Here is a 57,671-nt window from a genome sequence, read left to right on the forward strand (position 1 = left end):
AGCTCGTGCAATTGATGCAGAGATGAAGAAGTCGGGAGACGACTTTGTATATCTTGACATTACGATGCGTAAAAAGGATGATATTTTGAACCACTTTCCTAATATTTATGCAAAATGCCTATCTATTGGGATAGACATGACGAAGGATTTTATCCCGGTAACTCCTGCGGCACATTATATGTGTGGAGGAATTTTAGTGGATGAGTTTGGTAAATCATCTATTCATAATTTGTATGCCTGTGGCGAGGTTTCTTCAACTGGTTTGCATGGAGCCAATCGGTTGGCTTCCAACTCATTATTAGAAGCTACTGTTTTTGCACATCGTATTTTTGTTTCAGCAATTGAAAATTTTGCAAACAGCGAAATTCCAACGAATATTCCAGAATGGAATGAACAAGGAGTAACCCAATCAGATGAAGATATTTTAGTTACCCATAATCTTCGTGAAACGCAAAAAATAATGAGTGACTATGTGGGTATAGTTCGGTCTGATTTCAGGTTAGATCGTGCAATGCGACGGTTGTTCTTATTGTATGAAGAAACAGAAGAATTTTATAAAAAGAATAAAGTTTCGGTTAAGCTTTGCGAATTAAGGAATGTTATTCAAGTATCCTATATGGTGATTAAATCAGCTGTGGCTAGGAAAGAAAGTAGGGGACTACATTATAATACAGATTATCCTAACCATGCGCAAGAGCTGGTTGATACGATTATTTAATAAATCGAAACAATTATACTATGCCAGTTATACTACCAGTTAAAAATGTGCATCCTAAATGGGGTGAAGAATGTTTTATTGCGCCTAATGCAACCATTGTTGGAGAAGTTGTAATGGGTCATAGTTGTTCAGTTTGGTTCAATGCGGTTGTTAGGGGGGATGTGAATGCCATTACTATTGGTAATGAAACTAATATTCAAGACGGTGCAGTTATTCATGCTACGTATTTAAAAGCCTCTACGCACATAGGAAATAGAGTTTCTGTTGGTCATAATGCAATTGTACATGGATGTATGGTAAAGGATAATGTTTTGATAGGCATGGGTGCTATTGTAATGGATCATGCAATAATAGAAGAGTTTTGTATTATTGCAGCTGGTTCAGTAGTTCTTGAAAATACCATATGTGAATCAGGATATTTATATGCAGGCACACCAGCAAAAAAAATAAAGCCCATCACAGAAGAGCAAAGGGCTTTATTAGCGAAACTACCTGACAACTACATTATGTATGCTGACTGGTTTAATACTTAATCTTTGGTAGGCTTCGGCTCAGGTTCTTTTTTCGTTGTAGATGGTGGTGGTGGCACGGCCCAAGTAAATATTTGTTCCCAATTAGCTCTCAAGGCTATTTCTTGGGGATTGTTAAATGTTTTTTCTGGTTGTGTGCCCAGTGCCAAGCTTCCAGTATCCCATTTACCATTTTTATTTTCATCGTATATGATACGCGTGGCATATGTGGCCACTCTGTAATTCGCAAATTTAATTGTTCTGTTTTTTGTAATCACTTCTGTGGCTACCACGTCTTTTTTCTCATTTAAAATTTCTAATACGTAACTTTTAGTGGTATCGGGAATTTCTATTTTTAGCACAAAAGTTCCATAATCGTCAGCACTTGCAAGCTTAAATGTTTTTTTGAACTCTTTATTTTTTACACCGAATATTCCGGTAATTGCACCTTCAGCGAACAGTAGACTATAGGCAGCTTTTTTTCGCCAAGGATAATTCAAGTTATATACCAAGAAATTCGTGCTATCTTGTGAAAATGTAAAATTAGTTCGTGGAATTGAATCTTCAGTTAGTTTGATTTTGGTTAGATCAACGTTTTCTATTGGAAAATTAAAGATTAGTCTGTAAGGGCGATAGGGATTAAGCATACCAATTTCCAGATTATCTGCTACGACCAAAGCTCTAGCATAAGTGTCTTTTTTGTCTCTGTTGAAGATAATAGTATCTAAAGACTTTCCTTCATTTTTAAGCTCAATGCGCACAGAATCAAAGGTTAGATCTTGCAACCATAACCTAAGGGAATCATTTTTTTGACTAAATCTTAAGAGTTTGGAATCATCTATTGATTTTTGATCTAGCACAGTTATGTCTGGTTTTGAAAGTTGTTGGTTAAATATCATGCTGATGCTTCCATCATTATTTAACTTCCGATCCACAATTCTAAAGGTCTGCGCCAGCTCCTTAAATACTCCTATGTCTACATTTGTGGTATCTTTTGTCAAAATAATTGGCTCTTTTACAAAACCTATTTCGTCTGTTCGCTGTTGGTATACTTTATCGCCAGCCGTTTCTTTCAAAGCATAAATTTTATACGTGTCTTTCTTTAGGTTCTTCAAGCTATAATAGCCGCTACTATCTGTCGATGTGGAAATAGAAGCTCTCTTTTTACCAAAAATAGAATCCCTTGAAAGTGGGAGTATAAAAACAGTGGCGTCAATTTCAGGTTTTCCTGTTAAAAGATTAGTTACTTTTCCACTGATGCTTAAAGAATCTAAAAATGCACCGGTTGAAAAAGCATAAGTTAGATTTTTCAAGACATTAGATTCATGTATATCTGCAATTGCTTTTCCAAAGTTCAAGGTATATGTGGTATTTTTTTCTAAACTATCTTGAAATATGATTTCTAATTTTTTACCATCTTTCTTAAGCAAAGGGGGGCGTTCCTGCTCAGGAGAAACTGAAAACTCTTTGGATTCATTTTGAATATTGAAATATTCATCAAATGTGATAACAATTTTTTGGCTATTGAAATTGGTGGTTAAATTTTTAGGCTCCATCTTTAAAACTTTAGGAGGAGTTTTGTCAACCGGACCACCTTCTGGATTTCGCATGCTGGCGCAGCCATAAATGCAAAGAATAAAGAGAACTAATGTTTTCCAATAGTTGTCGGCAGACGGCATTGTTTTTTTAGTCATTTATCTGATGCGTGTTTAATTTTTATACTTTTTGGAACAATAACATTAAAAGAGCAAGATAAGCGCTTAAATCGCTTTAAATTGCATTATTTTAACGTGCTGTTTTTCAATCGTTTAGGGTTTATTTTGTAATATGGACCATTAAGACTGAAATATCTGAGGGCGATACACCAGATATGCGAGATGCTTGCCCTAATGTTCTCGGTTTTATTTTTAATAGTTTTTCCCTGGCTTCTTTTGATAGTGAAAGTAATTTGGTATAATCAAAATCTGGATTAATTGATTTGTCTTCCATTTTTTGCATTTTGTTTACAATTTCATTTTCCTTTTCAAAGTAACTCTCATATTTTATTTTAATTTCTGCTTGCTCAATGGTTTCTTTATCGAATGTATTCAAGAGATCATTAAATGGTCTACTTACCTTCCGGATATCTTCAATGCCAACCTGCGGTCGGCTCAGTACATTAAATAACTTAACGTTCTGATTAAGGGTTGCAGTACCTAAGCTTGCTAATAAGTCATTCGCGCTACTCATATCAATACCTTGTTTTTTAGTAAAGTTAACAATGGCATCAGCGTTTTCTACTTTGCGATTCACAATAGCTAAGCGTTCATCATCGATGAGGCCTAGCTTGTGAGCAATAGGAGAGAGCCTGATATCAGCATTGTCTTGTCTCAACAGTAATCTATGTTCTGCTCTTGAAGTAAACATTCTATAGGGTTCTTCTGTTCCTTTGGTCACTAAATCATCTATTAAAACACCGATGTATGATTCAGATCGTTTCATGATCAGTTCGTGTTGTTCATTTATCTTTAAGTGAGCATTAATTCCCGCTATAAAACCCTGACTAGCAGCCTCTTCGTATCCCGTAGTGCCATTAATCTGCCCTGCAAAGAATAAGTTGCTGATAAGTTTGGTTTCTAATGTTAAAGAAAGTTGCGTAGGTGGAAAATAATCATATTCTATGGCGTAACCCGGCCTAAACATTTTTGCATTTTCGAAACCCGGTATTTTTCTAAGCGCCTTGTATTGGATGTCCTCAGGTAGGGAAGTAGAGAATCCATTTACATAGATTTCACAAGTATTCCAACCTTCTGGTTCTACAAATATTTGGTGCCTGTCCCTTTCTGCGAAGCGATTTATTTTGTCTTCGATGGAGGGACAATATCGTGGACCAAGGCCTTTGATTCGTCCTGTAAACATTGGAGATTTTTCAAATCCTTCTTTCAGTGTTTCGTGAACGTCGTTATTCGTATAGGTTATCCAACAGCAACGTTGTTCAACCGGCCTTTCTACGTTGGTATAAGAGAAGCGGCCCGGGTTTTCATCGCCCCACTGCTCTTCCATTTTTGTATAGTCTAGCGATCTACCATCAATTCGTGGAGGTGTTCCTGTTTTCATTCTTCCTGCATCGAAACCTAATGAAGTAAGTTGTTCGGTTAATCCAGTAGCGGCTTTTTCTCCAGTTCTACCGCCACCAAATCTTTTCTCGCCAATATGGATTAGACCATTTAAAAAAGTCCCATTAGTAAGCACAACGCTTTTAGCTTTTATCTCAACACCTAAAGCTGTTTTCACGCCAATTATCGTGTTGTTTTTAACGATTAAACTGCCTACCATTTCTTGCCAAAAGTCGACATTTGGAGTGGCCTCCAGCGCGAAACGCCATTCTTCAGCAAATCTTTTTCGATCGTTTTGAGCTCGGGGGCTCCACATCGCAGGGCCTTTCGAAAGGTTTAGCATTCTAAACTGCAAGGTGGTTTTATCGGCGATTATACCAGAGTAGCCGCCCATCGCATCAATTTCTCTCACGATCTGGCCCTTTGCTACGCCACCCATAGCCGGGTTGCAACTCATCTGTGCGATGGTTTCCATGTTCATGGTTATTAATAGAACGGAAGAACCCAGGTTTGCGGCTGCAGCTGCTGCTTCGCATCCTGCGTGACCCGCGCCCACCACTATAACATCGTATTCTTTAAACATATATTTTGACTTGTTTCACGTGAAACACTAAGGTTAATTTTGTTAATTTTTTCCTGTTTCACGTGAAACAGAAATCTTTTCGCTGATTAGAATGTCTTGATTTAGTTTCCCGCCCTGTCAGACAATTCTACCCAACGTTGCATTATATTTTCTAAATCAACATTTAGTGCTTCAATTTGAGAAGCCTTTTCTTGGATTTTTTTATAATCAACACTGTCTATATTTGCCATCGATTTTGTCAATTCTTCAATCTCATTCTCTTTCTCCGCAACTGTTTCTTCAATCTCATCTAATTCTTTTTGCTCTTTGAAAGTTAGTTTTTTGCTTTCCTTCGTCGAGGTGTTTGGCTCTTGGGTCTTTGCTTTTGGGAGGGGAATATCTTTAGCGTTATCCAAACTAATTCGATATTCAGAATAGTTTCCATTGTAAATACTCACGCCCCCGTTGCCCTCCATAATAAATAACTGTTCACTCATTTTGTCTAACAGGTATCTATCATGGGAAACTAAAATTAATACGCCAGGGAAATTCTCCAAAAATTCCTCTAAAACATTTAATGTGTCAATGTCAAGATCATTGGTAGGTTCATCTAGAATTAAGAAGTTCGGATTTTGCATCAGCACCTTCATGAGATGTAATCTTTTCTTTTCACCGCCACTTAGTTTTTCAACCATTCCATGCTGTTTTTTTGGCGGAAAAAGAAACAGTGTTAATAGGGCAGAGGCTGAAATAGTTTGCCCATCTGCCATTTTAATATATTCAGCATCCGATTTTACAATATCTATTACACGCTCCTTTTCGTTAAACGCTAATCCCCCTTGTTTGTAATAACCATATACAGTTGTGTCTCCAACATCTACATTTCCTTTTTCAGGCTTTAGAAATCCAGTAATAATATTCAATAATGTAGACTTCCCGGTTCCATTTTTTCCAGCTAAACCAATTCTATCGCCTCGTTTAAATACATAAGAGAAATCATCAATAATTTTTTTATCATCGAAAGTTTGTCCGATATGATTTAGTTCTAAAATCTTATTACCCTGACGCGACATCTTGACATTAAGCGTAACTTTTTGATTGTCAGATCTTTGTTTAGTTTTTTCCTCTAAATCGTAAAAGGAATTAATCCTAGACTGTGACTTAACCGTACGTGCAGCTGGCATCCGCCTCATCCACTCCAATTCTTTCTTTAATAGGTTTTTGTTCTTCTGGAAAGTGCTTTCATCTGCGGCCTCTCTTTCGCTTTTTTTCTCTAGAAAAAATGCGTAGTTTCCATTGTAATTATAGATTTTCCCTCGATCAAGTTCAACAATGGTATTGCATACATTATCTAAAAAGTATCGGTCGTGCGTAACCAATAATATCGTTTTGTTACCAGAAGTTAATAGCTTTTCTAACCACTCAATTGTGTCGATGTCTAAATGGTTAGTAGGTTCATCCAACACGTAAATCTCAGGATCTTCGATCAGCAGCTTTGCTAGCGCTAAACGCTTTTTTTGTCCACCAGAAAGCGTACTTATTTTTTGTTGAAGATGATTTATGCCCATTCTACTTAGAATGGTTTTAATTTCATGCTCATACTCCCAGGCATTGTGTTCACTTAATTCTTCATACAAACGATTAAGCGTATTTTCATCAGGGTTAGGATCTTCTATCAACTCTTCGTATTCCTTGATCAGTTGCTGCTGCTTATTCTCTAATGAAAATATAAAGTCGCTAATGGAATAACCTTCCGGAAATGACGGCTCTTGATCTAGGAAGCCAATTTTAACAGATTTATTTTTGACTATCTTTCCTTCAAGGGGAGAAAATCGTTCGGCAAGGAGTTTAAGGAGGGTGCTTTTTCCGGCTCCATTAATACCAACCAAAGCCACACGTTGACCAGGGTTAATACCTAAAGTTAAATTTTTGAATAACCATTCATCATGGTATCCATGGCCTAAGCCCTCAGCTGCAATTAATGTACTCAATGTAGTTTTATCGATTTATCTTATAAGAAATTACAGCAAAAGTAAGGAATAATTTATTGGCTATGAATGTAAACCCATAATAACGCTTTGTTCGGTTAAAAAATTGCATGTAGATTAAATTGCAACTTGGCCATGGCACAATAAATTCTTTACAAAAAAGAAATGCGGACATCCACCCGCATTTCTAAACTAAAACTAAACTAAATTTATGATGGATTGTGTGCATTCAAATTATTCTGTGATACCGAAATCAATTGATTTAACTACTGGAATATCATTTTGCGAGCGGATTGAAGCGCTTTCTGAAACAAATGCATTCATATTCACTTTTGAAACATTGTTAACTGAAGCACTGTGCTCTAAAGTCGAACCAGTTAATGTTAGATCAGCATTACCTTTTACATTAGTAGTTAAGCTAATTGTATTCGTATTTAAATCTGCCTTCGCATTATCAGAGAGATTTATTGCTAAATCTAATGTGCTGAATTTTCCGAAAGTTTTAACGATTGCATTGTCCGACGCCGTGATGGCACTTAAATTGTTTACATATACCACAACAGTCAGTTTCTCTGTGTTGTAAGAGCTAACCCTTAGCTCGCCATCCTTTTGTTGAACCAGTGCGTTATTGGTATAGTAGTCGCTATATACCTTAACGCTTTCCTCAGCGCTTTGAACCAGGATCAGCTCAACATTGCCTGTAACGTCGATCCTGTTTACTTTTTTAACATCGCTTAAAACGGTTACTTTATGGTCATTCGCTTTAGAAATCATTGCAGTACTGGTTAATACAACTAAGGTTAAAACTGCTGCGATTAAATTTTTGATAGAAGTGTTCATGTTATTGTTATTTTAAAATTCTTTTTTATTTGCTAAACCGCCCGTTATCAGGCTGGTTTCGAATATAAGACTGCGTAAAGGGCAAAAGGTTGCACGGAAAATGGCTGTATTATACCAGTAGGGGTTAGCGCTCGACCAACGCCCTTAATTTTTCGACCAACTGGGCCTTTGAGGAATTCCGCTAGGCCCAATAGGGGTCGAGACTAACAACTCTATACTTTTCACAGGGTTTACACAGGGTGTTGACAGGGGGTTGATAGGGGGTTTACAGGGACAAACTCCCTATCAACTCCCTTTGTAATCCGAATAAAATATTTGTTGATTCTCTGTTAATTGTATGGACAACCTAGGTTTGAGTGCTTTAGAAGGTAGTAAACACCCCATTATTTGGCCGATAGATCCTTTTAAACAGTCAAACTCAATAAAAAAAAGCATCTACTTTGATTATTAATTCAAATTAAGATTTACATTTGTAGCTATTTAGAATTAAACTTAATAACAAGATGAAAATATTAGCTTCCATCCTAACGGGTTTACTGTTAATTGGCGGACAACCTATCGCAAAAAAAAGCATACCAAGCGCACATTTATACGTGTCTAATTATGAAAATGTTTTAGGTACATCCTTAGAGTTCAAATTTATAAGCTTGTATGAAGCGGAAGCCGAAAAGGCAGAACAGGCAGCTTTATCGGAGATCGAGAGATTGTCGGCGGTTTTTAGCGCATATGATGCTAATAGCGAATTTAGCAAGTGGATGAATAGCGATTTGAACAAACCTGTTAAGGTTTCGAGAGAACTCTTTGATATGTTACAACTTTTTGAGCAATGGAAAGAACGCACTGACGGCGCGCTTGATGCATCGGCCGCTGTTGCCAACAATTTGTGGAAAGAAGCAGCAAAGAGTCAAAAATTGCCGACTGCTGAACAACTTAAAGAGGCGGTACAAACAATGAATCAACAACATTATAGCTTAAATAAACAGGACCAAACAGCAACGCGACTTACAAACGCTCCCTTAATAATGAATACTTTTGCAAAGAGTTACATCATTGATCTATCATGTAATGCGGCACTTTCAAGTTCTAAAATCAAGGCTGCTATTGTAAATATTGGTGGTGATTTAGTGATAAAGGGAGATGTAAACGAGATTGTGAAGGTAACCAATCCTTTAGCAAATGCTGAAAATGATGCTCCGCTCGATCAGCTTTTAATTCAGCACAAAGCCATCGCTACTAGTGGAAATTACCGCAGAGGTGAACAAATAGGAAGGCATTGGTATTCGCATATTGTTGATCCCCGTACTGCAAGACCAGTTGATGGCGTGATTAGTGCTACCGTAGTTGCAGCAAATGCTACCGATGCAGGGGCACTGGCAACGGCATTTAACGTGCTATCATTAGCCGAAAGTAAAGCTTTAGCCGAAACGATTGAGGGTGCTGAATATTTAATCATAACGACTTCAGGTAAAAGAGTAGAAAGCAAGGGCTGGTCAACCTTAGTTGATCCGGCGAGCAAGCAGGCCAAAACTGTTGCGAATACGGAATATAGTGGCGCAGAAAAACTCTGGGATCCTAAATACGAGTTAAGCATTACATTCGAATTAAATGTAATTGCAGGAAATACACACAGGCCTTTTGCAGCTATCTGGGTAGAAAACGAGGATAGAAAATCGGTGCGTAACCTTGCCCTGTGGTATAATAAAACAAAATGGGTTCCGGATCTTAGAAATTGGTACAGAATTAACGGCGAGGTTTTTAAGGCTGATAAAGCCAATTATGCGTCGGTAACAGGAGCAACCCGTTCACCAGGCAAATACACCATCAAATGGGATGGGAAAGATGACAAAGGAAATTTAGTGCCACAAGGCAAATACACTATCATGATAGAAAGCTCCAAAGAGCATGGAACAGATGAAATTATTCGTCAGCCATTAGAGTTAAGAAAAGCCGCAAAAAAAGTGACTATTGCCGGGAATGTTGAAATTTCAAACGTAACTTTTGACTTCCGTAAAAAATAACCCCAAGAAGGCCCTTTCTAAAGCAAAAAGCCCCAAAAAAGAGGTAGCTAAGCTTTCGCGTTGGCTACATATTTACCTTTCCATGGTAAGTTTCGCCATTGTGCTGTTCTTCTCTGTAACGGGTTTAACTTTAAACCACCCTTCTTGGTTTGGCGGTGATAAACAGGTTATTGTTAAGAATAAGGGGTTATTAAATGTCGGCTGGGTAAACAACCCCGATACCAATAAGATTGCGAAGCTTGAGATCGTCGAGTTTTTACGTAAGAACTATCAGGTAAAAGGCGCCGTGAGCGAAATAAGAATTGATGATTATGAGGTGAGTGTTTCCTTAAAAGGGCCAGCCTATTCGTGTGATGCATTTATAAACCGGGAAACCGGTAGCTACGAAGTTTCAGAGGTCAAAATGGGGGTAATGGCTGTGATGAATGACTTACACAAGGGTAGAGATTCTGGTAAGGGATGGGGGTGGATCATTGATATATCAGCCGTATTTTTAATCTTGGTTTCCTTAAGCGGACTAATCTTATTATGCTTTATTAAGAAAAAACGTGTGGCAGGTTTTATTACCGGAGTTATTGGCCTATTGCTCTGCTATTTAATCTATGTAATATTTGTGCCCTAAGATTGGATTAAGATAATTTATGGAAACCGAGACAAAATACCATCTACAAATAAAACTCGGCTTATGAAATTTACGCTACACTTATTTCCCTTCTTAATCTGTCTCACACTGTTTAACGCTACTGCATTTGGCCAGAAATATACTATAGACGATTTTTATAAAGTCGATTCACTCGCAAATCAGGCCCAGCCGAAAGACGCACTTGCGATCATCGATAAAATGACTGTACAAGCCAGAGCCGAGGGTAATTCGTCAATGCTGATTAAATCCGTTATTTACAAAATGTTGTTCCAGCAATACCTGGAAGAGAATGCGTTTGATAAAATCTTAATTGACTTAAGAAAGGATATCAGTTTGGCAAAACAACCAGAGAAAAGCATTTTACAGTCCCTGCTGGCAGAAACCTATTGGAGGTTTTACCAGGCAAACCAGTGGAGAATCTCTCAGCGAACAAACGTAAACGCAAATATTGGCGACGATATCAATACTTGGTCGCTCCCAAAACTGACAGAGGAGATTACCAAAACTTTTTTAAGCTCTTTACAAGAAATTACGCTTTTGCAAAATACAAAAGTTGATGTGCTAGATAAGGTTTTAACGGGCGATAAATATAATAGGTCTTTCAGGCCCACATTATATGACTTACTGGCACATAGGGCATTAGATGTTTTCAGTAATACACAAATTGACATCACTCAAGCAAATAAAAGCGATAGCACTTCATTTTATAGTGAAGCGTTACAAATTTTCAAGAGCCTCCTGATATTTCACCACAATCGTCAAAACCAGGCGGCGCTTGCCGATGTTGAATTGAAGAGATTAAAGTTTATTTGGCTTAGAGATAATAATTACGAATTGTACACTGACGCTTTAAAAAATTTAGCGGAAAAAAGTCTACATACAGAAGTTTATGCAGATGTTTTATATGAGCTGGCATCGCTTTACAAGAACCATCAGGCTGCAGTTGGCATTTCTACACAAAATCTTGTTAAAGCGGTTGAAATGGGCAATAAAGCCATTGCTGCTTTCCCAAACAGCATTGGCGCTATTAATTCGGTAAATTTAATCAAGCAGATCAAATCAGTTGAGTTGACTACCCAAACCAAGGCTCAGCTTGAACCCCATAAAACAGCGCAACTTCATTTATCGTATAAAAACTTAGATACCATTTACTTTAAGTTATACAAAAGGCCCTTACAAGATCGAATTTATAATACCCTAAATAGCAAGAAAGAATTCTTCGGGTTTTTAGCAAAAAATGAACCTTTGAAACAATGGTTTATTATCGTTCCCAAAACTGCAGACTACCATACTCACAGCTTGGTGGCGACGATAGATCCGCTTAATCAGGGCAATTATTTGCTCATCTCGCAAAATAGGCTGGAAAATTCTGACCAAACCTTTTTCAGCTACTCAACTTTCAATGTTAGCGCCATGATCGTTACAGACAGGTTGGTTCATAATACCACTCACGAATTTTTTGTAACCAACAGCACCAGCGGCGCCCCCATGAAAGGGGTTACTATTCGGCAGAGGAGGGCTTCTGTGAAGGCCGTGGAAAGTGCACCCATCCTTACCAATGAATTAGGATATGCCAGTACAAACGAGATCCAGCAGATTAATTCTGCTATCGTGTCTTTGGGTAATGATTCGTTATTGATTAATATCAATAACTATAACAGAAGCTATAAGGCCGACGATGAAAAAAAAGTAATCCTATTTACTGACAGACCCATTTACCGCCCTGGGCAGACTGTTTTTTATAAAGGGCTTTATATTGGTTATCAGCATGACAAGAACTTATTGCTAACGAATGAAATAGTTGAAATTGCATTGAAAGATGTAAATGGTAAAGAAATCGAAAAAAAAGAGCTTCGTACCAACGAGTTTGGCACTTTTCAGGGTTCATTTACCATTCCCTTAGGGAAACTAAACGGCTTAATGAAACTGGAGACGCCTTATGGAGGCCTCGCGATCCAAGTAGAAGAATATAAAAGACCCACATTTGAAGTAGTATTTGATAAGCTAACGCAACGCTACCAGTTAAATGATAGTGTAAAAGTATTTGGTAAGGCTGTGGCCTTCGCTGGTTACTCTGTGAGCGATACTAAAGCTTCCTATAAAGTTTTTCGAAGGGCAATTTATGATTACGGGTTAAAAGACTATGATTATGCAGCCCTGTACGGAAGTATGGCATTTAATAGACAACAGGTTTCTTTCGGCAATATGGCAACGGGAGCCGACGGCAAGTTTGAATTGAGCTTTTTTGCTGAAGCCCCAAATGAAAGGTTGAACTATAGTTTTGAAATTGAAGTTACTGTTACGGATGTAAATGGCGAAACAAGTACAAAATCTACCACCATTAATGCAGGTAAAAAAGACATCTCACTCATTGTTAACAACAGCGCTGTTTTATTTGCAAGTTCAAAGACAGACAGCATCCCTTTTTTGGTAACTAACTTAAATCACGAACCTATTAAAGCTAATCTAAAAGCCGAATGGTTTTTGCTTGAGCCTCCAACTAGGTTAACCAACAAAAGCCCTTTTTATGCAGAGAAATACACTTTAAGCAAAGAAGAATTTATCAAGACCTTCCCTACTGATGATTACGACAGGGAATTTGATTTTGCTAAATGGCCGGTTTCAAAGAGCCAGTATCAGCAAAGTAGCACGGCCGATAAAGGACGGGGCAGGTTTACCTTCAACCAAAAGCAATTAACACCTGGCCATTACAAAGTTATATTTAGCGCCATTAATGATTTAAGCGACACCATAGCGGTTGAGCGATTTGTGGTAGTATACGGGCCAGAGCCTTCGATTATTAAAAGCAGCTCGGAATGGATTGTACCAGAATCAAATATCATTAGCCCAGGTGAAAGCGCTGTTTTTAGACTAGCCGGTTTATCGAAAAACAGCAGGGCCTATTACGAGCTTTATTACAAAAATAGGATTGAGGAAAGGGTATGGTTAAATCTTTCACCAAAGCAAACCGTGCTGAAAATTAAACCGAAAGCTAGTTATAAGGATGGGTTTGCCCTACAGTTTACGATGGTAGAAAATGGCACAATCTATAACTCATTACAACAAGTCTACTTCGTAGATCCAGCGTCACAGCTCGACATCAAATTTCTTACCTTTAGAAATAAGCTTCAGCCCGGTGAAAAAGAAAGCTGGAAGTTACAGATTAGCAATCGCCATGGCGAAAAAGAAATGGCCGAAATGGTAGCCACTTTGTATGATGCTTCTTTAGATAACTTTAAAACAATGAGTTGGAATACTAGCCCGAGGAGCAACTACGATTATCACAACTACACCTGGAAATTGAATGCCAACAATGTAAGTTATGGAAACTACCTTTGGTTTTTAAACACTTATAATGGGTACAGTGTAAAACCGAGAGTTTATGAAAACCTTAACCTTTTTGGCTACAATTATTATGGCGGTTACAACCAGGCTTATCGAAACTATATCGATTATGTTCAGTTCCTCGCTAAAAGAACCCTCTCACAGGAGGCGGTCAATAAGCTAGCCACACTAGCCAAGGGAACGCTTATTTATGGAGTGGTATACGATAGTCAGGGTTATACCATTCCCGGAGCGAGGGTAAGGGTTGGAAAATTATCTTCTACCGCTACTAACTTGGGAGTGTATGCCATAGCCGCAAAGGTGGGCGATGAGTTGACCGTTTCTTTTTTGGGATATAAACCGTTTAAAGTAAAAGTTGGGAAAAACAGAAGAATAGACGTTAGGCTTAAAAATGATGGAAGCTCGTTGAATGAGGTGGTGGTAACTAGCGCCGGAAGTAGTATACAAAGGAAGATGGAAGGGGATCCTGCAGTTCCACTAGTTTTACGGGGCAGCCGTTTAGGCGCAAACGAGTTAAAGGCCAAAGGCATCGTTGAAGATAATACCATTTATAGCCACGCGGACATGATAAGTTATGCGCCTAACAAATCCAATATTGTTCCTCGCACTAATTTCAATGAAACTGCTTTTTTCTACCCACAGTTAAGAACCGATGAAAATGGAGAAATAAAGATTGAATTTACCATTCCCCAATCGTTAACACGGTATAAAATGATGGGTTTTGCTCATACTAAGGATTTAAAAACAGCAACCATCAGCAATGAATTGATTACCCAAAAGGAATTAGCTATTTCTGCCAATGCGCCGCGCTTTTTCAGAGAAGGTGATACCATTTTATTCAGTGCAAAGTTGAATAATTTATCAGGCAAGAACCTAAAAGGGGAAGCAGAATTAGCACTCAAAAATGCCTTAACAGGAAGATCTATTCAGCTATTGGCAAAAGGGGATAGGTTAAACCAAGATTTCACCTTAGCTAATGAAGGAAATACGGTACTGAAGTGGAACTTAATTATTCCGTCGGGAGTAAGTGCCATTACCTATACGGTTGTGGCAAACGCTGGCAAGTTTAGCGATGGCGAGGAAATGACCATTCCCGTTTTGCCAAATTCGATGTTGGTTACCGAAAGCATGCCCATCAACGTTCGTGGGAATGCCAGCAAAACGTTTAACATGGAGAAGCTGATTACTTCGGGATCTTCTAAAACAATTAGAAATCAGGCACTCACATTTGAATTTACCGCAAATCCAATTTGGTACGCTATCCAGGCACTTCCCTACCTTATGGAATATCCTTATGAATGTGCTGAACAAACATTTAGTCGTTTTTATGCCAATAGTTTCGCAGCTGGAATTATCAATAGTTCCCCAAGAATCAAGGAAATCTTCCATCAATGGCAGCAAACTCAAAGTGGCGAAGCCTTGCTCTCGAACTTGGAGAAAAACCCAGAATTAAAATCAATTTTATTGGAAGAGACACCTTGGGTTAGACAAGTGGCTAGTGAAACCGAACGCAAAAAAAGATTAGCAACCTTATTCGATTTAAACCGGATGACTTATGAGCTAAAAAGCAATCTGGAAAAATTAGAGAAAATGCAATATAGCGATGGCTCTTTCCCTTGGTTTACGGGTATGCAAGGCAACCGTTACATTACCCAGCACATTGTTTTGGGTATTGGGCAGCTTAAAAAGCTAAAGCTAATTGACGACAAAGTATATCCCGCATTAACTACCATCCTCAATAAGGCCATTATCTATTTGGATAAGGAGTTGGTAAAAGATTACAATGGGGAAATTGCAGGCAGACAATTCGGATATATGCCTTTACATTATTTATATGCCAGAAGTTACACCAATCAGCTCAACAACGATCCAGCATTTGTAAAGGCAAAAGATTTTTATTTAAAGAAGCTGGCAGCAAACTGGAAAACATTTGATAGCTACCAATTAGGGCAAACCGCCTTAGTTTTATACAGGAGCGGGAATAAAGTCGAGCCCTTAAAAATCATGACTCTGCTAAAGCAAACAGCTCAGCAAAGCGATGAAATGGGGATGTTTTGGGCAAAAAACACCAGCGGTTGGTGGTGGTACCAAAGTCCAATCGAAACACAGTCGTTGTTAATTGAAGCATTTGATGAGGTTGCGGGAGATGTAAATGCTGTTGAGGAAATGAAAATCTGGTTATTGAAGCATAAACAGACCAACGATTGGAAAACGACCAAGGCAACTGCGGCGGCTTGTTATGCCCTGTTAATGAAAGGTTATGATTCACTTAGCGATTCGATCGAGCCAGTAGTTTTAATCGGCGGCAAAACCATTGCCGACTTAGGATTTGCCAATGCGCCAAAAGAAGCGGGAACGGGTTATCAAAAAATTGCTATTGCCGGTGCGGATGTTAGTCCGGAAATGGGAAAAGTAGCGGTAAAGAACAATAACAAATCCATTGCATGGGGAGCATTATATTGGCAGTACTTTGAGCAATTGGATAAAATTACGCCGGCCAATGCGGGTGTTAAGATCAAGAAGCAGTTGTTTATTCAAAATTCCAGCATAAAGGGCAATATCCTTAACCCTTTAACTTCAAACAAGGTGCTTAGTCCGGGTGACCTGGTAAAGGTTCGCATTGAAATCTATAACGATAGAGATATGGAATATGTGCATTTGAAAGACATGCGGTCGGCGGGTTTTGAACCTGTGAATGCGATTTCCAGGTACAAATATCAAGATGGTTTGGGCTACTACGAAAGCACCAAGGATGCGAGTACGAATTTCTTTATGGGTTACATGCGTAAAGGAACGTATGTCTTTGAATATGAGCTAAGGGTAACCCATGCGGGTAATTTTAGCAATGGGATAACCACTTTACAATGCATGTATGCTCCGGAGTTTACCACGCATAGCGAAGGCACAAGGGTTTCGGTTAGGTAAGGCTTATGCTTGCCAGGTAATAATCCTCTTTAGCCGTCATCAGTGTTTTGGCGGCTTTTGTTTTGTCTTTATAGCCCAATAAATGTAAAGTGCCATGAATCATTACCCGGCAAAGCTCCTCTAGGGTATCGGCTCCAAATTGCTGGGCGTTTTCTTTAATCCTGTCAACGCTGATAAATATATCGCCTACAATCGTTTTAGGCGCCTCTGCGTTATCGAAAGTAATTACGTCAGTATAATCGTCGTGTTGAAGATAATCTTGGTTTATACGCAATAAATATTCGTCTGAGCATAAAATGAAGTTTAACTCCGTTAGTTGATAGCCTTCTTCGGCAATTGTTGAGGCAATCCACGACCTGATTCTGGTCTTGTGCTTTAAGGTATGCGTGATGTCTTCTGTGAAAAAATTGATTTTTGGCATGTTTTTTAGCTCATGCGTCATTGCGAGGCACGAAGCAATCTCCTTTTGGTAGTGTTGTGCTTTGAGATTGCTTCGTGCTTTGAGATTGCTTCGTGCCTCGCAATGACGATTAATTTTTGGGCGAATTTAGCAATTTAAAATATTCGGCGATTTTATTTTTATAGTAATAATTTAAGTTTGGTGATAACTTTTGGATTAACTCACTTTCACTTTGTTGTTGTTTTTTAAATTTATCGAGCATTTGCTGATAAGAAGGGGGAAATTCCTTTGCTGCGGCACTTTCTCGTTTCGAATCTTCATCTTGTTCTCTCTGTGCCTTATCGGCATCTAGTAATTTGATCAGGAGATTTTTCTGACGATTCATCGTTTCCTGTTCAATCTTTTTATTGACTAGTTCTGCCTCAGTTTGCTTCATCTCTTTGATTGCCTGATTTAAATCCCCCAGAGAACCCTTGCCGTCTTTATTCTCTTCAGAATTGATTTTTTGCAAAGCCTCTCTGATCATTTGCTGTTGTCGGGCCATTTGCGCAAACTCTTCGCTCATCTCACCTTTTCCAACGGTACCTTTATTTCCTTCTCGCTGCATCTTCTCTCTGGCGTTTTGCATTTTTTGGTTTAGCTGCTCTTGCAATTTTTGCAGTTGCTGCATGCTCTGTTTTCCTTTGCCTCCTTTGCCATTTTTCTGGTTTTTTTGCAATTGATCTAGCGCTTCATTTAACATGAGGGCCAAGTTGTTTATAGATGTCATGGCGGTTTGTTGGTATCTATTTGCCTCCCCGGTTCGCCTATCCCCCAGCTGATCAATTGATTTTTCGATGTTAAAGTTAATTTTGTCGACCTCACTATTTACAGTGCTTTCAATTTGCGGAACTCTTTTACTCAAGGAGAACAGACTGTCGGCTATGGTTTTCATATTGTCTTTGATCGTGTGCTGCTTTTGTACGTTAGCAACATATGAGGGGTCGTTAATGGTCATTTTTTTCAAAGCAAGCATTACTTTTTCCTGCTCAAAGGAAGTGCTTAATAAGTTTTCTAGCAAACGCCTTAGTTCCTTCGCGTTTACCTTCGATTCTTGTTCTTCGCCCTCTTGTTGCTCTTCTTGCATTTTTTTAGCCAAGGCCTGCATTTGTTCCGCTGCTTGTTCTTGTTTCTCAGCCGCTTTTTGCTTGTCGTTTTTGTTTAGCAGGTCTTTACTCTCTTGTTGTTTTTGCTCGATGTCGCTAGTTTCCTTTTCAGGATTTTTAAACGGATTGGGTTTTTCAAGGTCCTGATTTTTCTCGGCCAGTTTTGCTAGTTCCTGTTGCAGCGCCTTAAAATCTTTATTTAGTTCTTCCTGTTTGTTTTTGAGCTCGTTTATCGCAGTATTTTTATCCTTGCTTTGCTGCGCTAGTTCTTTTTGTTGTTTCGCCATCTCTTGCAAGCGATCCGTTTTATTTTGTAGGTTTTGCTCAAACTCAAGCTGCTTGTATAATTCCAAAATACGGTCAAGTTCATTTTTTAACCCTTTATTGTCCATTTGCATTTTGGCTAATTCTTCCCGGGTCCGGTCTTTACTATTGAGCTCCATTAACCGCTGTAACTTTTGCAAAAGCTCTTTGGTTTTTTCATCCAGCACGTTATTAAACAGCTCATCTATCTGTTTTTGCTTTTCTTTTAACTCTTCATTAATAGCCTTATTTTCCTCTTTATCGAAGCTGTTTTTTTCATTTTGCTTTTTGATCTCTTTAACGGCTTCTTCTAATTGTTTTTGTTTATCGAGTAATTGTTCAATTTGCTTTTTATCTTCAAAACTTAGTTGTTTTTTGTCCAACAGATTCTGACTTAGTTTTTTGCTCTCCTGCTCAATACTTGATGCAAGCTTAATGGTCGACTCCATTTTTTTCTTCAACGCATTGCTTCCTTCCGCAAGCTTAGCAGCTATTTCTTGCTGTGAAGGAGCTTCATAGGTTTTTATTGCCGAGCGACTAACTTTTGCTCCATTTACTCCATCATTGTCGGCAACTTCAAAATAATAGGTTAATAGCTGACCAGGTTTTACAGCGATGTTATTTAAATTCCATAAGTGGAAAAATGAATTTTCTAATTGGTTGGTCTTGATAGGAATGGATTGGCTGTAAGCACCAATTGTTTTCCTTTTTTCACTTAGGTTATAAACAAACTTCAGAGAAGAAAAACCATAATCATCTGCTATCATACCCGAAAAGTAAAGTGCTTTACTGCTGAGTGAATCCGGAGCTTCGCTTACCTCGATACTGGGAAACTGATCTTGAATAACGGCAATCTGGTGACTTAGCGAATCAGCGTTGCTTACAAAAGAATTTTTTGGGATAATGCGGTATGCACCATTATTTTTCACAATGCTGCTAAATGAAGCGGTATTATTTTTAACTACAAGGGGATAAACTTTATTTTGAAGTATAAAAGATAAACTTGCGCTATTTACTGTGGTTAACTGCCAGGTTACTTTTGTTCCTTCGGGGATGAGCAGATCGCCTACATTTGCTACTGGTTCGCTTTTCCGATTGAGGTAAGCAGGGTAGTCTAAAACCGCACTCATATTGAGTAACATAGGCCTTGGCCGTACAAAAACGGCAATACTGGTTGAATTAAAGCCACCACCAAAAAACCGAAGCGTCTTATCTTGTTGAATGTTTCTAAAAGTATAATGAAAGAGGTTAATCTGGTCCTTCTCCAGCTTATAAGTATTTGCCCCGTCTTCAATATATATTTCTTGTGGAAATTCATCTCCAGTTAACTTTAAGTTGATTGTTAAATCATCCCCCTGAGTAACATTCAAATTTTTATTCAATACAATGAAATTAAACGGAGCTTTCGGTAAAATCTCTTCATTATAACGAATAAAGCTACTGGTGCCTTCTCGCAATATAGTGGGCGCAATTATTCCAATAATCAAAATAATAGCTAAGGGAAGAAGCATAAACTTGATATGCTTCCTGTTGTCGCTCAAATTGATGGCGCTCGAAAACGGAATGGGCTTTAACGCGCTTATTTTCTGATCGATTCCTGCTAAAATAAGCGAACTATTTTGAGGAGCGCTGTCCGCCAGAGCTTTCAGTTGTAAAGTATTTAATAGTTTATCCTTAACGTTAAAAAAATGATCGCCAATAAGCTTAGCAGATTGCTCGATACTTAAATTTTTGCCGAGTTTAAAGTAAGCCAAGCCAGGTTTGATAACCCAAAAACCCAATGCAATAAGGGCTAGGATTAAAAAAGAGAAGAATAATGCCGTTTTTAGGACTATTCCAGGGTTAGCATAGTAAATAAAAAGAAACAATAGCAGATAGGAGCCTAAAATACTTGCGGCAGCATAAATGCTTCCACGCAAAAGTTTGTTCAGATAAAACTTTCGGGTAAATTCATTTATTTTGTCAATTAAAAGCTCGTAGCTACTGCCCATAGTATATAACGCCTTACGCTTTTTTTTATTAAAGATAGATAAGTTAATAAAAAATCGCTATAAAGTTAGTTACAAAATCATACTTTTATAAATTCACAAGGATACGCAATAAATCGAAAGCAAAAAACAACAAATACAAACATGAAAGCAATTTTAGTAGCCATGTTATCGGTGGTGATGGTTAGTACAACAACAAGCGCTCAAAAAGTAATTAACTCTTGGCATAAAAATCAGGTTATCGCACATAGGGGAGCCTGGAAAAAGAAAAGCCTTCCAGAAAATTCAATTGCATCACTAAAAGAGGCGATTAGACTAAAGTGCCATGGTTCCGAGTTTGATGTTCATCTAACGCTAGATAGCGTACTGGTAGTTAATCACGACCCTAATTTTTTAGGAATGTCAATTCCTAAGTCGACCTATGCGCAACTGTTAACTAAAAAATTGCCTAACGGGGAATCCATCCCAACCGCAGAAGAATATCTTAAAGCTGGATTAAACCAAAAGGGGACAAAATTAATTTTCGAGATCAAGCCACAGAAGATGGGCAAGGAAAGAGACCGCTATATTGCAGAGCGTAGTTTAGCGTTAGTCAGAAAATTGAAATGCGAACAATGGGTAGAGTACATCAGCTTCGGCTATGATATATGTCAATATTTAGTGGACAACGATCCCCAAGCAAAAGTTCAATATCTAAATGGGGATTTTGCGCCCGAAAAGGTTAAAGCAGACGGACTAACTGGATTAGATTATCATTATTCGGTCTTTCAAAAAAACAATTGGATTTGGCCAGCGAAAAAACTCGGACTTACCTTAAACGCCTGGACCGTTAATACCGTACCTGAAATGGAATGGCTCATTGCAAATGAGGTTGACTATATTACAACGAACGAGCCAGAATTGCTTTTTGAAGTATTGAAAAAATATCAGCCAACAGCAAAAGGATGGAAGTTGACATGGGCAGATGAGTTTAATGGAAAAGGACTTCCCGATTCAAACAATTGGACGTATGATGTGGGTGGAACTGGATGGGGAAACAACGAGAAACAATTCTATACGAATGCCGACACCTTAAACGCAAATGTTGAAAAAGGAATATTAAATATTACTGCGCGCAAGGCAGATAAATACACCTCCGCGCGCTTAGCCACGAGGAAAAAATTTGACTGGAAATACGGTCGTTTAGAGGTTCGCGCCATGCTGCCAAAGGGGAGAGGAATATGGCCAGCCATTTGGATGTTACCAACTGACTGGAAGTACGGCGCATGGCCAAAAAGCGGAGAAATAGATGTGATGGAGCACGTAGGCTATGAGCCTGATTCGGTTCATGGCACGGTACACACTTTATCCTTTAATCATAATAAAGGTACACAAGTAGGCAAAGCATTAAAAGTGCCAGATCTATATGCTGATTTCCATGTTTATACCATAGAATGGTATGAAAGCCATATCGATTTCTTTATTGATGACAAGCTTTATTTTACCTTTAAGAATAGTAAAAAAGGGGTAGATGAATGGCCGTTTGATCAGCAATTTCATTTATTGCTAAATGTTGCCGTTGGTGGCAACTGGGGTGGAAAGAACGGAATCGATGATTCGATATTTCCGGCAACGATGAAAGTGGATTATGTAAGGGTGTTCCAAAAATAAAAGCCCCGACTTAAGATCGGGGCTTGGTAAAATATGATAATAATTAGATTACTTTCACATTAACGGCATTCAAGCCTTTTTTACCGCTTTCAACATCGTATTCAACTTTGTCGTTTTCACGAATTTCATCGATAAGGCCTGTTGAATGTACAAAAATTTCGCTATCGCCGTTTGCAGGGATAATAAATCCGAAACCTTTAGTTACATTAAAAAATTTTACTGTTCCTTCTTGCATTGTATTATGTATTAATAATTAAGTTTGCAAGGTACGCAATAAATATTTAATAAATGCAAATCACTCATTTTTTGGTAACTATACAATTATACAGGCAATTTACGGGCTCATTTTGCCTGAAACTTGAAGGTTAACTTCACTAGAATGTTTCATCCCTAAAGTGATTCCGGGCTTAATCAAAAACAGATTTTGTAAATAAACCTCCGTAATCCCATCAAGCAGTTTTTTTCGGTATTTGAGATCTTCCTGCATCACACCATCCACCCTGTTAACATGTAACTTTCCCCAGGCATCAACAATCACAGAAAAGCTAAAATTGAAGTTTTTGTAAGACTTGTTAATATGTAATCGATACAACGGATATAGATAATCTACCGATGTATTGCGCTTGTTAAGCGCATCAATTGTGCTTATTTTCTCCGCAGTTACATTTTTGCTATTCGGCAGGAAAACAGCTGGCTGCCTTGCAGCAAATGCAATCTTTGGATTTCCAGGATCTTTTAAAGTTTTCTTGGCAAGATCGGCAATAAATAAACTATCCGCACGGGAGGGTTTTTGTAACTCGCTCGGCGTAGTGTGGAGTTTATTTTCGATATAATCCTTTGAATAATAGGTAGAGTACACTTCCGAGCGATAATCGTCGTCGCTAGCGATAGTTTTGCCATCTACATGCAATCGCTGTAAAATTAAGCTATCTTTGGTAATGATCTTTACACGAAAAAACTCCCGCATAAAGTTGTAAACCTTTCCATGGTCAAACTGTAGATAAACGGTTTCCATTCCCCGCTTTGTCGGACTATATACCATGATGCTATCGGGACCTTTAACCTCGATCTCCCAAGAGGGCTCTTGCTGAAATCCATCTTTGTTAAAGGATAAATTGTTTCTAAACCTGCGTTTGACTTCATAAAAACGAATGCCATCTACATCTTTAAAGGTTAAATCGGCAGGAGCTTTTTTTTGCTGTTTGGCACTATCTTTTTCCGAGTTTGAACTGCATGAAAACAGGCATAATAAAGGAAATAAACAAATAAGGATGTTAAACTTCATGATTAGATATGTAAAATCTCTTAACGTTATTTCTTCTTCAGGATTACTACATTGGCGACTTTTCTTTCGCCTTCATGATCCCACGTTTTATTGTCGGATGGATGATTCACGACACCCTCTCTTACCCACAAAGTTGTAGAGCCACCGCCGTCTAAGTTAATAGCGCTCACACAACCAAGCCAGCGCATGACGTTGGTCAGCTCGTAAAGGCTCACTCCGGCCGAATTTTCTTGCCTGCCATCAACAGTTAATAAAATTACTTTGCCATTTGCTTTAATTCCTATCGCAGTTCTGGGATGACGAGATTTCGTAAAAGAAGAACTATCCAGCTCTTCAACATTCTTGTTAAACACGAGCAAGGGACCACTTACCATAATGTCTTTTTCTGTTAAATTGTTTTCCCAATTAGGAGTTTTATCCCACTTTTTGAGAGCTAACCTTCCTTTGTTGTCAATTACAATTGCCGTTTGTTGATGCCTCGTTCTATTTCCGTTTTTATCCAGTACATTTGGCTTGATAACGGTGCCGTTCATTTTAATAAAATCAACAGACCCTCCGTTTGCTACATCGAAAAATGTGCCGTTTATTGCCGCAATGGCGCCTAATTCTTTTCCAAAAGTGGAAGTAGTTTTCTTAACCTTTACCTCGTTGCCAAATGCAAAAACAGGAGCATTTCCCTTTCTTTTAATTTCGATATACGAAATGTATTGGTTGGATGAAAAAAGATTTTTTTGATCGAAATGATAAGTGTTTAAGGTTGTTTTCGCTGCAATTCTTTTGGTATTCCACGAGGCGTTAACGATGACCAATGAGTCGTTATTTTGCGCAGAGACAAGATTGCTTAGGGCAATAAAAAATATAGCTAATAAAGATGCTTTCTTCATATTATGACATAAAAAAGCCCCGATATAACATCGGGGCATATTAAATTATTTTTTAGGGTTCAGAATGTCATTTATTCTGATCGCTAAATCTTCGTAATGCGCTTTAGTGATCGTATCTCCAGCAACACCGCGTGCCTTAACAGTTGCTAACAAGTTTTTTAATTCTACTCTTACCAATGGTCTAATATCTGTTAAAGAAATATTTACAGGAGTAAATGAAAAGCCTGGCGGCAATTGAGGAGCGGGAGCATCTACCATTAGGCTACCTAACCTATCTACAAAGCCTCTTTGTAAATTGCGTTTAAACGCATCTGGTCTTCCAGCAGCAAAGATAGTTCCTCTTAAGTCGCTAAACAGCTCTGGCAGGGTGTACGCAGCAGCAGTGCCATTCTTTACTTCATTGTCAAGCATTCTCAACAATCTAGATGAACTGATAATGTTATTAACCGTACCTGTTTGTACTGCTTTAATTTTATTCATCATCGTGCCGTTGTCGAACTTATTTAATTGCTCATTGTTAATTAACCATAATGGCGTGGTAAATAATTGTTTGTTAAAGAAAGCAACGGCCTCTTTTTGCTTAGCTTTCGATACGTAGTTGTAAACCGCACCTTCTTGGTCATAAGTTTTATAGTTTTCGCTTAAACCTCCAATGTTAAAGGCTACATGACCCATGTATCTGTTAAACTGACCAATAATCTCACTATATATCTCACTTAGGTTTCCGAAATCTTTACCTTTTTCAAAGGTCCATTTTTCAACATTCGGTAAAATGCGTTTTAAGTTGGCAATACCATAAGTACTTGCTTTCATCGCATTATCACCCAGGTCTTCACTCTGATCCCTTGGATCATAAGGGTTGCCTTGGCGACCATAGAAATACAGTGGATTTCCCGCTCTTTCAGTAGTCCAAACATCTAGTTTAGCCTTTTCTTGTTGCGGAGTTAATCCGCCAGGGAACCATGAATAGCCCCACTTAATAGCCCATTTATCATAAGCACCAATGCCAGGGAACATTCTAACAACACCGTCTCCAGGCTGTGCTACATAATTAAAGCGCGCATAATCCATAATAGACGGTGCGGTTGCGTTTTTATCGGTAAAAGTTTTTGAACGCAATGAATCAACCGGATAAGCATAGCTTGATCCAAAGTTGTGCGGTAAACCTAAGGTATGGCCAATTTCATGTGAGGAAACAAAGCGAATTAGTTCACCCATTTGATGATCGGAGAATTTTGCTTTACGCGCTTCAGGATTGATAGCTGCGGTTTGTACAAAAAACCAATTCCTCAATAAGTTCATCACATTATGGTACCAGCCAATATGTGTTTCCAAGATTTGTCCGGTACGAGGATCCGAAACATGCGGACCATAAGCATTGGCAATATCTGATGCAAAATAACGAATCACCGAATAGCGAGAATCATCTACACTAAATTCAGGGTCCTGTTGAGGTGTTGGAGCCTCTTTACCGATAATTGCATTCTTAAATCCAGCAGCCTCAAAACCAGCTTGCCAGTCGTTTATTCCTTTAATAAGATATGGAACCCATTTTTTTGGAGTGGCCGGATCAATATAAATCACAATTGGCTTAACAGGCTCTACTAATTCACCACGCAAATAAGCTGCGGTATCTTTAGGAACCAAATTCCAACGATGGATATAGGCTGTACGCTCTGCTTTTTGTGCATCGGTACCATAATCCGTTTGTCCCTGACCAAAATAACCAACTCTTGCGTCCATTAAACGCGCCTTAACAGGGTTTTTTGGAAGCAGTAACATCGAGGTGTTAAATTCAAATGTAATAGCGCCTATACTGTTATCGATTGGCGATTCAACAGATTTGTATGTTTTTGCAGTGACCACTTCAATATTAATCGGAAAGGTTTTAATGGTGTCTAGATACGATCTAGACGCATCATAAACAGTGGTTTTATAAGCTTTTCTCAACGCATCGGTTGCACCAATAGCCATAATATCTCCATTGTAAAAATCAGTCACATCAATCACTACACCAGTGGTATCTTTGTTATAGGCTTTTATGTCGAAAGAAGCTAAAATGCTAGATAAGTTAGAGTTTTTAACCGACTCGTACATATCTGAATTTTTATCAGCCCTTACGGCATAACTCGGTACGCGGATAAAGACCTGCTTACCTCGGCGTTCCCATTGCCATACTTGTTCGTTAAGTTGCTCGCCACCATATTGTTGATTTCCAACTTTTACCCCTGATGGCACTTTGGCTAATCTGGTAACTACCAGCATTTCTCTACTTAAAATAGAATCTGGAATTTCAAAAAACCATTTATCATCAACTTTATGGGTTTTAAATAATCCAGTTTTGCTTTTAGCTTTTGCCGTAATAACATCAGCATAAGCTTTAATTCCTTCCTTCTTTGGAGCAGGAGGAGTTGCCGCCGCAGGGGTTGCCGCGGGAGGAGTGCCTTTTTTCTTTTTTTGAGCAAAAGTAGCGTTGCCCAAAGCGCAAAATAAAATCACCCCAGCCGTAGCCAGTAATTTTTGATTTTTAGTCATGTTCTTTGTATTTGTGTTTGGTTATAGGGGTATAAAATTAAAAAGGAGCTAAGTGAAAAGACTCATGTATTCAAAATATTACATGCCGTATATTGGTCGCAGCTTTTAAAGTCTTCTTTTTAGCGCAAGAATCTTGATGTAAACCTTGTCGTTTCTGCTGAATTCAATAAGAATCGTTTTACCATGTTCAGATTTTAAAAGATTAACTACGTCGTCAATTGAATAGTCGGTGATTTTTTTAAAATTAATTGAAAGAATTTCATCGTCCGCTAAAATGCCGGCTTTCTCTGCTGGCGATGCCGCTTCAATCCTACTCACATAGACCCTGTTAAATTGGCGGTCATCAACATAGATTTCGACGCCCGACATATCATGCTCGAAGGGTTTCGCAAAGGAACTATTTTTTTTGAAATACATGGCGCCACCCTGATAATCAAAAATCACGGTAAATTTTTTAAGAATATCTGACCCTAGATTACCCGTTCGCTGCTTTTGCCGGGCCTTTGCAGCAACATCGCTATAATTGGGAAAACTGGTTAGGACATTCTTAAGCTCATATTCCCCCAGCTTAATGGAAGTAACCCTTCCTATATTTCCATTAATCTTCCCTCCTAAGCCCACTCCTAGGTTAGCCTGAAAACTGGGGACTGGTAAGGGGAACACCCCTTCTTTGTAAGATTCCAATGATAGAGCATGACTAGCACCACAATCAATAATTAACTTTGCATTAATCTCCCCTAAATCCGGCACTTTAACAGGAACATTGATATAAGGCTTATTTTCAAGGAACTCCAGATCGAGCTTGTTCCATTTAATTTTTTTTCTGGTTTGAGGCAAGCTAAAAGAAACTTTGGCCTGGGTGTAATTTATTTTTACAATGAAACTGTTAAAAAAGTGATAACCAATCAAACCATGGATTTTCAACCCTAAATAAATAGAAAGATTAAAAACATCTTCCTTTAATATCACTGTTGGGACGTGCTTCATAGAGGCGGCACCCACTCTGGCATTGATGTTATTGGAAATATAGGCGGTTAATTCATCACCTTCTCCTGTGCCATTAATTTTGACCTTTCTTAAATTGGTCAGTTGATTTTTATCGACAATCGTAGAATCAGTAATAATTAATGGGTCGACCCCAGTATCTAAAATAAAATTAAATGGCCCTTTATCGTTGATATATATTGGAATTATGATCAGATTTTTAACCAGTTTAAAACTAAGGGCATCTCTTTTGATTTTGTAATCAAACTGGAAGTTTTGCCCATAACAAAAGCCTACAAAACCAGTTTGAAATGCAAAAGTTATCACAAAAAGAACAATAAACGGTAATTTTATTGCGCTACAAGTAAGCTTCATAAAACTAAATTAATAAATTAGGAGTCATAATTTACCTTTAACTGGTTAATAAATGCAAAATCCAACTTCAGTTGTTTATAAACAACTTATTTGTCTGACCTTCATTTTAGCGATTTGTTTCACAGCCTGCTCCTCAAATAAAATTATTTCTAGAAAAGTAAGCAAAGAATTTAAAAATTCAACTATAATTAATAAGTATCATGCCGGATTTGCATTGTACGATATGTCGGCAAAGCAAATGATTTTTGAAAAAGATGCCAGTACCTATTATACACCTGCATCAAACACCAAGTTGTTTACCTTTTATGCTGGACTTAAAATGGCGCCTGATTCAATTCCGTCATTGCGCTATATAGAAAGGGGGGATTCGCTTATTTTTTGGGGAACGGGCGACCCATCTTTCCTGCAAACCAAATTAAAAGGCACAAAAGCATTTGATTTTTTAAAGAATAGTAATAAAAAGCTTTTCTTCTCTCCCGGCAGATATACCGGAGATTTTTATGGCAACGGATGGCAATGGGATGATTATAACGATTACTACCAGCCCGAAATTAATGAGTTACCATTAATGGATAATGTGGTACTTGTGAGTGCTACCAAGCCTGGAGAAATGCAGATCCTTCCGCAAAGTTTTGCAAGTTGCTTCGTAAAAGACAGCACCTTAAATAGCAAAGCATTTAAAGTAATCAGAGATTTTAATACCAATTTATTCAAAATACCCAGTGTTCCTATTCCTGAAAAAATTAACCAGCAAATTCCCTATAAGGTATCAACCGCCAATACGGTAAACCTTTTAATGGACACGTTAAATAAGTTTGTAGGCGTGTCGGACATAAAAATGCCGATCGACGCCAAAACGATTTTCAATTTAAAAAGCGACTCGGTATTCAGAGAAATGCTTTTACCAAGTGATAATTTTATTGCCGAGCATCTTTTACTTACTTATGCCGATAGAATGGGGCTAGAGCTGAACACAAGCAAAGTAATAAGCTACATCGAAAAGCAATATTTATCAACCCTGCCAGATAAAATTAGGTGGGTAGATGGCTCAGGACTTTCTAGAGGAAATTTATTTACTCCAAGGGATATGATTGCTTTGTTAGAGTTAATTTATAACGAGGTGAAGGATGAGAAGCGATTATTTGATCTATTGCCCGCAGGTGGAAAATCGGGTACACTGAGAAACGCCTACCCAAAAACGGATAATCCTTTTGTTTTTGGAAAAACCGGGAGCCTGTCCAATAACCACAATCAAAGCGGCTATGTGGTCACAAAAAAAGGAAGGGTGCTGTTGTTTTCTTTTATGAACAATAATTTTGTTTTGCCTACAGCAGAGGTAAGAAAGGAAATGGTAAGAATTATGACTTACATTCATGAAAACTTTTAACGTTAGCCACAATGAACGAGGCATTTAAACAGCTTTTAAACCCGCTGTATCGGCAAATTGAGATGGCAAACGAAAGCTACTTATATTTTGGAGGTACAGCCTATTTGGGAATTCCACAACACCAGCAATTCCAGGAACTGTATATAGAAGGGATCAAACGGTTTGGCTTAAATAATGGCACCAGTAGAAATAACAATGTTCAGCTTGGGATTTATCATCAAGCGGAGGAATTTGCGGCAGCCTACTTTGGGGCTAATGCTAGTCTAATAACCTCAAGCGGATATTTAAGTGCCCAACTCAGCGTTAAATGTTTATCGGCTTTAGGCGAAGTTCGCTATGCGCCCGCTACACACCCGGCATTGTGGTTACACCAACCACCACAAACAGTGGGAAGTTTTGATGTCTGGGCGACCAATCTGATCATAGAAATTAACCAAAGTAAGTTGAATACTTGGGTTATCATCAGTAACTCGTTAAATAATTTATATCCAGAACAGTATGATTTTTCATTTATTGAAAGAATTGATCAACAAAAGAAAATCATTTTAATTGTGGACGATTCCCATGGAATTGGCGTAATTAATAACGGTAAGGGAGTATACGCGACCCTGCCAAAATTGAAAAACGTGGAGACAGTTGTAATCGCTTCCTTGGCCAAAGCACTGGGCGTAGACGCAGGATTGGTTTTAGGATCAGGGGATATCATCTCTCTGCTTAAGCAAACGAATGAATTTTTAGGTGCATCGCCCCCCGCTGCAGCCGGGTTATATGCTTTTATGAATGCAACAATTATTTACGAGCAAGAGCTAAATCAACTAAAAATTTTAACTAACCGCTTAAGTAGCGCATTGAAAAGGGAAAATTCATGGAGTTTTACGTCAAATTTTCCCGTATTTTTGTCGAATACTGCTGCTATTGAAGAAAGGCTCTTCCAAAAGGGAATTTTAATGTCGTCCTTTGCCTACCCGGATAAAGACGGTACATTAATAAACAGGATTGTGCTGAGCAGTTGGCATACTTTGGCAGATATTGAAGAATTAATTTTAGCTTTAGCAAAATAAATACAGACTATGAAGAATCTGATTATCCTTTTACTATTCCTTTTTGTAGGACAGCAAAACATATATGCCCAGAAAACCATTAAAATTTGGGTAGTTAGACACGCAGAAAAAGACGTTTCCAATCCTAAAGATAAAGATCCAGATTTATCCCCTCTAGGAAAGGAAAGGGCTGAGGCTTTGGCAAAATATTTAAAAGGAGAAAAGATAGATTCGATCTTTTCTACCAACTATAAAAGAACTAGATTAACTGGATATCCAACGGCAGATAAAACAGGATTAACCATTCAAACATATGATCCGGCTACGCATAGCGAATTAGCAAAAAATTTAATAAAAAATGCCGAAGGAAAGAGAATGCTGATCATCGGCCATTCCAATACCGTACAGGAAATTTTAGTCGCATTTGGTGCTCAAAAGCCCGTGAAAGAATTAACAGAGGATGATTATGATTATATCTTTGAGCTTACCATAAAAGGAGATAAAAGAGAAGTCAAAGTTGATCGTTATGGAGCAGAGCATCATACTAAGGAATAACTATTTATCGGATGCAAGAAGACCCCAAGTCTATTTATACCCTCCAATTTGGACTTGTCTGTTTAAGCTCATTTCTTTTTTCAGCTAGCTTTAACATGTTAATTCCCGAATTGCCTGCGTATTTGTCGGCTATGGGAGGCGCAAGCTATAAAGGCTTAATCATTGCTTTATTTACATTAACTGCTGGGATTTCTAGACCATTTAGCGGGAAGTTGACCGATACGATCGGGAGGGTTCCGGTTATGGCTGTAGGGTCAATAGTTTGTTTTGTATGTGGATTTTTATATCCTGTATTAACAAGTGTTGCCGGCTTTTTATTCCTAAGATTAGTACACGGTTTTTCAACTGGATTTAAACCAACCGCTACATCAGCCTATGTTGCCGATTTGGTGCCTCCGGGCAAATGGGGAGAAGCAATGGGTGTACATGGAGTTTGCTTCAGCACTGGATTAGCGATAGGACCGGCCATTGGAAGTGAAATTACCGCCCATCTTTCTATCAACTATTTATTTTATTGTTCTTCACTCTTCGCATTATTATCAATCGTGATTCTAGCGAACATGAAAGAAACATTACCCAATAAGCAGCGGTTTAAATTGGACCATTTAAAGATCAACAGCAAAGAGATCGTGGAATGGCGAGTGATCCCCGCTGCCTTAATCGTTTTATTGAGTTACATTAGTTATGGAGCAATTTTGACGGTTATTTCCGATTGGAGCAAGCATTTAGGAACGGGCAATAAGGGCCTTTTTTTCATGGTTTTCACAGTCTCATCCCTGCTTATCCGATTTATTGCGGGCAAGGTTTCAGATCAATACGGAAGAGTAATGGTGATCAAAATTTCATTAGGACTGCTGATGCTTGCCTTGCTCGGCATTGCCTTGGCTAATTCATCATTTACCTTAATGGTGGCATCCGCAATTTATGGAGTTGCAACCGGCATGTTATCGCCCTCGGTAACGGCATGGACAATAGATCTTAGCAGGCCAAAACACCGCGGAAAAGCCGTTGCTACCATGTATATTTTTTTAGAAGTTGGTATAGGTTTTGGGGCGCTGATTGCAGGAGCTATTTTCTTAGAAGACACTAGTGTAATTCCGTATATATTTTTTATTTGTACTGCGATTACGTTACTTGCGTTAACTTACTTGCAATTTTTCTATAAGGGACTCTCATCATTGCGAGGAGTTTCGAGGCACGAAGCAAAGCAATCTTAAAGCTGTTGAAACGGAATATCCATTAAATCATAGTTTTGCCAGCCGTTGAAATCAAAATGCCACCATTCATTATAAATAACTTTGAAGCCATGAGATTGCATCGTTGAAATTAAGAAATCACGGTTCTTAATGATGGCGGGTGGTAAATCGTTGAAATGAGGAGCTGCCTCCGGAGCAAAACTGTCGTAGGGAGTTGGCATGGGAACATCTTTACCGGTCTTGAGGTCTATGATGGTTAAATCTACTGCGCAACCACGGTTATGTTTTGAGCCTTTAGCGGGATTAGCTACAAAATTTTTATCGCTCGCTTTTTCGTAAAAGGCAACGGTTACTGCATAAGGTCTGTAAGCATCAAAAATTTTAAGACCATACCCCTTTTTTGCCAGTTCGGCCTGAATTATTTTCAATTGCTCTACCACCGGTTTCCTTGCAAAAGCCCTGGGCTGTTTATACATAACCTGCTTCATAAAATTGTTCTTAGTCGCATAGCGGATATCTAAAGTAATAGTAGGAATTGCTTCTTTAATTTCTATCAACTCGTTCTCAGGCTTAGCCTCAATACTCTTTTTATAAGCTACCTTATTATTGATAATGGTTAAGCCAAAAGGATTTTGAGTGTTGTTTTGAGAGCAAGCGGTTAAGCAAAATGCGGTTAAGAAAAGAACAATTAAATTTTTCATAATAAGTTACTGATTTGAGACAACTAACAGCTCTAAATCCTTATAAGGTAAGTTAAACATATTGGCCAAATCTTTATTGGTCAGATTTCCTTGATAGGTATACAGAGCATCTCTAATGCCCGGCCTTTTCCAAATCATATTCATTAGGCCGCCCATATCGCCAATATCAACCAGTATCGGTGCAAATATGTTTGTGAGCGCGTAAGAAGCTGTGCGTGGTACGCGAGAGGCAATATTTGGCACACAATAATGGATAACGTCATGCTTAACAAATACAGGGTCTTTATGATTGGTTACCTCTGATGTTTCAAAACATCCTCCCTGGTCAATGCTTACATCAACAACCACAGCATGTGGCTTCATCCTAGAAACGGTTTCTTCCATTACCAAGCAAGGGCTTCGTCCATGTTCTGATCTTATTGCGCCAATTACCACGTCGCAGGTAGTTATGGCTTTAGCGAGTACAATGGGCTGCATAACAGAAGTAAAAACCCTACTACCGAGGTTATTCTGTAAACGACGCAATCTAAATATCGAACTATCGAACACCTTTACTTCTGCGCCTAACGATAGGGCGGTTCTGGCGGCATATTCACCCACGGTGCCGGCCCCTAAAATTACAATTTCGGTAGGCGGAACGCCCGTAAACCCCCCCAGCATTAACCCCTTACCACCAAAAGCACTGCTCAAATATTCGGCGGCAATAAAAATAGATGTCGCGCCAACAATTTCACCCATTGCCCGAACCACGCTTAATACATTCCCCTCGTCGCGGAGATTTTCGAAACAAATGGCATTGATTTTTTTATGAAGCAGGGCTTTTAAGTAAACATCTTTTATGGTGCCGATTTGAAGAGCTGAAAACAATGTTTGCCCCTTGTGCATCAATCCAATTTCTTCAAGGGTAGGCGGAGCAATTTTAACTATGATATCGGCATTCCAAACTTCTTTCTTATTGAAAATGATTTGAGCCCCTTGCTCACTATAATCTTTATCAGAAAAATTGGCGCCTACCCCAGCGCCGGACTCTATTACTACCTTATGGCCATTGTTCACCAATAACGCAACAGAAAGGGGTGTTAGTGCAATTCTACATTCTTGAAAAGAAATTTCTTTAGGAATCCCAATATATAGACTGTTACTTTTTTTATTCGTTTCGAGCATTTCTTCTTGGGCCTGCAATAATCCTCTTTGAGCAATAGCGGCCATGCCTTCGCGTAATCCTGTAGCCATAAAATGGGATAGTTTAGTGGTTTGAAGTTACAGAAAATCTAATGGATTTGCAAAGGCGTAGTTGGTATATAAATCAAATCAGGGGACTACATACTAACTATTTAATACTTTTTTAAAGCTAAATGATCTCTCTGTCTCCCCAATTATTCCAATCTCCACTTTAATATATTGCTCTGGTAATAGCTCCTCCACCTTTGTGGGCCACTCTACCAAGCAATAATTTCCACTATAAAAATACTCTTCATAACCAATATCATACGCTTCTTGTAAATTTTTTAGACGATAGAAATCGAAATGGTACATCGGTCCTTTTGCACTTTCATATTCATTTACAATGGAGAAGGTAGGACTGCTCACAACTTCGGTAACACCTAATGCGCTGCAAAACGACTTTATTAAAGTTGTTTTGCCGGCAGCCATTTCACCTTCAAAAACAAAGAATTTCTCATCCGCTGCAAATAGAAGTAATGCACGGGCAACACTTGGTAATGCTTCCGTGTTATTGATTGTAATTGATTCCATTAACACAAATATAACCTACTTCGAACTATATGTTGCAATTGGGATAATCATTTCTTCCATTGAAATGCCTCCATGTTGGAAAGTTTCGTTATAGTAATTTACAAACTGATTGTAATTGTTCTGGTAAACGAAATAACGGTCTTCCTTTGCAAAAATATAGTTTGAGCTAATATTTATCTTAGGCAATTGAACTTCATGGGGGTTTTTTATTAAGAAAACTTCTTTGGCGTTATAGTTTAAATTTCTGCCTTGCTTATAACGTAAGTTGGTATTGGTGTTCCTGTCGCCTATTACCTTACTCGGATGTTTTACACGGATGGTTCCATGATCAGTAGTAATAACAACCTTAACTCTTTTTTGAGATATTTTCTTCAAAAGATCCAACAGTGGAGAATGTTCGAACCAAGATAGGGTTAATGAACGATAGGCAGCATCATCATTTGCTAACTCACGAATCATTTGCATATCGGTTCGGGCATGAGAAAGCATATCTACAAAATTGTAAACAATTGCATTAAACTCGTTATCCATTAGGTTATTTACTTTTTCAGTAAGGTCTTTTCCCTGGTCGAACGTTAATATTTTATGGTAGCTAAACTTACAATCTTTTCGTAAGCTACGTTTAATCTGCTCACCCAAGAAAGTTTCTTCATGAAGATTTTTCCCGCCCTCATCATCGTCGTTCTGCCATAATGAAGGAAAACGTTTTTCCATCTCTAATGGCATCAAACCAGAAAATATCGCATTCCGAGCGTACTGCGTTGCGGTTGGTAAGATACTCGAATAGGTGTCTTCTTCATCAAGTCTGAAATATTCTGTAATCAGCGGGTTGATGATCTTCCACTGGTCATATCGTAAATTGTCGATTAAAATAAAAAACACCGGCGTATTGCTGTTAATTAAAGGAAAAACTTTTTTCTTCAACAACTCATTTGATAACAAGGGAGCTTTATCCCTATTGGGAATCCAATCGAGGTAGTGATCCTCAATAAACTTACTGAACTGTACATTAGCCTCAGATTTTTGCATGGTTAAAATTTCGTGCATCTGGGGGTCATCTAACTTTTCAAGCTCCAGCTCCCAAAAAACCAGTTTCTTATAAACATCTACCCATTCTTCATAATTTAGTTTATCGTTTAATGTCATACCCAAACGCCTAAAATCTTGCTGATAAGCAGAGGAAGTCCGTTCACTAACTAAACGCTTATTATCTATGATTTTCTTAATAGTTAACAGCACTTGTTTCGGGTTGACGGGCTTAATTAAATAATCGTCAATTTTAGAACCAATCGCATCCTCCATTAAATTTTCCTCTTCACTTTTGGTAATCAAAACAACAGGAACATCAGAACGAATGTTCTTGATTGCTGATAAAGTTTCCAGTCCACTCATCCCCGGCATATTTTCATCTAAAAAAACAAGGTCGAAATGTTCTTGCTCAAACGCAGCCAATGCATCATTCCCATTGGTAAACGTGGTTACTTCATAGCCTTTTTCATTAAGGAGTAAAATATGTGGTTTTAATAGATTGATTTCATCATCGGCCCATAAAATTTTGGTTTCCTGCATTATATATACTTTTTATGTAATTTAAAGGTTTAAACAGCGCTAGTCTTTTTTACTATCAATAAAAATAGCAATTTTTGTACCGTATAATTTATTTTTAAGAATTGAATAAAAAGAAAATCATAAATGACCCAGTTTATGGGTTCATTACCATTCCTTCAGCGCTAGTATACGATTTAATCTCGCATCCGTATTTTCAAAGATTGAGGTATATCAAGCAGCTGGGAATGACGCATTTGGTTTATCCCGGAGCATTACATACCCGTTTTCATCACGCGCTTGGGGCCATGCACTTAATGAGCCTGGCGCTTGAAGTGTTAAGAGGCAAAGGGCATGAGATTTCTTTTGAGGAAGAGGAAGCGACAACTATAGCAATTTTACTACATGATATAGGACACGGTCCTTTTTCTCATGCACTGGAACACACGCTGGTAAATGGCATTCTACATGAAGATATTTCTATTTTAATGATGGATAAGTTGAATGAAGAATTTGCAGGTCAACTAGATTTTGCAATCGAAATCTTCAGAGGAAGGTATCGCCGTCACTTTTTTTGCCAGTTAATATCAGGCCAGCTTGATCTGGATCGGATGGATTATTTAAATAGGGACAGTTTTTTTACAGGCGTAAGTGAGGGGGTAATAAGTTTTGATCGAATCATAAAAATGTTTAACGTGGTTGATGATCAATTAGTTATTGAAGAAAAAGGCATATACTCTATAGAAAAGTTTTTAATTGCAAGGAGGTTAATGTATTGGCAAGTGTATTTGCATAAAACAGTAATTGCAGGAGAACAATTACTGGTTAAAATTTTAGAAAGAGCAAAAGAGCTGGCATCCAGTGGATCTGTCTTATTTGCCACACCTGCACTCCAACATTTTTTAGTTCAAGATGTTACTTCACATAATTTCTTTAATAATGAGGATCATCTTTTGCAATTTTCTAAATTAGATGATCAGGATATTTATGCTGCGGTAAAGGTCTGGGAAAACCATCCGGATGTTATTTTGTCTAGGCTATGTAAAATGTTAAATTCGAGAAGCTTGTATAAAGTTGAGATTACAAATGACCCGCCTGCTAGAGAAAGAGTGGCGTTATTAAGCGAAAACACCGCTATTGCTTTAAACTTAAGTGATGATGATATCTCGTATTTCGTGTTTACTGATACGATAAAAAATAGGGCATACAATGCAGGAAATAGCAATATCAATATTTTAATGAAGAATGGGGCGTTAATAGATATAACAAAAGCCTCAGATTTATCTAACTTAGCATCTCTGGATAAAACGGTGAGTAAACATATACTCTGTTATACAAGGGATATTTAACCATTAACAAAAATTAACATATAAGCGAGCCATTATCGTTTATATTGCAATTTAATACTATGATTATACACAGTTGTTTATTTGTTCATATCAATTTAACAGTTAACTTTGTAAAATGCAATTTACTGCCGAGCAGATAAGCCTTTTTTTAAACGGGACTGTGGTTGGTGATTCGGCCGCGATGGTTGGAGAGCTAGCCAAAATAGAGAACGGAAGCGAAGGAGCGCTCTGTTTTTTATCAAACCCAAAGTACGAAAGTTATTTATATACAACAAAGGCTTCGGTAGTTATTGTATCCAATGACTTTACGCCTTCACAACCTATTACATGTACCTTAATTAAGGTTAAGGATCCTTATAGCGCTTTTTCGCTGCTTTTGGAGAAATATAATGAAGCGCTAAATCAAGATAGAACTGAAGCTGGAATAACGCAGCCATGCTATATTCATCCAACAGCAAAAATTGGAAAAAATGTTTTTATTGGCGCATTTTGTTCCATTGAAGAAAACGTGGTAATTGGCGATAACTGTAGAATTTATACGCAAATTTACCTAGGCTCCGATACGAAAATAGGTGAGGGTACCACAATTTATGCCGGCGTTAAAGTTTATAACCGCTCTGTAATTGGCAATAGAGTTACCATTCATTCAAATACAGTGATCGGTAGTGATGGGTTCGGCTTCGCTCCTCAAGCCGATGGCACCTATAACAAAATTGCCCAAATTGGAAATGTTGTTATAGAAGATGATGTAGAAATTGGGGCAAATACGACCATCGATAGAGCAACAATGGGCTCTACTTTTATCAGAAAAGGAGCGAAATTAGATAACCTTATTCAGATTGCACACAATGTAGACGTTGGTGCCCATGCTGTAGTAGCGGCACAAACGGGTATTTCTGGGAGTACTAAATTGGGAGAGAATTCTGTTGTAGGTGGACAAGTAGGGATTGCGGGACATTTAGTGCTGGCTAAAGGAACTCAGATTGGTGCGCAAGCAGGAATTAATTTTAATACAGAAGAAAATAAACAATGGCACGGTAGTCCGGCACAACCCCTAAAGGAGTGGATGCGCTCTACCGTTATTTTTAAAAAGTTGCCTGAAGTTGATAAAAGAATAAGAGTTTTAGAAGCAAAAATTGCTGAATTAACGGCTCTTATTGAAAAAACAGGCATAAGACAAGAATAATAATGAACGTTAAACAAAAAACCATTAAAAGTGAAGTTTCGGTTAAAGGTGTTGGATTACATACCGGTGCAAATGTAACCTTAACATTTTGCCCTGCTCCTGATAACCATGGTTTTAAATTTCAAAGAATAGACCTTCCTAGTCAGCCAATCGTCGACGCAGATTGCGATAATGTAACCGATACCGCAAGAGGAACAACCATTTCCCAAAACGGCGCAAGTGTAAGTACCGTAGAGCATGTAATGGCCTCGTTGGTGGGAATGGATCTAGACAATGTTCTGATTAAGCTAGATGGCCCCGAAACGCCGATTATGGACGGGAGCGCAATCATGTTTTTAGAAGCGCTGGAAGAGGTAGGCATAATTTCCCAAAATGCAGATAGAGAATACTACACAATTCCACATAATATTACTTATGCAGAACCAGATAGGAAAGTAGAAATTGTAGCGATGCCGCTAGACGATTATCGCTTTACCTGCATGATCGACTATAATTCTCCAGTGTTAGGAAGTCAGCACGCCGGCATTTCAAGCATAGCCGAGTTTAAAAAAGAAATAGCTTCTTGTAGAACATTTTGTTTTTTACATGAACTGGAGTACCAATTGCAGAACAACCTTATCAAAGGCGGTGATTTGAACAATGCAATAGTAATAGTAGATAAAGAGGTAACAAAGGACGAACTTAACCACCTTGCAAAGATATTTAATAGGGCAGCAATTGAAGTTGCACCTCAGGGGATTTTAAATAATATGGAGCTCCGCTACCAAAATGAACCTGCCCGCCATAAACTGCTTGACATGATAGGTGATTTAGCGCTTGTGGGCGTTCACTTAAAGGGACATATTATGGCCGCGAGACCGGGCCATGCAGCAAATGTGGCTTTTGCTAAAAAGATTAAAGCCGCCATTAAAAAGGAGAAAGGGAAAAAAATACAAAAGGTATATGATGTAAATGCGAAGCCTTTGTATGACGTGGTGCAGATTATGGATATTTTGCCGCATAGGCAGCCCTTCTTATTTGTGGACAAAGTACTCGAACTTTCTAAGACCCACGTTGTTGGTATAAAAAACGTAACAATGAACGAAGAGTTCTTTAAAGGCCATTTCCCCGGGGCCCCTGTACTACCAGGAGTGATCCAAATTGAAGCAATGGCGCAAGTAGGAGGGATTTTGGTTTTAAGTACAGTGCCCGACCCAAGAAATTATTTAACTTATTTTTTAAAAATAGATAACGTGCGTTTTAGGGCTCAGGTTTTGCCGGGCGATACGATTGTATTTAGATGCGATTTAATGGAACCAATTAGAAGGGGAATTGCGCAAATGAAAGGCTTCGGCATGGTAGGTGAGAAAATAGTAGTAGAAGCCGAGATGATGGCACAAATATCGAAAGTAAAAGAAAACGATCCCGCATAATGATACAGCCTTTAGCATATATACACCCACAGGCAAAAATAGCCGACAATGTAGTTGTTGAGCCGTTTGCTGTAATCCATAAAGATGTAGAAATCGGAGAAGGTACATGGATAGGCTCAAACGTGGTGATCATGGACGGTGCAAGGATCGGTAAAAATTGCCGGGTTTTCCCTGGTTCGGTTATATCAGGAGTGCCGCAAGATCTAAAGTTTGCAGGGGAAGTTACCACTGCCGAAATCGGAGACAATACAACTATCAGGGAATGCGTAACCATTAACCGCGGTACCAAAGATAAATGGAAAACTGTGATTGGAAACAATTGTCTGATCCAAGCTTATTCCCACATCGCACACGATTGTGAGGTGGGAAACTATTGTATTTTTTCAAATAGTACTACGTTGGCGGGTCACATTACGATTGGTGATTATGTGGTATTGGCAGGTTTGGTTGCGATCCACCAATTTGTAAAAGTTGGCTCTCATGCATTTGTAACTGGAGGTTCGTTGGTCCGCAAGGATGTCCCCCCTTACGTAAAAGCAGCGCGTGAACCACTTTCTTATGTAGGTATTAACTCTGTTGGCCTAAGAAGAAGAGGCTTTACTCCTGAAAATATCAACGAAATCCAAGAAATTTATCGTGTTTTGTTTGTGAAGAACAATAATGTAACCAAGGCACTAGATATTATTGAAGCGGAATTTCAGCCTACTGAAATCCGTGATGAAATTGTAGATTTTATTAGAAACTCTAACCGAGGGGTAATGAGGGGGTTTGGATCGGGAAGTAAAGAAAGGTAAAATAATTACTTTCTATTAACTACTAAAAATGAACATTTCCCTTCAGAATATTGGTCGCAGATTTAATAAGGAATGGATCTTTAGAGGGATTAACTTTCAGTTTGAACAAGGCTGCAATTATGCCGTTCTAGGGCCAAATGGCTCGGGTAAATCCACGTTATTGAGCGTACTATTAGGCAGTTTGTCGCCTTCTGAAGGAGATCTAAAATACCATGGGTTAAATGAGATCAAGGTAGATAACATTTATCAATACATCAGTTTTGCTGCTCCATACATAGATTTGATTGAAGAGTTTACTTTACAAGAAACAATAGCTTTCCATTTTCAATTTAAGGAGTACGCTGAGAAACTGAATGCAGCGGGAGTACTCAGCCTGCTTGGACTTGAGAAATCACATGATAAGGCTTTAAAATACTTCTCTTCTGGAATGAAACAACGAACCAAGCTTGCCTTGGCCTGTTGCAGTAACTCGCCTATCCTTTTACTCGACGAGCCCACCTCTAATTTAGATACACAGGGAGTAGACTGGTACCTGGAATTAATTGAAAAGTTCGGTCAAGGCAAAATGATTATTATTGGATCTAATCAGCACCATGAATATAGTTTTTGCAATGAGCGTTTGTCAATCAGCGATTACAAGTAAAATCGTTTGTCAAAAAATCATCACAAATGCCTTCAGAACTACCCTATTTCTGTTTAAAACGACCTCTTAAAATTATTTTCAATTTAGTGTTGTGTAATTGAAAAATAGTATTTACCTTTGCGCCACGAAACAGGGCGGAATATTTGCACAGTTATCGTATAATATGATTAAAACAACTTGCTTTAAATTCTTAAATAGGACGACAAAGCAAATATAATAATAAGAATTTTCATAGTTTAGTTTTAGGTTTAGGTTGATTGTAGCTTCGGAGTGGTTCCCGAAGCTATCTTTTTTTAGAGGCAATTTTTACATGAAAACATAGATGAAAAAATTTAAAATAGTTTTACCTTGCGACTTTAAAAAGTCCTTTACAAAAATATTATGGCAAAAGCATCAGAAATAAAAGTTGGTAACATCCTTCGTGTTAATAAAGAATTAGTTACAGTAGAAGAATGGAATCACCGCACACCAGGTAAAGGTGGTGCATTTTACACAGGTAAATTTCGTAACATTAAAACTTCCAGACTGGTAGAAGCTCGTATGAATACGGACGAGGTAGTGGAGATTTGTCGAGTTGAAACGAATGACTATCAATATTTGTATGAAGATGGTGATTATCTCGTGGTAATGGATAATACCAGCTATGAGCAATTTAACGTACCTAAAACACTTTTCGGCCCATCTATTAAATTTTTAAAAGAAGGAATGAGCATTTTGGTAGCAATAGAAAGTGAAGAGCCAATCCAAGCAAGTATCCCTAATTTTGTAGAAATGGAAGTTGTTTATTCTGAGCCAGCGGTTAAGGGAGACACTTCTACAAACGCATTAAAAGCTGCTACGGTTGAAAACGATGTGGAAATTAAAGTTCCGATGTTTGTAAACCAAGGCGATAGAGTTAAAATCGATACGCGTACCGGCGAGTACGTGGAACGGGTAAAATAAGCCATAACTTGTCATCCGGAGTGCTTCATTACGCTCTGGATGACAATTCTTCTAGAATGGATAAAAAACAAATCAGAAAGCAAGCCTTAGAACGCCGAAACAGCTTAGCGGACGTGGAGCTTGCGGCCTTGAGCGAAAAACTACTGGCGGGTTTTAAAACACTTGATTTGTCTGAAATAAAAAGCATACATATCTTCTTGCCCATCCTAGCCAAAAAAGAACCTGATACTTTTTTAATCATCGATTGGTTGCAGGAAAATTATCCCAACATAGAAATTATTGTGCCCAAAGCGGATTTTGAAATAAGTGTAATGAATCATTATACTTATGCGGGTAAAGAAGATCTATCCAATAATCACTACCATATCCCCGAACCACAAAAAGCTAAATTAACAACGACTAAACCAGATATGGTTTTAGTCCCACTATTGGCATTTGACCAAAAAGGATTTAGAGTAGGATACGGAAAAGGTTTTTATGATCGTTTTCTGCAAAATCTACAGACACTAAAGATCGGATTATCATTTTTTGATGCCCTAATAGAAATTAAAGATGTACATTTGAATGATGTTCGACTTGATAAGTGTATAACCCCCAATGGAATAGTTGAGTTTACAACCAATCTCGCTACTTGATGCTATTAAAATGGAAAAAGAATTCAAAATTACTTCTGCACAACATTACGAAGATACGATGATTACCATTTTCGAGCTACAAGAACAGGAAGATCCTTTAACGGCTTCGCAAATCAAGGAAATTGAAATCATGCTTCAGGCTGCTGCGAAGTATGAGGATGAAGAGCTTTAATAAAGTCGCTCACTAAAATTGCAATAGTTTTAGCCGTTGCAGGGTCTTGCCTACCGTCAGCAAGCTCGGCGGCCCCCTCACAGATGTGCAGATAATGGAACTTTTTATCGTTCGATAGCAAAATGCTGCGGATATCACTTAAGTTAAAGCCAGACGGACTACCCGCACTTGACAACACATTCGCAATACTATCTAAATCCAATTCTAGTCCACAAGGATTCGGTAAATCTCTCACAAATGCCTCCCAATTTTTACGGATAGAACGCTCACTTTTTAATAGCGCTTCGTAGTATAAAACCTTAATATTGGCATTGTTATTATTGACGTATTTAAGCAGGTCGGCGCTCACATAATTTTGTTGTAAACCGAATATTCGATATTCGGCTAAGAAACCATTTTGGAGTGCATAAGTAAAGGCGTTCCCGCTGTGCCGGCCTTCAGCAGTTCTTAAATCTGCATGAGCATCGATATTAACCACATTCATTTTGCTGTTAAGTGCCAATGATGCACCCCAAATGATACCTAGTGCGTTATTGTGCCCACCCCCAATTACAATAGGAATTTTTCTAGCCTTGATGATTTTTTCAATAATAGGATAAACTAACCCATCAATCACTGTTACTTTATTTCTTAAGACAGTTAAACTGTTATCCGTTGGAACAGAAACATCAATATGTCCCAATAAGAGCACCTCCTCGCCAGAAAAAAATGAATTGCTTTGCATATTGAGCAGTGCTTTTAAAGCTGGAAGCCAAGCAGTTTGCGTTCCTCCTGTTCCAAGATTGGCACGAACACCTATATCTTCTGGAATGCCTAAAAGCACAAACTTTGCGGGACTTTGGTCAAGGTTGGCCAATGACGAGATAAATTGAACTTTTTCGCCCAGCTTAACCTCACCCGTTCTTTGATTTATTAAAGGGAAAACCTCGCCCCGTGAATATATCTTTAACCTATCCATTGTAAATTTCTCCGTTTAAGATAATCGTTTCAACCTGACTTTGGCCAAAGCTATAAGGCAAATAAGCCAGAGCCGGAATCGTCCTAGTGATAAATAAGTTAGCCCGTTTTCCAATAGCGATACTTCCCATCTCCTTACTTAATTCCATAGCTGCCGCACCATTTAATGTAGCCGCATTAATAGCCTCCTCAGGCATCATCTTAAGTTTGATGCAAGCGAGGGAAACAACGAAATTCATATTTCCAGAGGGAGTTGACCCAGGATTATAATCGGTAGCCAAAGCGATAGCAGCATGATTTTGCATCAATCCACGGGCATTAGCAAAAGGAATATTTAGGTAAAAGGAACAGGAAGGCAATAAGGTTGCAATTGTAGGATTGTTAGCCAGGCTCTTCAGTACATCGTCATCCGTTTCTTCCAAGTGATCAACAGAAACAGCGCCATGTTTAACGCCAATTTGCACCCCTCCAGAAACAGAAAGCTGATTGGCATGTATTTTTGGTTTTAGATCAAATTTTGCTGCGGCAGTAAGAATTTGATCAGTTTCTTCCACTGAAAAAAAGCCTCGCTCACAAAATACATCTATATAATCTGCTAATTTTTCTTCGGCTACCGCCGGAAGCATTTCATTTATAATTAAATCAATATATCCCTGATGATCGTTTTTGTATACCTGAGGATAGGTATGGGCGGCCAAAAAAGTAGCTTTGACGGGGATAGGCAATTCGTTTTTTAGTCGTTTGATTACCCGAAGCATTTTGAGCTCGCTTTCGAAAGTTAATCCATAACCACTTTTTATTTCTATGGCAGCAGTACCCTGTTTGATCATATCGACCACTCTTTTGCGCGCACTTTCAAAAAGCTCCTCTTCACTTGCGTTTGCCAGTTTATTTGCAGAGTTTAAGATACCTCCTCCTGCGGCGGCAATTTCTTCATAGCCCTTGCCTTCAATTTTCATTACAAACTCTTCTTCACGAGAAGCAGCAAAAACAACGTGCGAATGACTATCGCACCATGAAGGGAAAACGTATTTGCCCTCGGCGTTTATTGTTTCATGTTGGTTGTTTTCAGTTGACGATGGACAAGTAAACATTGGTCCAAAATCTTTGATCAAGCCGTTCTCCAATAAAAGCCAGGCATTCTCTAATGTTGGCAACTGGGCCATTTCATCGCCGTGAAGGACGAATGTTTCTTTCGGATGAACGCCAACAAGGGCTTTGATTTGGGTAATGAGCATGTGCTGGTTTAATGTTAGTCTATTTCTAAAAGCACCGGACAATGATCAGAATGCAGTGCATCCGGTAAAATACGTACATTCTTTAGGCGGTCTTCCATAGGCTTTGACACCAGGTGATAGTCGATACGCCACCCTAAATTCTTACCTCTTGATCCGGCTCGGTAGCTCCACCAGGTATAATGATGGGGGTCTTTATTAAAGTGTCTAAACGAATCAATAAATCCATTGTCCATAAACAGCTCCATCCATGCCCTTTCTTCAGGTAAAAACCCCGACGAGTTGGCATTAGATTTTGGGTTGTGAATGTCAATAGGACGATGGCAAATGTTATAGTCGCCAGAGATAATTAGATTGGGAAACTGTTTGCGCAATTCGTCTATATATACATCAAAAAACCGCATGAACTCATACTTTTTAAGCTGTCTTTCGTCGCCACTGGAGCCAGACGGCATATATAGACTCATTAAGGAGAAGGTGTCGAAATCCGCCCTTAGAATGCGTCCTTCAGCATCGATCCAAGACTCTCCACAACCGTATGAAATGTGAACAGGTTTAATTTTGGTTAATATGGCAACACCGCTATAACCTTTTTTTGTTGCGGGAAACCAGTAATGATAGTAGCCCAACTGTTCAATTAAAATAATAATTTCAGGAATCTGTTCTTCCAAGGCTTTTACTTCCTGAAGACACACCATATCGGCGTCGGTAGCTTGCAACCAGTTAATTAAGCCTTTTGTGGAAGCAGCGCGAATGCCATTTACGTTATAGGAAATGATTTTCATCCTGTAAAGCTAGACCTTATTTTTTTTCAGTTCTCTCTCTAGTTTCCTTACTTCACGTCTTTTAAGTACAGTAACAGTCATGCTAACATCTCTCGTCGGGCGGTCCGCCTTTCCCGTAGGTTCGTTGGCGATAGCATCAACCATTTCAAGCCCTTTTACCACTTCTCCATATACCGTATAATTACGATCTAAATGTGGAGTGCCTCCAATGGTTTTATATATTTGACGCTGCCATTCCGGGATCTTAAACTTTAAACGCGTCTCTTCTGTAGCATTTAAGGTAGAGTCTGTCCAAATTTTTCCTTGCACAATATAAAATTGAGTACTGCTCGAAGCTTTTGTCGGGTTACTTCTATCACCTTCCCTCGCAGCACCCAAAGCCCCTTTTTTATGGAATAAGCTGTCTACAAATTCTGCTTTCACAGTATAGGGCAAGCCTCCATTTCCCAAGGTGGAGTCGGGATGGGCATTTTTCGATTTTGTATCACCACCCTGAATCATAAAATCCTTAATTACCCGATGAAATAAAGTGCCATCTAATTGTCCTTCTTTTGCTAATTTAATGAAGTTGTCGCGATGTAAGGGGGTTTCGTTATAAAGTTTAATAATTACAGTGCCCCTGTCTGTTGCAATCCTAACATATTGATTTTTAGGCTTTGCTGCATAAGCATTCAGCAGGCAAAGACATAGCAATAGGGTCAATAGTTTCTTCATGTTTTAATGATTTACCGCTAAGTTATTTAAAAAATAGAATACAACTCATAGCAAAAGGGATTAATAATTTATTTACCATATTTTAACAAATCAATAAGTTTTAATTTAGAAATTTATGTATAGCTTTGCTAATGATGAGTTTAAAGCAAAAATTAGCGATAAGTCTTTGTGCATTTTACGTGATTAGTATAATGGGCGTGGCTTTGAGTCTGCATTTTTGCGGCGGTAAATTAGCGGATGTTTCTGTTATAAATGCGAAGGTTGCCTGTAAATATTGCAAGGCTGAGCCGCTCGCTGAAAAACAAGATAATTGTTGCAAAAACACAAAGGTTGATCTTAAAGTAAAAGATAGCCATCAGATCGAAAGTGCTGCTAAACTTCCAAAATTCTTTAGTGTTGATATGATTTTCCATGAAACGTTTCGTTACGTTCTAAGGAATTTCGTCCCAACCATCTTCAGCAAAATAGCGCATAAAGCGCCTCCCAAGACAGGCGTTGCCCTGCATGTGATGAATTGCGTCTTCAGAAATTAGCCAAAAATGAATGATTAGCTACCAAGGCTTTTGCCCTGTTGTAAACTATTTATCCATTTAGAAATTTTGAGAATGAAAACGACAAAAATTATCGTATTGTTTTTGATGCTTTTTACTATAAATAAAGTATCAGCTCAGCAAATTAGTGCTGTAGAAATGCAGGTTAACGGTTTAACCTGTTCAATGTGCTCACAAGCCACAGAAAAATCATTGCGCACTTTAAACTATGTAAACAGCGTGAATCCAGATCTGAATAAAAATCTTTTTGTAATTGGCTTTAAAAAAGAAGGCAATGTTAATTTTGACCAGTTGCAGAAAAAGGTTAAGGATGCGGGCTTTTCGGTTGGGACTTTTGCTGCCACCATTAATTTTAATCAAGCCAGGGTAGATGAAAACGGCCAGCTGATTATTGGCAATACCGTTTACCGTTTTGCAAACTTGAAGAATAAGACATTAAATGGGGCGGTTAAAGTAAATGTGATCGACAAAAACTTTATTTCAAATGCTACCTTTAAGCAAAAATCAGCCCAGCTTAAATTCGATTCATATGCAAGCGGGACCGGCATGGTAAATGGTAAAAAGACGAGGATTTATCATTTAAGTATTTAACATGGTCAGGAAAACTATTGGATTAGTAATCCTCAGTTTTTGGGCTAATTTGTCGCTTTTAGCGCAAGAGCTCTACGTTTTTACCGAACCAGCAAGCAATATGCCTGCACAATCTATTGGCGTTAGAATAACGAATGAGGGAATGTTTCCTGCCGGATCATTTAAAAGTAGAAGTATCGCCGAAGTGATGGTTGGCCTTAATAAAAGCGTCATGTTTCACGTTCAAGGTTTCGTATCTGATATGGATGGAAGATATCAGTTGGAGGGGGCAAGTTTTTATTTAAAATACCGATTCCTGTCATTAGACAATGCACAGAGCCATTTTAGGGGTGCAGCTTTTGGAAGGGTCAGTTCGAGTAGACGGAAGTTTGCCAGTGAGGACATTAATTTAGAAGGAGATAATTCCGGTTTCCAAGGGGGACTTGTTTTCACTCAACTAATTCACAAGCTAGCTCTATCTTCCACTATCGGTTATAGCAAGTCACTTGGAACACGAACAGCGCTTACCAACCCCAACGAAATAATCAGTTATAGTCTTTCTTCGGGTTACTTATTGTTGCCGTTTGTTTACAAGAACTATAATCAGCCGAACTTCAATTTATACTTTGAAATGTTGGGAAGAAGCAATCCTGTCAATGGTAAATCAACACTCGATTTTGCACCTGCTTTGCAGGTAATTTTAGATAGCAAAACGCGGATAGATCTGGGCTATCGGTTTAACGTTGCTGGTAATATAGAAAACGCTTATTTAAAAAACATGTACCTGGCCAGAGTAGAATTTAATTTTTTTAATGCATTAAGTAAAAAACAATAATATGAAAAAAATAATCATCATGGTTGCCTTATTTGTGGCAGCATCTTTAACCACTAATGCGCAAAGTATGGTGGCTAAAAGAGAGCATAATAATACGCTGAAGGCTTACTTCGCTACAAAAAATGCTTTAGCGAAAGACAATGCTTCGCAAGCCAACGAAACGGCTAAGATTTTAGCCGAAAATATAGCCGTTTTTCCGATAAAAACGCTAACTGCCGCACAATTAGCTGTATGGAATGTAGAAGCGGGAACCATTCAAAAAATGGCATCGACCATTGCCACTGAAAAATCCATAAAAGAGCAACGCAAAAGTTTTTGGACTCTTTCATCTGCAATGATAAAACTGACCAAATCTTTTAACATGAACGATGAGGTTGTTTACGTACAGTATTGTCCAATGGCTAAAAAGAGTTGGTTAAATGAAGCTGAAGCCGTTCAAAATCCATTTTATGGCAGTATGATGTATGATTGTGGTGAGATAACCGAAACCCTCGCCAAGAAATAAATTCGCGCATTCAAATAACAAACTCTCTGCCTGTAAAATAACCCATCCTCTATCGTTTTAGAGGATGGGTTATGATTTCTTATCTTACATCAACAATTTAGAAAATCGAGTGTTATAACTTTGTACAATTAAAATATAACATTATGAAAAAGCTAATTCTATTTATCATCGCCCTTAATATCAGTGTTGCCGCATATGCGCAAACTAAGTGGACAGTAGATCCAATGCATACTTTTGTAAATTTCGCCGTCAAGCATTCTGGGATTTCCTTTGTGGATGGTACATTTAAAAAGTTTGAGGGCACCATCACTTCGAATAAAACGGACTTTACAGATTCCCATATTTCTTTTGCGGCAGATGTGGAGAGCATTAGTACTAACGTAGAGATGCGTGATAAGCATTTAAAATCTGACGATTTTTTTAATGCAGAGCAATATCCAAAAATGACTTTTGAAAGCACTTCATTTAAAAAGAAACGTGATAATGTGTATGTGCTTACCGGTAACCTAACGATCAGGGATGTAACTAAAGAAGTTCGATTTAACGTGGTATATGGAGGTACGGTTACAGATCCAAAAGGGAATAGTAAAGCCGGGTTTTTAGCCACAACAAAAATTAATCGTTTGGATTATCATATCAATTACGATCCAACTGGAGCGGGTATAGCAAAGGATGTACATATTACGCTAAACCTCCAATTTGCAAAAGATAAGTAGCAAGGATATGACAGGCTTAAATCAATTCAAGAATTTTACAACAAATTTAGCGGCGACAGATTTGATGCCGGCCCTATTTATGGGACACGGCTCCCCGATGAATGGGATTGCGCTAAATGAGTTTAGTAAAAGCTGGACTGATATAGCTAAAAGTATTCCGGTTCCACAGGCGGTATTGGTAGTTTCGGCTCATTGGTTTACAAAGGGAACACGTATTACGGCAATGGATTTTCCAGCAACTATACATGATTTTGGTGGATTTCCCCAAGCTTTATTTGACATACAATATCCAGCTCCAGGCAATCCGATATTAGCAAAGGAAACTGCCGAACTGATTAAAGGAACAACGGTGACTTTAGATCACGATTGGGGACTGGATCATGGCGCATGGTCGGTCATTAAACATATGTATCCATTGGCTGATATTCCGGTTTTACAGCTAAGTATCGATTATACAAAAGATGCGCACTACCACTATAATTTGGCTAAAGAACTATTAGCCTTGCGTAAAAAGGGAGTGCTTATTTTAGGAAGCGGTAATATCATACATAATTTACGCTTAATGAATTGGGAGATGATACAGGGCGGTGGCTTCGATTGGGCACTGGAAATGCAAGAAACCTTCAAAAATTTAATTTTAAATAAGGAGCATCAGGCACTTATCCATTATGACTCGTTAGGGAGTGCAGCAAAGTTGGCTATTCCAACACCAGAGCATTATTTGCCCTTAATGTACACCTTAGGCTTGCAAAATGAAAACGAACAGGCGGTTTTATTTAATGACAAAGCTGTTGGCGGATCTTTAACAATGACTTCTGTGCAAATTATGTAAAAATCTTTTCCGTTGAGGAGGAAATTAAGTGCCTGAAAGCGCAGCAGTGATGTGCGCTAAGTGATGTTGCCCATGCCAGGCATAATTTCCAACTAAATAGCCAAGGGTTAATGAGCGGTTTAAGGCTGGATGTGTATATTTTCGCTCGAAGTCTTTAAGAGATAAGTTGCGTAAAGTAATAATTAACCGGTGATGGATGGCTTCTATAATGGCAACAGACAGGTCGATCTCTCCATTTTTCGCGTCAGGCAATTCCGCCCACCTCTCTTCATCATAAGGCCTAACAACGGGGTTTTCCTCTGTTAAAGTAAGCTTAACACGTGTGTACGCATTTACATGGCTATCGGCAACGTGATGAATTACTTGCCTAACTGTCCAGCCCCCTGGGCGATACTGAGCGGCTAACTGAGGTATAGATAAGTTCGAAGTTACGGCTAGTAGTTCTTGGGGAAATTTCTCTAACTGATTAATCCAAAAGTTAATCTGGACCTCATCTAATTTTTCAGGGTAATGAAATAGTCCAATAGGGTATTTTAATTTTTCTAAATCTTGCGCCATTACATAATCTTTTTTAAAATCTTTAACACCCATTCTTTTCCGTGGTAGGGAGGATAAATGAGCCAATTAAATCCAATGCTTGATTGAAAAACAATCGCCCGTTCATGAGAGAAGTTTTTAAAACCAAAAAAGCCATGGCTACTGCCCATGCCGCTGCCATTTACACCTCCAAAAGGTAGTTTAGGATTGCTAATATGAACCAGGACATCATTCACGCATGTGCCACCAGCCGTTGTATTTTTTATTAACTTTTTAATGTTCGCTTTACTTTTGCTAAAAATATACAGCGCTAAAGGCTTGCTTTTTTTATTGATTTTTTCAATAACCTCATCTAAATCTTTATAGGTAATAATAGGCAAAACCGGCCCAAAAATTTCTTCTTCCATCAATTTCGTTCCTTCGGGAATATTACTTAACACGATGGGATTTATGCTTTGTTCATTTTCATTAAAAGTTCCTCCCAGATCCATCATAGCTCCTTTTTCTACCGCGTCATTTACCATAGCTTTCAAACGGTTAAAGTGCTTGTGATTGATGATTTTGCCGTAATTATCGAGCACTATTTTATCATTGTTAAAATAGAACTTATATACAGCAGCTTTATATAGCGCTATAAAATCAGTTAACTGATGTTGATGCACGAAAACATAGTCGGGCGCAATACAAGTCTGACCGCTGTTTACCAATTTCCCCCACGCTATTTTTTCCGCAGCCTGATGCAGGTCTACTTCTCTATCAATTATTGTGGGAGATTTTCCACCCAGCTCTAAGGTTACAGAACTTAAATGTTTTGCCGCAGCAGCCATTACAACTTTGCCAATTTCAGTACTTCCGGTAAAAAAAATATGATCGAAGGGTAGGTTAAGCAACAAAGTTGCAACACTAGCATCTCCTTCGATACAAGCAATCTCTTTTGACTCGAAAGTTTCTTCAATAATGGCACGAATAATTGTACTGGTAGACGAACTATGTTCCGAAGGTTTAACCATAACACAGTTTCCGGCTGCTATTGCAGAAATGAGGGGACTCATTACCAGTTGAAAGGGATAGTTCCATGGCGCCATAATTAAACACAAACCTTTTGGTTCATAGTAAATCCTATTCTTTGAAAACGGGTTACTAAGGGTTTTGCCAATATATTGGGGCTTTAGCCAACTTCCCAGGTTTTTGATGGTAAAATCTAATTCGCCATAAATAAAAAGTAGTTCGGTAACGGCGCTTTCAAATCGGCTTTTGCGCAGGTCACTTTGCAGTGCGGCATATAGCTGATTTTCATATTTTTTAATCGTTTTTTTAATCGCCTTTAATTTTATAATGCGTTCATCTACATTACTTTTCCGAAGTGTATATTTGTAGTCTTGTTGGGATTTAAAGATCAGACTGATTTTTTGCTCCATTTTAAACGGTTCAGAGAGGAATTGTTAAATATAGTTAAAATGAATGTAGAAAGTTATAGAAAAACATCTAATAGTCTCATATTGCGTATATTATATAAAGGAATAGCATGATGAAGAAATTGTTTTTTATTTTTTGGTTAAGTCTTGTTGGCCTTCAGCTTAAGGCTCAGACCTCAAAACCAGCTGTTTTGGTAGTTGGAAATGGAAATGCAGCAGCAGGTGCGGCGATCCAAGCGGCAGTGTCTGGTGTAAAAACAACAATTTTATTGCAGGCCGGTGGCTTTGATGTCAATCCTATAGCAGGCGACCTTAACTCGGGTATTCAAGCAGAATTTTTAAAGAGAGTAAATAATAGCCAGGATAAACAAATAGCCAATGAAGTACTCACAAAATGGACAGATACTTTAAAAAATTTGACGGTAATAAAAAATGCGCTGTGGGTTAAGGCAGATCGCTCAGGAAGTAGCTGGTCGTTTAAGTTAAATGATGGACAAACCATTAAAGCGAGAATTTTAATTAATGCCGGGGATGTGAAATTGCAAAGTGCATTGAAAATTGATAATTTACCAACCAGTTATGAAATCCCGTTAAACTATGATGCCACCTTATATAGGACAAGTGTTGCGGCAGGTAAGCAAGTAAAAGGAACTACAGCAACCGTTTTCTCTATGTATAATTTTTTTATTCCCGAAGAGGAAAATCTTTTATGGTTAAAAGGAGATGAAAGCATGTTAATAGGCCAGGCGGCAGGAGCAACTGCTGCTTATGCAGGTTTTTTTGGGGTTAAGACTTCTGAAGTAAATTTGAAAGCCATACAAGGCGAGCTTATTAATTATAAGTTAGCTTTAATGCCCTTTGCTGATATTAAACAAGATGATGCTAACTGGAAAGCAATTCAGTTTGTTGGCGTAACGGGCATAATCAAAGGAAATATTCAAAATACTAAGGTAGAGTTCTCGCCAAATAGCCTAGTAACCATTGATGATATAAAGCAACCAATTAAAGACTTTTATTATAAAGCTCAAATCTGGTTCGATGATTATAAAGGTTCAACTTTAACACTAAAAGCTGCGTTAGAGCTGATTTGTTATGTCGGACAAAAGTCGCCAGAAAGTACCCCAAAAGAAATTGAGAAAAAGTGGAAAGCAACATACAAGCTTGACAGCGATTTTGATTTAAATAAACAAATAAATAGAAGGGAGCTTGCAGTGATTTTACAAGACTACATGCCCCCTTTTAATATAAATGTTGATAAGAATGGGAAGGTAATAAGATAGAGCTATTAAAGTCCTACGACTTTTTTAAGACTTTCCCTATTTAAAGAGCCCATATGTGTGATGCTTTTTGAATTTACCTTACCATTGGAATCGATCACTACGTAAGTCGGAAACCCACCTTCTGCACGAAGCGTTGTTCGTAACTTAGCTAGAACCTTCTCGTCTATAAAGACGTGTGTACCAGACACCTGCATTTCTGCAACTTTCTTTTTCCAAAGGTCAATATTCGAGCCATCAGTGGTACATAAATAAACGTAGTCTATCGGCAAATCCTTGTTTTGCTCATGTAAGCTTTTACTCGACGGTAAATCTGCTAAACAAGGACCGCACCAAGTTGCCCAAATATCTATGATCAATGCCCTTTTCGGAAACTTCGCTTTTAAACTGAAAAGAAAATCATCAGCATTTGTTTGCTCCTCTACCTGGTAAAGATCTGCTCCAAAAGGCAATTTCATTAAAGGTTTGCCAATATCAGTTGTTTCCAACTTTTTTGACACCGCAAACAAGCTATCTACTTTTTTTTGATTTAGGACGGCTTTGGCAAGTTCATTATTCGCAATAGCTTTGCACCATTTAGTTCGAATGCTATTGATGATCGATGAGTAGGAGTTGGCAAAGTTATCTTTGTAGGTGTCTAAAAGAAAGAGCTTTATAACGTCCGATTTCTGCGGTGTGTACAAACTGTCTAACAGCATGAGTGTACCTGGCAACCCTTTTTCTTTTGTCCCATACTTGGCGTTTGAGCTATAAATTTGCAGATACTGATAAAACAAGGCACCGTCGTTACTGGTGAAATAGGGCTTGTGATCGCTAATCTCGTTAAAAAGCCTATCTGGCATTTTATCATCCCAATAGCATACAGAAAGGTTTCCGTACAAACCAGACATAGACTCGTTTCTAACTGCCCAGCCATAGTTCGGAAAACCTGAAATAAACTCTTCATCTATCTGCATTAACGCTTTCTTAATGGAATCAACCTTAAAGAGAAAGACATCCTCTGAAGTTGTTTTTCTTAATTTACCCAATGCACTCAAACTTTCGTCTAGTTTTTCTTTGTCCTTTTTCCTAAAAAGCACATTTTTGTTCATCACTGTATTCAATTCCCCATCTTCCCCTGAATAGGCTATTCCCTCTCCAGTCATATATGCAGCTCCATCTTTTAGTTTTTCAGCATCAATAGTAACCGTCAAGCCCGAATTAATATATATTCCGGCATACAGATACTTGCCCACACTTAACCATATTTGCTGATAAGGCAAATTTTGGTCAAGAACGATTTTAGATAACCCTGCAGCGTTTGTCTCCGCATATTTTTTAGTTTGCAAATTTCCCCCTAATTGCACCATTGTGCATTGGATGTTCACTTTTTTCACGCTATCAGGAAGATTTTTGATCTGAATAGTTAGCGTAGCCGGCTGGCGGTTTGTGAGATAGGTATCCATCCTTTTATCTTCAATCTGAAGGGGAGAGCTGTTTTGTGCCAATAGTTGCGTACAACTACATAATAGCAATAAATATAAGATGTGTTTCATTTTGGATTATAATTTTATTTTTTTAACGTATGTAATGTTTTGAGTACATTTTCTTTTTTCCCTCTTGAAATAGGAATGCGCGTATCGTCGTTCAACAATAAATAGCCGCTATCTTCCTTGATTAAACTCTTTATGAACTTGCTATTCACCAAATGTGATTGATGACAACGGATAAAATCGTAATTCGTCAACAGTTCTTCATATTCGAAAATGGGTTTTGATACCATGATGTTTTTTCCGTCAGTAAGATAGAATTGAGTGTAAGCATTGGAAGATTCACAACGGATTATTTCACCAGTATTCACGAACCTAATTTCTTTGATTGAGGCCAGCGCAAGCTTATGCTCTTTTTTAGCATCCTTGTTTCGAATGAGGGCCATTAAATTTTCCAGCTGAAAGTTCTGTTTCCTTTGATTGAGTTTTGCATCTACCTTGCTGATTGAGGCTTTCAGTTCATCAGGGTTCACTGGCTTAAGCAGATAGTCTATAGCTGAGAACTTTACAGCCTGTATACCATAATGGTCGAATGCAGTAACAAATATAACCTCAAAATGATAGTGTGGTAATGCCTTAAGCACATCAAATCCATTTTTTCCCGGCATTTGTATGTCTAAAAATAGTAGGTCAGGATTGGTTGCTACAATCAAAGAAATTGCGTCATCAGCATTCGTTGCAACACCTACAATCGTTACGGGTAATTCATGTTTCAATAGTAAGCCTTCTACGTTTTCAATGTTGTTTTTTTCGTCGTCAATAATTACGGCTCTTATCATATTAACCAATTTTTGAAGTGGATGGTGATCTGTGTCTTGTCTTCTACGCGTCTTGTGGCAAATTCAATCTGCTGATCATTGAGCGTTTGATTCAACAGCTTTATCCTTTCCTTTGTGAGCTGCAGGCCAAATCCGTTAGATTCTTTTTGATTGAAACCTTCGCCATTATCCATCACCTGAACAAGCATGTCATTCCCCACTTTTTCAAATGATACGGTTAATCTCCCTTGTTCCTGTAAGGATGATATACCATGCTTTACGGCATTCTCTACTAAAGGTTGTAAGAAGAGACTCGGAATTTCTATCGCATTCGTGTCTATCTCACGACTGACAGCTATCTGATAGCTAAATCCGAAACGTAATTTTTCAAGATTTAGATAGTTTTCTAAGATTCTTATTTCACTAGAAATACTTACAAACTCGTTATGAGTAGCTTTTAACGATTCACGCATTAAATTGCTAAATTCAAGTAGGTATTTGGACGCATTTTCTGAATCTTTTTTTGTGATAAGCCCCTGTATAGAGCTCAACGCATTAAACACAAAATGTGGATTAAATTGTGAACGGATAGATTTAAGTTCGGTCTGCACTACCTGCCTTAATGTGCCCTGTGCTTTTAGCTTTTCTGCCTGTTTTCTAGATCGCCACAAAAGTATCAAAAAGCCCACAGCCAACAGTCCAAGGATGCTCAAACCTGTTTTGGCCCATAATGTTTGATACCAGGCCGGATAAATGGTAAATGGATATTTGCAAATATGCATTCTTTGGACACTGTACCGTATCAGCAGTTCATATTTACCAGGCGAAAGATTCTTGAGCCACACGAGGTTAAAATCAAAATCATTTACTTTCCACCCCGTACTATCGCTGCCCTTTACCAAATTGTATTCAATAATGTTTTTAGACTTAATGATGTCATCTAAATAAAAA

49 protein-coding genes (2 of these 49 cut by a window edge) are annotated in these 57,671 nt (G+C 38.3%); 25 read left to right on the forward strand and 24 right to left on the reverse strand.

Features of this window, described 5'->3' with window-relative positions:
* Together nadB and BM207_RS10025 are read left to right on the forward strand one after the other, a co-directional pair.
* A protein-coding gene (gene nadB / locus BM207_RS10020; RefSeq protein ID WP_090993554.1) for an L-aspartate oxidase crosses the window boundary here: on the forward strand, positions 1-718 show its end. The gene continues 869 nt to the left of window position 1, outside the view; only the last 718 of its 1,587 coding nucleotides appear in the window; the start codon falls outside the window, past its left edge; the stop codon is at positions 716-718.
* Positions 719-738: 20 nt separating this feature from the next.
* Positions 739-1,251 (forward strand): gamma carbonic anhydrase family protein, encoded by a 513-nt coding sequence (locus tag BM207_RS10025; RefSeq protein ID WP_090993556.1) that lies wholly within the window; start codon positions 739-741, stop codon positions 1,249-1,251.
* Here BM207_RS10025 and BM207_RS10030 read toward each other — a convergent pair.
* The 4 genes from BM207_RS10030 to BM207_RS10045 all read right to left on the reverse strand — a co-directional run bounded on the left by BM207_RS10030 (position 1,248) and on the right by BM207_RS10045 (position 7,712).
* Positions 1,248-2,921 carry an Ig-like domain-containing domain gene (locus tag BM207_RS10030; RefSeq protein WP_090993558.1) on the reverse strand — a complete coding sequence of 558 codons (1,674 nt, stop codon included), beginning with the start codon at positions 2,919-2,921 and terminating at the stop codon, positions 1,248-1,250. The genes BM207_RS10025 and BM207_RS10030 overlap by 4 nt on opposite strands.
* A gap of 121 nt (positions 2,922-3,042) precedes the next feature.
* Positions 3,043-4,905 (reverse strand): tRNA uridine-5-carboxymethylaminomethyl(34) synthesis enzyme MnmG, encoded by a 1,863-nt coding sequence (mnmG, locus tag BM207_RS10035; RefSeq protein ID WP_090993561.1) that lies wholly within the window; start codon positions 4,903-4,905, stop codon positions 3,043-3,045.
* Between the two features lie 101 nt (positions 4,906-5,006).
* On the reverse strand, positions 5,007-6,875 hold the full coding sequence (locus tag BM207_RS10040) for an ABC-F family ATP-binding cassette domain-containing protein (RefSeq protein ID WP_090993563.1): 1,869 nt from the start codon (positions 6,873-6,875) through the stop codon (positions 5,007-5,009).
* Between the two features lie 231 nt (positions 6,876-7,106).
* Entirely contained in the window at positions 7,107-7,712 is a 606-nt protein-coding gene (locus BM207_RS10045; protein WP_090993565.1) for a GIN domain-containing protein, read from the reverse strand.
* A gap of 503 nt (positions 7,713-8,215) precedes the next feature.
* On the opposite strand from BM207_RS10045, the gene BM207_RS10050 reads away from it, so the two are divergent.
* The 3 genes from BM207_RS10050 (at position 8,216) to BM207_RS10060 (ending at position 16,643) form a co-directional block, all read left to right on the forward strand.
* A complete protein-coding gene (locus BM207_RS10050) occupies positions 8,216-9,730 on the forward strand; it encodes a DUF2271 domain-containing protein (RefSeq protein WP_090993567.1) in 1,515 nt (504 codons plus the stop codon).
* Complete coding sequence (locus tag BM207_RS10055) at positions 9,711-10,352, forward strand: PepSY-associated TM helix domain-containing protein (RefSeq protein WP_218155041.1); 642 nt, start codon at positions 9,711-9,713, stop codon at positions 10,350-10,352. Before BM207_RS10050 ends, BM207_RS10055 begins: the two co-directional genes overlap by 20 nt.
* 63 nt (positions 10,353-10,415) lie before the next feature.
* A complete protein-coding gene (locus BM207_RS10060; RefSeq protein ID WP_090993569.1) occupies positions 10,416-16,643 on the forward strand; it encodes an alpha-2-macroglobulin family protein in 6,228 nt (2,075 codons plus the stop codon).
* Here BM207_RS10060 and ybeY read toward each other — a convergent pair.
* Entirely contained in the window at positions 16,636-17,064 is a 429-nt protein-coding gene (ybeY, locus tag BM207_RS10065) for an rRNA maturation RNase YbeY (protein WP_090993932.1), read from the reverse strand. The two genes, BM207_RS10060 and ybeY, sit on opposite strands and share 8 nt — an antisense overlap.
* Before the next feature lie 109 nt (positions 17,065-17,173).
* Complete coding sequence (locus BM207_RS10070) at positions 17,174-20,482, reverse strand: DUF4175 family protein (RefSeq protein WP_090993571.1); 3,309 nt, start codon at positions 20,480-20,482, stop codon at positions 17,174-17,176.
* A gap of 141 nt (positions 20,483-20,623) precedes the next feature.
* Here BM207_RS10070 and BM207_RS10075 point away from each other — a divergent pair, with 141 nt between their 5' ends.
* Positions 20,624-22,129, forward strand: coding sequence for a family 16 glycosylhydrolase (locus BM207_RS10075; protein WP_090993573.1), 1,506 nt, complete (start codon positions 20,624-20,626; stop codon positions 22,127-22,129).
* 43 nt (positions 22,130-22,172) lie between these two features.
* On the opposite strand, the gene BM207_RS10080 is transcribed toward BM207_RS10075, so the two are convergent.
* The 5 genes from BM207_RS10080 to BM207_RS10100 form a co-directional block, all read right to left on the reverse strand.
* Entirely contained in the window at positions 22,173-22,364 is a 192-nt protein-coding gene (locus tag BM207_RS10080; protein WP_090993574.1) for a cold-shock protein, read from the reverse strand.
* A 99-nt stretch (positions 22,365-22,463) separates the two neighbouring features.
* Complete coding sequence (locus BM207_RS10085; RefSeq protein ID WP_090993576.1) at positions 22,464-23,414, reverse strand: hypothetical protein; 951 nt, start codon at positions 23,412-23,414, stop codon at positions 22,464-22,466.
* Positions 23,415-23,440: 26 nt separating this feature from the next.
* Positions 23,441-24,298 carry a phosphodiester glycosidase family protein gene (locus BM207_RS10090; protein WP_090993578.1) on the reverse strand — a complete coding sequence of 286 codons (858 nt, stop codon included), beginning with the start codon at positions 24,296-24,298 and terminating at the stop codon, positions 23,441-23,443.
* Positions 24,299-24,343: 45 nt separating this feature from the next.
* Positions 24,344-26,833, reverse strand: coding sequence for a zinc-dependent metalloprotease (locus BM207_RS10095; protein ID WP_090993580.1), 2,490 nt, complete (start codon positions 26,831-26,833; stop codon positions 24,344-24,346).
* A gap of 105 nt (positions 26,834-26,938) precedes the next feature.
* Positions 26,939-28,192, reverse strand: a complete 1,254-nt coding sequence (locus tag BM207_RS10100; protein WP_090993582.1) for an aspartyl protease family protein — start codon at positions 28,190-28,192, stop codon at positions 26,939-26,941.
* A gap of 52 nt (positions 28,193-28,244) precedes the next feature.
* On the opposite strand from BM207_RS10100, the gene BM207_RS10105 reads away from it, so the two are divergent.
* The 4 genes from BM207_RS10105 to BM207_RS10120 are packed head-to-tail and all read left to right on the forward strand — an operon-like array spanning position 28,245 to position 32,391.
* Positions 28,245-29,579 (forward strand): D-alanyl-D-alanine carboxypeptidase, encoded by a 1,335-nt coding sequence (locus BM207_RS10105; protein ID WP_090993584.1) that lies wholly within the window; start codon positions 28,245-28,247, stop codon positions 29,577-29,579.
* An 11-nt stretch (positions 29,580-29,590) separates the two neighbouring features.
* Positions 29,591-30,640 carry an aminotransferase class I/II-fold pyridoxal phosphate-dependent enzyme gene (locus tag BM207_RS10110; protein WP_090993586.1) on the forward strand — a complete coding sequence of 350 codons (1,050 nt, stop codon included), beginning with the start codon at positions 29,591-29,593 and terminating at the stop codon, positions 30,638-30,640.
* Between the two features lie 9 nt (positions 30,641-30,649).
* The gene (locus tag BM207_RS10115) at positions 30,650-31,174 is read left to right on the forward strand and encodes a SixA phosphatase family protein (RefSeq protein ID WP_090993588.1); all 525 of its coding nucleotides are present in this window, start codon (positions 30,650-30,652) and stop codon (positions 31,172-31,174) included.
* Between the two features lie 11 nt (positions 31,175-31,185).
* Positions 31,186-32,391: an MFS transporter gene (locus tag BM207_RS10120; RefSeq protein ID WP_090993590.1), complete on the forward strand. Its 1,206-nt coding sequence runs from the start codon at positions 31,186-31,188 to the stop codon at positions 32,389-32,391.
* Here BM207_RS10120 and BM207_RS10125 read toward each other — a convergent pair.
* The 4 genes from BM207_RS10125 to porX all read right to left on the reverse strand — a co-directional run bounded on the left by BM207_RS10125 (position 32,388) and on the right by porX (position 36,395).
* Positions 32,388-33,071: a M15 family metallopeptidase gene (locus BM207_RS10125; RefSeq protein WP_090993592.1), complete on the reverse strand. Its 684-nt coding sequence runs from the start codon at positions 33,069-33,071 to the stop codon at positions 32,388-32,390. The two genes, BM207_RS10120 and BM207_RS10125, sit on opposite strands and share 4 nt — an antisense overlap.
* A gap of 6 nt (positions 33,072-33,077) precedes the next feature.
* Positions 33,078-34,304: an alanine dehydrogenase gene (locus tag BM207_RS10130; RefSeq protein WP_090993594.1), complete on the reverse strand. Its 1,227-nt coding sequence runs from the start codon at positions 34,302-34,304 to the stop codon at positions 33,078-33,080.
* Between the two features lie 93 nt (positions 34,305-34,397).
* Complete coding sequence (tsaE, locus tag BM207_RS10135) at positions 34,398-34,826, reverse strand: tRNA (adenosine(37)-N6)-threonylcarbamoyltransferase complex ATPase subunit type 1 TsaE (protein WP_090993596.1); 429 nt, start codon at positions 34,824-34,826, stop codon at positions 34,398-34,400.
* A gap of 15 nt (positions 34,827-34,841) precedes the next feature.
* Complete coding sequence (porX, locus tag BM207_RS10140) at positions 34,842-36,395, reverse strand: T9SS response regulator signal transducer PorX (protein WP_090993598.1); 1,554 nt, start codon at positions 36,393-36,395, stop codon at positions 34,842-34,844.
* Positions 36,396-36,496: 101 nt separating this feature from the next.
* Between porX and BM207_RS10145 the strand changes: the two genes are divergently transcribed.
* The 8 genes from BM207_RS10145 to BM207_RS19120 all read left to right on the forward strand — a co-directional run bounded on the left by BM207_RS10145 (position 36,497) and on the right by BM207_RS19120 (position 43,504).
* A complete protein-coding gene (locus BM207_RS10145; protein WP_090993600.1) occupies positions 36,497-37,720 on the forward strand; it encodes an HD domain-containing protein in 1,224 nt (407 codons plus the stop codon).
* 115 nt (positions 37,721-37,835) lie between these two features.
* Positions 37,836-38,906, forward strand: a complete 1,071-nt coding sequence (gene lpxD / locus BM207_RS10150) for a UDP-3-O-(3-hydroxymyristoyl)glucosamine N-acyltransferase (RefSeq protein ID WP_090993602.1) — start codon at positions 37,836-37,838, stop codon at positions 38,904-38,906.
* Between the two features lie 2 nt (positions 38,907-38,908).
* Positions 38,909-40,318 carry a bifunctional UDP-3-O-[3-hydroxymyristoyl] N-acetylglucosamine deacetylase/3-hydroxyacyl-ACP dehydratase gene (locus BM207_RS10155; RefSeq protein ID WP_090993604.1) on the forward strand — a complete coding sequence of 470 codons (1,410 nt, stop codon included), beginning with the start codon at positions 38,909-38,911 and terminating at the stop codon, positions 40,316-40,318.
* Positions 40,318-41,112, forward strand: a complete 795-nt coding sequence (gene lpxA, locus BM207_RS10160) for an acyl-ACP--UDP-N-acetylglucosamine O-acyltransferase (protein WP_090993606.1) — start codon at positions 40,318-40,320, stop codon at positions 41,110-41,112. Before BM207_RS10155 ends, lpxA begins: the two co-directional genes overlap by 1 nt.
* 28 nt (positions 41,113-41,140) lie before the next feature.
* Complete coding sequence (locus tag BM207_RS10165) at positions 41,141-41,755, forward strand: ABC transporter ATP-binding protein (protein WP_090993608.1); 615 nt, start codon at positions 41,141-41,143, stop codon at positions 41,753-41,755.
* A gap of 381 nt (positions 41,756-42,136) precedes the next feature.
* Entirely contained in the window at positions 42,137-42,697 is a 561-nt protein-coding gene (efp, locus tag BM207_RS10170; protein ID WP_090993610.1) for an elongation factor P, read from the forward strand.
* Between the two features lie 56 nt (positions 42,698-42,753).
* On the forward strand, positions 42,754-43,332 hold the full coding sequence (locus tag BM207_RS10175; protein ID WP_090993612.1) for a 5-formyltetrahydrofolate cyclo-ligase: 579 nt from the start codon (positions 42,754-42,756) through the stop codon (positions 43,330-43,332).
* Positions 43,333-43,342: 10 nt separating this feature from the next.
* A complete protein-coding gene (locus BM207_RS19120) occupies positions 43,343-43,504 on the forward strand; it encodes a hypothetical protein (protein WP_177217101.1) in 162 nt (53 codons plus the stop codon).
* On the opposite strand, the gene BM207_RS10180 is transcribed toward BM207_RS19120, so the two are convergent.
* From BM207_RS10180 to BM207_RS10195, 4 genes are read right to left on the reverse strand one after another with little or no spacing between them, the layout of a single operon-like run.
* Positions 43,461-44,462: a formimidoylglutamase gene (locus BM207_RS10180; protein WP_090993614.1), complete on the reverse strand. Its 1,002-nt coding sequence runs from the start codon at positions 44,460-44,462 to the stop codon at positions 43,461-43,463. The genes BM207_RS19120 and BM207_RS10180 overlap by 44 nt on opposite strands.
* Positions 44,455-45,699: an imidazolonepropionase gene (hutI, locus tag BM207_RS10185; RefSeq protein WP_090993616.1), complete on the reverse strand. Its 1,245-nt coding sequence runs from the start codon at positions 45,697-45,699 to the stop codon at positions 44,455-44,457. The genes BM207_RS10180 and hutI overlap by 8 nt, the downstream gene beginning before the upstream one ends.
* Positions 45,700-45,713: 14 nt before the next feature.
* Positions 45,714-46,481 (reverse strand): exodeoxyribonuclease III, encoded by a 768-nt coding sequence (locus BM207_RS10190; RefSeq protein ID WP_090993618.1) that lies wholly within the window; start codon positions 46,479-46,481, stop codon positions 45,714-45,716.
* A 9-nt stretch (positions 46,482-46,490) separates the two neighbouring features.
* Positions 46,491-47,195 carry a peptidylprolyl isomerase gene (locus BM207_RS10195; protein WP_090993620.1) on the reverse strand — a complete coding sequence of 235 codons (705 nt, stop codon included), beginning with the start codon at positions 47,193-47,195 and terminating at the stop codon, positions 46,491-46,493.
* A 131-nt stretch (positions 47,196-47,326) separates the two neighbouring features.
* Here BM207_RS10195 and BM207_RS10200 point away from each other — a divergent pair, with 131 nt between their 5' ends.
* From BM207_RS10200 to ygiD, 6 genes are all read left to right on the forward strand, one after another.
* Positions 47,327-47,728 (forward strand): HYC_CC_PP family protein, encoded by a 402-nt coding sequence (locus tag BM207_RS10200; RefSeq protein WP_090993622.1) that lies wholly within the window; start codon positions 47,327-47,329, stop codon positions 47,726-47,728.
* Between the two features lie 72 nt (positions 47,729-47,800).
* Entirely contained in the window at positions 47,801-48,337 is a 537-nt protein-coding gene (locus BM207_RS10205; RefSeq protein ID WP_090993624.1) for a heavy-metal-associated domain-containing protein, read from the forward strand.
* Between the two features lies 1 nt (position 48,338).
* Positions 48,339-49,151 carry a hypothetical protein gene (locus tag BM207_RS10210; RefSeq protein ID WP_090993626.1) on the forward strand — a complete coding sequence of 271 codons (813 nt, stop codon included), beginning with the start codon at positions 48,339-48,341 and terminating at the stop codon, positions 49,149-49,151.
* A 1-nt stretch (position 49,152) separates the two neighbouring features.
* Positions 49,153-49,656: a DUF3347 domain-containing protein gene (locus tag BM207_RS10215; protein WP_090993628.1), complete on the forward strand. Its 504-nt coding sequence runs from the start codon at positions 49,153-49,155 to the stop codon at positions 49,654-49,656.
* 143 nt (positions 49,657-49,799) lie between these two features.
* Entirely contained in the window at positions 49,800-50,372 is a 573-nt protein-coding gene (locus BM207_RS10220; RefSeq protein ID WP_090993630.1) for a YceI family protein, read from the forward strand.
* Complete coding sequence (ygiD, locus tag BM207_RS10225) at positions 50,356-51,204, forward strand: 4,5-DOPA-extradiol-dioxygenase (protein WP_317040303.1); 849 nt, start codon at positions 50,356-50,358, stop codon at positions 51,202-51,204. Before BM207_RS10220 ends, ygiD begins: the two co-directional genes overlap by 17 nt.
* A 24-nt stretch (positions 51,205-51,228) precedes the next feature.
* On the opposite strand, the gene BM207_RS10230 is transcribed toward ygiD, so the two are convergent.
* Together BM207_RS10230 and BM207_RS10235 are read right to left on the reverse strand one after the other, a co-directional pair.
* Complete coding sequence (locus BM207_RS10230) at positions 51,229-51,795, reverse strand: YfiT family bacillithiol transferase (protein WP_218155042.1); 567 nt, start codon at positions 51,793-51,795, stop codon at positions 51,229-51,231.
* Positions 51,762-53,159: an aldehyde dehydrogenase family protein gene (locus BM207_RS10235; protein WP_090993634.1), complete on the reverse strand. Its 1,398-nt coding sequence runs from the start codon at positions 53,157-53,159 to the stop codon at positions 51,762-51,764. The genes BM207_RS10230 and BM207_RS10235 overlap by 34 nt, the downstream gene beginning before the upstream one ends.
* Before the next feature lie 107 nt (positions 53,160-53,266).
* Here BM207_RS10235 and BM207_RS10240 point away from each other — a divergent pair, with 107 nt between their 5' ends.
* The gene (locus BM207_RS10240; RefSeq protein WP_090993636.1) at positions 53,267-54,436 is read left to right on the forward strand and encodes a hypothetical protein; all 1,170 of its coding nucleotides are present in this window, start codon (positions 53,267-53,269) and stop codon (positions 54,434-54,436) included.
* Positions 54,437-54,441: 5 nt separating this feature from the next.
* On the opposite strand, the gene BM207_RS10245 is transcribed toward BM207_RS10240, so the two are convergent.
* The 3 genes in view from BM207_RS10245 to BM207_RS10255 are tightly spaced (at most 14 nt apart) and all read right to left on the reverse strand, a layout consistent with a single transcriptional unit that may run on beyond the window.
* A complete protein-coding gene (locus BM207_RS10245) occupies positions 54,442-55,968 on the reverse strand; it encodes a TlpA family protein disulfide reductase (protein WP_090993638.1) in 1,527 nt (508 codons plus the stop codon).
* A 14-nt stretch (positions 55,969-55,982) separates the two neighbouring features.
* A complete protein-coding gene (locus BM207_RS10250; RefSeq protein WP_090993641.1) occupies positions 55,983-56,741 on the reverse strand; it encodes a LytR/AlgR family response regulator transcription factor in 759 nt (252 codons plus the stop codon).
* Positions 56,738-57,671: the 3' portion of a sensor histidine kinase gene (locus BM207_RS10255; RefSeq protein WP_090993643.1), read on the reverse strand. Its footprint extends 806 nt past the window's final position; only the last 934 of its 1,740 coding nucleotides appear in the window; the start codon falls outside the window, past its right edge — the gene reads right to left on this strand; its stop codon occupies positions 56,738-56,740. Before BM207_RS10255 ends, BM207_RS10250 begins: the two co-directional genes overlap by 4 nt.

It is taken from the genome of Pedobacter insulae (genome assembly GCF_900113525.1).
GTDB lineage: Bacteria > Bacteroidota > Bacteroidia > Sphingobacteriales > Sphingobacteriaceae > Pedobacter > Pedobacter insulae.

What these genes read in the sequence shown, in the direction of transcription:
- BM207_RS10025 (WP_090993556.1), top strand. Translation starts at nt 739, where the DNA reads ATGCCAGTTATACTACCAGTTAAAAATGTGCATCCTAAATGGGGTGAA.
- BM207_RS10030 (WP_090993558.1), bottom strand. Translation starts at nt 2,921, where the DNA reads ATGACTAAAAAAACAATGCCGTCTGCCGACAACTATTGGAAAACATTA.
- mnmG (WP_090993561.1), bottom strand. Translation starts at nt 4,905, where the DNA reads ATGTTTAAAGAATACGATGTTATAGTGGTGGGCGCGGGTCACGCAGGA.
- BM207_RS10045 (WP_090993565.1), bottom strand. Translation starts at nt 7,712, where the DNA reads ATGAACACTTCTATCAAAAATTTAATCGCAGCAGTTTTAACCTTAGTT.
- BM207_RS10050 (WP_090993567.1), top strand. Translation starts at nt 8,216, where the DNA reads ATGAAAATATTAGCTTCCATCCTAACGGGTTTACTGTTAATTGGCGGA.
- BM207_RS10060 (WP_090993569.1), top strand. Translation starts at nt 10,416, where the DNA reads ATGAAATTTACGCTACACTTATTTCCCTTCTTAATCTGTCTCACACTG.
- ybeY (WP_090993932.1), bottom strand. Translation starts at nt 17,064, where the DNA reads ATGCCAAAAATCAATTTTTTCACAGAAGACATCACGCATACCTTAAAG.
- BM207_RS10070 (WP_090993571.1), bottom strand. Translation starts at nt 20,482, where the DNA reads ATGGGCAGTAGCTACGAGCTTTTAATTGACAAAATAAATGAATTTACC.
- BM207_RS10075 (WP_090993573.1), top strand. Translation starts at nt 20,624, where the DNA reads ATGAAAGCAATTTTAGTAGCCATGTTATCGGTGGTGATGGTTAGTACA.
- BM207_RS10080 (WP_090993574.1), bottom strand. Translation starts at nt 22,364, where the DNA reads ATGCAAGAAGGAACAGTAAAATTTTTTAATGTAACTAAAGGTTTCGGA.
- BM207_RS10085 (WP_090993576.1), bottom strand. Translation starts at nt 23,414, where the DNA reads ATGAAGTTTAACATCCTTATTTGTTTATTTCCTTTATTATGCCTGTTT.
- BM207_RS10090 (WP_090993578.1), bottom strand. Translation starts at nt 24,298, where the DNA reads ATGAAGAAAGCATCTTTATTAGCTATATTTTTTATTGCCCTAAGCAAT.
- BM207_RS10095 (WP_090993580.1), bottom strand. Translation starts at nt 26,833, where the DNA reads ATGACTAAAAATCAAAAATTACTGGCTACGGCTGGGGTGATTTTATTT.
- BM207_RS10100 (WP_090993582.1), bottom strand. Translation starts at nt 28,192, where the DNA reads ATGAAGCTTACTTGTAGCGCAATAAAATTACCGTTTATTGTTCTTTTT.
- BM207_RS10105 (WP_090993584.1), top strand. Translation starts at nt 28,245, where the DNA reads ATGCAAAATCCAACTTCAGTTGTTTATAAACAACTTATTTGTCTGACC.
- BM207_RS10110 (WP_090993586.1), top strand. Translation starts at nt 29,591, where the DNA reads ATGAACGAGGCATTTAAACAGCTTTTAAACCCGCTGTATCGGCAAATT.
- BM207_RS10115 (WP_090993588.1), top strand. Translation starts at nt 30,650, where the DNA reads ATGAAGAATCTGATTATCCTTTTACTATTCCTTTTTGTAGGACAGCAA.
- BM207_RS10120 (WP_090993590.1), top strand. Translation starts at nt 31,186, where the DNA reads ATGCAAGAAGACCCCAAGTCTATTTATACCCTCCAATTTGGACTTGTC.
- BM207_RS10125 (WP_090993592.1), bottom strand. Translation starts at nt 33,071, where the DNA reads ATGAAAAATTTAATTGTTCTTTTCTTAACCGCATTTTGCTTAACCGCT.
- BM207_RS10130 (WP_090993594.1), bottom strand. Translation starts at nt 34,304, where the DNA reads ATGGCTACAGGATTACGCGAAGGCATGGCCGCTATTGCTCAAAGAGGA.
- tsaE (WP_090993596.1), bottom strand. Translation starts at nt 34,826, where the DNA reads ATGGAATCAATTACAATCAATAACACGGAAGCATTACCAAGTGTTGCC.
- porX (WP_090993598.1), bottom strand. Translation starts at nt 36,395, where the DNA reads ATGCAGGAAACCAAAATTTTATGGGCCGATGATGAAATCAATCTATTA.
- lpxD (WP_090993602.1), top strand. Translation starts at nt 37,836, where the DNA reads ATGCAATTTACTGCCGAGCAGATAAGCCTTTTTTTAAACGGGACTGTG.
- BM207_RS10155 (WP_090993604.1), top strand. Translation starts at nt 38,909, where the DNA reads ATGAACGTTAAACAAAAAACCATTAAAAGTGAAGTTTCGGTTAAAGGT.
- lpxA (WP_090993606.1), top strand. Translation starts at nt 40,318, where the DNA reads ATGATACAGCCTTTAGCATATATACACCCACAGGCAAAAATAGCCGAC.
- BM207_RS10165 (WP_090993608.1), top strand. Translation starts at nt 41,141, where the DNA reads ATGAACATTTCCCTTCAGAATATTGGTCGCAGATTTAATAAGGAATGG.
- efp (WP_090993610.1), top strand. Translation starts at nt 42,137, where the DNA reads ATGGCAAAAGCATCAGAAATAAAAGTTGGTAACATCCTTCGTGTTAAT.
- BM207_RS10175 (WP_090993612.1), top strand. Translation starts at nt 42,754, where the DNA reads ATGGATAAAAAACAAATCAGAAAGCAAGCCTTAGAACGCCGAAACAGC.
- BM207_RS19120 (WP_177217101.1), top strand. Translation starts at nt 43,343, where the DNA reads ATGGAAAAAGAATTCAAAATTACTTCTGCACAACATTACGAAGATACG.
- BM207_RS10180 (WP_090993614.1), bottom strand. Translation starts at nt 44,462, where the DNA reads ATGGATAGGTTAAAGATATATTCACGGGGCGAGGTTTTCCCTTTAATA.
- hutI (WP_090993616.1), bottom strand. Translation starts at nt 45,699, where the DNA reads ATGCTCATTACCCAAATCAAAGCCCTTGTTGGCGTTCATCCGAAAGAA.
- BM207_RS10190 (WP_090993618.1), bottom strand. Translation starts at nt 46,481, where the DNA reads ATGAAAATCATTTCCTATAACGTAAATGGCATTCGCGCTGCTTCCACA.
- BM207_RS10195 (WP_090993620.1), bottom strand. Translation starts at nt 47,195, where the DNA reads ATGAAGAAACTATTGACCCTATTGCTATGTCTTTGCCTGCTGAATGCT.
- BM207_RS10200 (WP_090993622.1), top strand. Translation starts at nt 47,327, where the DNA reads ATGATGAGTTTAAAGCAAAAATTAGCGATAAGTCTTTGTGCATTTTAC.
- BM207_RS10205 (WP_090993624.1), top strand. Translation starts at nt 47,801, where the DNA reads ATGAAAACGACAAAAATTATCGTATTGTTTTTGATGCTTTTTACTATA.
- BM207_RS10210 (WP_090993626.1), top strand. Translation starts at nt 48,339, where the DNA reads ATGGTCAGGAAAACTATTGGATTAGTAATCCTCAGTTTTTGGGCTAAT.
- BM207_RS10215 (WP_090993628.1), top strand. Translation starts at nt 49,153, where the DNA reads ATGAAAAAAATAATCATCATGGTTGCCTTATTTGTGGCAGCATCTTTA.
- BM207_RS10220 (WP_090993630.1), top strand. Translation starts at nt 49,800, where the DNA reads ATGAAAAAGCTAATTCTATTTATCATCGCCCTTAATATCAGTGTTGCC.
- BM207_RS10230 (WP_218155042.1), bottom strand. Translation starts at nt 51,795, where the DNA reads ATGGGTGTTAAAGATTTTAAAAAAGATTATGTAATGGCGCAAGATTTA.
- BM207_RS10235 (WP_090993634.1), bottom strand. Translation starts at nt 53,159, where the DNA reads ATGGAGCAAAAAATCAGTCTGATCTTTAAATCCCAACAAGACTACAAA.
- BM207_RS10240 (WP_090993636.1), top strand. Translation starts at nt 53,267, where the DNA reads ATGATGAAGAAATTGTTTTTTATTTTTTGGTTAAGTCTTGTTGGCCTT.
- BM207_RS10245 (WP_090993638.1), bottom strand. Translation starts at nt 55,968, where the DNA reads ATGAAACACATCTTATATTTATTGCTATTATGTAGTTGTACGCAACTA.
- BM207_RS10250 (WP_090993641.1), bottom strand. Translation starts at nt 56,741, where the DNA reads ATGATAAGAGCCGTAATTATTGACGACGAAAAAAACAACATTGAAAAC.